Source organism: Streptacidiphilus sp. EB103A (assembly GCF_041261405.1).
GTDB lineage: Bacteria > Actinomycetota > Actinomycetes > Streptomycetales > Streptomycetaceae > Streptacidiphilus.
Window position 1 is genome coordinate 1 of sequence record NZ_JBGCAQ010000009.1, and the last position, 54,027, is coordinate 54,027.

At 69.7% G+C, this 54,027-nt stretch carries 60 protein-coding genes and 3 pseudogenes (1 of these 63 only partly in view); 29 read left to right on the forward strand and 34 right to left on the reverse strand.

What is annotated here, in order from left to right; genetic code table 11:
* Positions 1-42: 42 nt before the first annotated feature.
* Positions 43-435, reverse strand: coding sequence for a hypothetical protein (locus ABH941_RS15935; protein ID WP_370129844.1), 393 nt, complete (start codon positions 433-435; stop codon positions 43-45).
* Between the two features lie 309 nt (positions 436-744).
* On the opposite strand from ABH941_RS15935, the gene ABH941_RS15940 reads away from it, so the two are divergent.
* From ABH941_RS15940 to ABH941_RS15950, 3 genes are read left to right on the forward strand one after another with little or no spacing between them, the layout of a single operon-like run.
* Positions 745-2,463: a hypothetical protein gene (locus tag ABH941_RS15940; RefSeq protein WP_370129845.1), complete on the forward strand. Its 1,719-nt coding sequence runs from the start codon at positions 745-747 to the stop codon at positions 2,461-2,463.
* Positions 2,464-2,498: 35 nt separating this feature from the next.
* Positions 2,499-2,879 carry a hypothetical protein gene (locus ABH941_RS15945; RefSeq protein WP_370129846.1) on the forward strand — a complete coding sequence of 127 codons (381 nt, stop codon included), beginning with the start codon at positions 2,499-2,501 and terminating at the stop codon, positions 2,877-2,879.
* Between the two features lie 48 nt (positions 2,880-2,927).
* Entirely contained in the window at positions 2,928-3,683 is a 756-nt protein-coding gene (locus tag ABH941_RS15950) for a hypothetical protein (RefSeq protein WP_370129847.1), read from the forward strand.
* Positions 3,684-3,923: 240 nt separating this feature from the next.
* On the opposite strand, the gene ABH941_RS15955 is transcribed toward ABH941_RS15950, so the two are convergent.
* Together ABH941_RS15955 and ABH941_RS15960 are read right to left on the reverse strand one after the other, a co-directional pair.
* Positions 3,924-5,390, reverse strand: coding sequence for an arabinofuranosidase catalytic domain-containing protein (locus tag ABH941_RS15955; protein ID WP_370129848.1), 1,467 nt, complete (start codon positions 5,388-5,390; stop codon positions 3,924-3,926).
* A gap of 227 nt (positions 5,391-5,617) precedes the next feature.
* Positions 5,618-6,520 (reverse strand): LysR family transcriptional regulator, encoded by a 903-nt coding sequence (locus tag ABH941_RS15960; protein WP_370129849.1) that lies wholly within the window; start codon positions 6,518-6,520, stop codon positions 5,618-5,620.
* 188 nt (positions 6,521-6,708) lie between these two features.
* Here ABH941_RS15960 and ABH941_RS15965 point away from each other — a divergent pair, with 188 nt between their 5' ends.
* Positions 6,709-7,002 carry a DUF1330 domain-containing protein gene (locus ABH941_RS15965; protein WP_370129850.1) on the forward strand — a complete coding sequence of 98 codons (294 nt, stop codon included), beginning with the start codon at positions 6,709-6,711 and terminating at the stop codon, positions 7,000-7,002.
* Positions 7,003-7,056: 54 nt separating this feature from the next.
* Here the strand turns inward: ABH941_RS15965 and ABH941_RS15970 are convergent, their stop codons facing one another.
* Both ABH941_RS15970 and ABH941_RS15975 read right to left on the reverse strand, forming a co-directional pair.
* Positions 7,057-8,223, reverse strand: a complete 1,167-nt coding sequence (locus tag ABH941_RS15970) for a tetratricopeptide repeat protein (protein WP_370130209.1) — start codon at positions 8,221-8,223, stop codon at positions 7,057-7,059.
* Entirely contained in the window at positions 8,224-10,527 is a 2,304-nt protein-coding gene (locus ABH941_RS15975) for a BTAD domain-containing putative transcriptional regulator (RefSeq protein ID WP_370129851.1), read from the reverse strand.
* Between the two features lie 176 nt (positions 10,528-10,703).
* Between ABH941_RS15975 and ABH941_RS15980 the strand changes: the two genes are divergently transcribed.
* Positions 10,704-12,059 carry a glycoside hydrolase family 18 protein gene (locus ABH941_RS15980; protein ID WP_370129852.1) on the forward strand — a complete coding sequence of 452 codons (1,356 nt, stop codon included), beginning with the start codon at positions 10,704-10,706 and terminating at the stop codon, positions 12,057-12,059.
* An 84-nt stretch (positions 12,060-12,143) separates the two neighbouring features.
* Here the strand turns inward: ABH941_RS15980 and ABH941_RS15985 are convergent, their stop codons facing one another.
* On the reverse strand, positions 12,144-12,659 hold the full coding sequence (locus ABH941_RS15985; protein ID WP_370129853.1) for a putative immunity protein: 516 nt from the start codon (positions 12,657-12,659) through the stop codon (positions 12,144-12,146).
* Between the two features lie 237 nt (positions 12,660-12,896).
* Between ABH941_RS15985 and ABH941_RS15990 the strand changes: the two genes are divergently transcribed.
* Both ABH941_RS15990 and ABH941_RS15995 read left to right on the forward strand, forming a co-directional pair.
* The gene (locus tag ABH941_RS15990) at positions 12,897-14,171 is read left to right on the forward strand and encodes a hypothetical protein (RefSeq protein ID WP_370129854.1); all 1,275 of its coding nucleotides are present in this window, start codon (positions 12,897-12,899) and stop codon (positions 14,169-14,171) included.
* A gap of 396 nt (positions 14,172-14,567) precedes the next feature.
* Positions 14,568-14,915 carry a hypothetical protein gene (locus ABH941_RS15995; protein WP_370129855.1) on the forward strand — a complete coding sequence of 116 codons (348 nt, stop codon included), beginning with the start codon at positions 14,568-14,570 and terminating at the stop codon, positions 14,913-14,915.
* A gap of 93 nt (positions 14,916-15,008) precedes the next feature.
* Here ABH941_RS15995 and ABH941_RS16000 read toward each other — a convergent pair whose 3' ends face one another.
* The 8 genes from ABH941_RS16000 to ABH941_RS16035 all read right to left on the reverse strand — a co-directional run bounded on the left by ABH941_RS16000 (position 15,009) and on the right by ABH941_RS16035 (position 22,938).
* On the reverse strand, positions 15,009-17,504 hold the full coding sequence (locus ABH941_RS16000; protein ID WP_370129856.1) for an RNA polymerase sigma factor: 2,496 nt from the start codon (positions 17,502-17,504) through the stop codon (positions 15,009-15,011).
* 1 nt (position 17,505) lies between these two features.
* A complete protein-coding gene (locus ABH941_RS16005; protein WP_370129857.1) occupies positions 17,506-17,985 on the reverse strand; it encodes a hypothetical protein in 480 nt (159 codons plus the stop codon).
* A gap of 309 nt (positions 17,986-18,294) precedes the next feature.
* The gene (locus ABH941_RS16010) at positions 18,295-18,531 is read right to left on the reverse strand and encodes a hypothetical protein (RefSeq protein WP_370129858.1); all 237 of its coding nucleotides are present in this window, start codon (positions 18,529-18,531) and stop codon (positions 18,295-18,297) included.
* A gap of 435 nt (positions 18,532-18,966) precedes the next feature.
* On the reverse strand, positions 18,967-19,569 hold the full coding sequence (locus tag ABH941_RS16015; protein WP_370130210.1) for a hypothetical protein: 603 nt from the start codon (positions 19,567-19,569) through the stop codon (positions 18,967-18,969).
* 277 nt (positions 19,570-19,846) lie between these two features.
* Complete coding sequence (locus ABH941_RS16020) at positions 19,847-20,098, reverse strand: ImmA/IrrE family metallo-endopeptidase (protein WP_370129859.1); 252 nt, start codon at positions 20,096-20,098, stop codon at positions 19,847-19,849.
* A 124-nt stretch (positions 20,099-20,222) separates the two neighbouring features.
* Entirely contained in the window at positions 20,223-20,552 is a 330-nt protein-coding gene (locus tag ABH941_RS16025; RefSeq protein WP_370129860.1) for a MerR family transcriptional regulator, read from the reverse strand.
* Between the two features lie 639 nt (positions 20,553-21,191).
* Entirely contained in the window at positions 21,192-21,494 is a 303-nt protein-coding gene (locus ABH941_RS16030; RefSeq protein ID WP_370129861.1) for an SHOCT domain-containing protein, read from the reverse strand.
* A 22-nt stretch (positions 21,495-21,516) separates the two neighbouring features.
* The gene (locus ABH941_RS16035) at positions 21,517-22,938 is read right to left on the reverse strand and encodes a DUF2252 domain-containing protein (RefSeq protein ID WP_370129863.1); all 1,422 of its coding nucleotides are present in this window, start codon (positions 22,936-22,938) and stop codon (positions 21,517-21,519) included.
* Positions 22,939-23,416: 478 nt separating this feature from the next.
* On the opposite strand from ABH941_RS16035, the gene ABH941_RS16040 reads away from it, so the two are divergent.
* Together ABH941_RS16040 and ABH941_RS16045 are read left to right on the forward strand one after the other, a co-directional pair.
* Positions 23,417-23,629 (forward strand): hypothetical protein, encoded by a 213-nt coding sequence (locus ABH941_RS16040; protein WP_370129864.1) that lies wholly within the window; start codon positions 23,417-23,419, stop codon positions 23,627-23,629.
* A 250-nt stretch (positions 23,630-23,879) separates the two neighbouring features.
* Positions 23,880-24,515: an FMN-dependent NADH-azoreductase gene (locus tag ABH941_RS16045; protein ID WP_370129865.1), complete on the forward strand. Its 636-nt coding sequence runs from the start codon at positions 23,880-23,882 to the stop codon at positions 24,513-24,515.
* A gap of 66 nt (positions 24,516-24,581) precedes the next feature.
* On the opposite strand, the gene ABH941_RS16050 is transcribed toward ABH941_RS16045, so the two are convergent.
* On the reverse strand, positions 24,582-25,187 hold the full coding sequence (locus ABH941_RS16050; RefSeq protein ID WP_370129866.1) for a TetR/AcrR family transcriptional regulator: 606 nt from the start codon (positions 25,185-25,187) through the stop codon (positions 24,582-24,584).
* 264 nt (positions 25,188-25,451) lie between these two features.
* The gene (locus tag ABH941_RS16055; protein ID WP_370129867.1) at positions 25,452-25,886 is read right to left on the reverse strand and encodes a MarR family winged helix-turn-helix transcriptional regulator; all 435 of its coding nucleotides are present in this window, start codon (positions 25,884-25,886) and stop codon (positions 25,452-25,454) included.
* 236 nt (positions 25,887-26,122) lie between these two features.
* On the opposite strand from ABH941_RS16055, the gene ABH941_RS16060 reads away from it, so the two are divergent.
* From ABH941_RS16060 to ABH941_RS16070, 3 genes are all read left to right on the forward strand, one after another.
* On the forward strand, positions 26,123-26,758 hold the full coding sequence (locus ABH941_RS16060) for an MBL fold metallo-hydrolase (RefSeq protein WP_370129869.1): 636 nt from the start codon (positions 26,123-26,125) through the stop codon (positions 26,756-26,758).
* Between the two features lie 200 nt (positions 26,759-26,958).
* Positions 26,959-27,921, forward strand: a complete 963-nt coding sequence (locus ABH941_RS16065) for an alpha/beta hydrolase family protein (RefSeq protein ID WP_370129870.1) — start codon at positions 26,959-26,961, stop codon at positions 27,919-27,921.
* A gap of 212 nt (positions 27,922-28,133) precedes the next feature.
* The gene (locus tag ABH941_RS16070) at positions 28,134-28,505 is read left to right on the forward strand and encodes a DUF6193 family natural product biosynthesis protein (RefSeq protein ID WP_370129871.1); all 372 of its coding nucleotides are present in this window, start codon (positions 28,134-28,136) and stop codon (positions 28,503-28,505) included.
* 96 nt (positions 28,506-28,601) lie between these two features.
* On the opposite strand, the gene ABH941_RS16075 is transcribed toward ABH941_RS16070, so the two are convergent.
* The 5 genes and pseudogenes from ABH941_RS16075 to ABH941_RS16095 form a co-directional block, all read right to left on the reverse strand.
* The gene (locus ABH941_RS16075; RefSeq protein ID WP_370129872.1) at positions 28,602-29,168 is read right to left on the reverse strand and encodes a dihydrofolate reductase family protein; all 567 of its coding nucleotides are present in this window, start codon (positions 29,166-29,168) and stop codon (positions 28,602-28,604) included.
* A 784-nt stretch (positions 29,169-29,952) separates the two neighbouring features.
* Positions 29,953-30,468 (reverse strand): annotated as a pseudogene (locus ABH941_RS16080) (IS982 family transposase); the annotation flags it as partial.
* A 70-nt stretch (positions 30,469-30,538) separates the two neighbouring features.
* Positions 30,539-31,000: a DUF6869 domain-containing protein gene (locus ABH941_RS16085; protein ID WP_370129873.1), complete on the reverse strand. Its 462-nt coding sequence runs from the start codon at positions 30,998-31,000 to the stop codon at positions 30,539-30,541.
* A gap of 108 nt (positions 31,001-31,108) precedes the next feature.
* On the reverse strand, positions 31,109-31,363 hold the full coding sequence (locus tag ABH941_RS16090) for a hypothetical protein (protein WP_370130217.1): 255 nt from the start codon (positions 31,361-31,363) through the stop codon (positions 31,109-31,111).
* Between the two features lie 51 nt (positions 31,364-31,414).
* Positions 31,415-32,038, reverse strand: coding sequence for a TetR/AcrR family transcriptional regulator (locus ABH941_RS16095; RefSeq protein WP_370129874.1), 624 nt, complete (start codon positions 32,036-32,038; stop codon positions 31,415-31,417).
* Positions 32,039-32,183: 145 nt separating this feature from the next.
* Between ABH941_RS16095 and ABH941_RS16100 the strand changes: the two genes are divergently transcribed.
* From ABH941_RS16100 to ABH941_RS16115, 4 genes are all read left to right on the forward strand, one after another.
* Positions 32,184-33,179, forward strand: coding sequence for an NADP-dependent oxidoreductase (locus ABH941_RS16100; protein WP_370129875.1), 996 nt, complete (start codon positions 32,184-32,186; stop codon positions 33,177-33,179).
* Between the two features lie 64 nt (positions 33,180-33,243).
* A complete protein-coding gene (locus ABH941_RS16105; protein ID WP_370129876.1) occupies positions 33,244-34,110 on the forward strand; it encodes an alpha/beta fold hydrolase in 867 nt (288 codons plus the stop codon).
* A gap of 32 nt (positions 34,111-34,142) precedes the next feature.
* Entirely contained in the window at positions 34,143-34,949 is an 807-nt protein-coding gene (locus tag ABH941_RS16110) for a strictosidine synthase (RefSeq protein ID WP_370129877.1), read from the forward strand.
* 72 nt (positions 34,950-35,021) lie between these two features.
* Positions 35,022-35,855: an enoyl-CoA hydratase/isomerase family protein gene (locus ABH941_RS16115; protein ID WP_370129878.1), complete on the forward strand. Its 834-nt coding sequence runs from the start codon at positions 35,022-35,024 to the stop codon at positions 35,853-35,855.
* A 320-nt stretch (positions 35,856-36,175) separates the two neighbouring features.
* Here ABH941_RS16115 and ABH941_RS16120 read toward each other — a convergent pair whose 3' ends face one another.
* Positions 36,176-36,889 carry an SDR family oxidoreductase gene (locus tag ABH941_RS16120; protein WP_370129879.1) on the reverse strand — a complete coding sequence of 238 codons (714 nt, stop codon included), beginning with the start codon at positions 36,887-36,889 and terminating at the stop codon, positions 36,176-36,178.
* A 166-nt stretch (positions 36,890-37,055) separates the two neighbouring features.
* Here ABH941_RS16120 and ABH941_RS16125 point away from each other — a divergent pair, with 166 nt between their 5' ends.
* Positions 37,056-37,658 carry a TetR/AcrR family transcriptional regulator gene (locus tag ABH941_RS16125; protein WP_370129880.1) on the forward strand — a complete coding sequence of 201 codons (603 nt, stop codon included), beginning with the start codon at positions 37,056-37,058 and terminating at the stop codon, positions 37,656-37,658.
* Between the two features lie 52 nt (positions 37,659-37,710).
* On the opposite strand, the gene ABH941_RS16130 is transcribed toward ABH941_RS16125, so the two are convergent.
* Positions 37,711-38,100 carry a hypothetical protein gene (locus ABH941_RS16130; protein WP_370129881.1) on the reverse strand — a complete coding sequence of 130 codons (390 nt, stop codon included), beginning with the start codon at positions 38,098-38,100 and terminating at the stop codon, positions 37,711-37,713.
* 86 nt (positions 38,101-38,186) lie between these two features.
* Here ABH941_RS16130 and thpR point away from each other — a divergent pair.
* Positions 38,187-38,480 (forward strand): annotated as a pseudogene (gene thpR, locus ABH941_RS16135) (RNA 2',3'-cyclic phosphodiesterase); the annotation flags it as partial.
* A gap of 12 nt (positions 38,481-38,492) precedes the next feature.
* Here thpR and ABH941_RS16140 read toward each other — a convergent pair.
* The 5 genes from ABH941_RS16140 to ABH941_RS16160 form a co-directional block, all read right to left on the reverse strand.
* The gene (locus tag ABH941_RS16140) at positions 38,493-38,870 is read right to left on the reverse strand and encodes a nuclear transport factor 2 family protein (protein ID WP_370129882.1); all 378 of its coding nucleotides are present in this window, start codon (positions 38,868-38,870) and stop codon (positions 38,493-38,495) included.
* A 75-nt stretch (positions 38,871-38,945) separates the two neighbouring features.
* Positions 38,946-39,743: an alpha/beta fold hydrolase gene (locus tag ABH941_RS16145; protein WP_370129883.1), complete on the reverse strand. Its 798-nt coding sequence runs from the start codon at positions 39,741-39,743 to the stop codon at positions 38,946-38,948.
* A gap of 245 nt (positions 39,744-39,988) precedes the next feature.
* On the reverse strand, positions 39,989-40,981 hold the full coding sequence (locus ABH941_RS16150; RefSeq protein ID WP_370129884.1) for an AraC family transcriptional regulator: 993 nt from the start codon (positions 40,979-40,981) through the stop codon (positions 39,989-39,991).
* 62 nt (positions 40,982-41,043) lie between these two features.
* Positions 41,044-41,475: a hypothetical protein gene (locus tag ABH941_RS16155; protein WP_370129885.1), complete on the reverse strand. Its 432-nt coding sequence runs from the start codon at positions 41,473-41,475 to the stop codon at positions 41,044-41,046.
* A gap of 124 nt (positions 41,476-41,599) precedes the next feature.
* A complete protein-coding gene (locus ABH941_RS16160; protein WP_370129886.1) occupies positions 41,600-42,139 on the reverse strand; it encodes a hypothetical protein in 540 nt (179 codons plus the stop codon).
* A 267-nt stretch (positions 42,140-42,406) separates the two neighbouring features.
* On the opposite strand from ABH941_RS16160, the gene ABH941_RS16165 reads away from it, so the two are divergent.
* The 6 genes from ABH941_RS16165 to ABH941_RS16190 all read left to right on the forward strand — a co-directional run bounded on the left by ABH941_RS16165 (position 42,407) and on the right by ABH941_RS16190 (position 47,419).
* The gene (locus tag ABH941_RS16165; RefSeq protein ID WP_370129887.1) at positions 42,407-43,108 is read left to right on the forward strand and encodes an anti-sigma factor; all 702 of its coding nucleotides are present in this window, start codon (positions 42,407-42,409) and stop codon (positions 43,106-43,108) included.
* Between the two features lie 188 nt (positions 43,109-43,296).
* Positions 43,297-43,758, forward strand: coding sequence for a hypothetical protein (locus tag ABH941_RS16170; RefSeq protein WP_370129888.1), 462 nt, complete (start codon positions 43,297-43,299; stop codon positions 43,756-43,758).
* A 142-nt stretch (positions 43,759-43,900) separates the two neighbouring features.
* Complete coding sequence (locus tag ABH941_RS16175) at positions 43,901-45,160, forward strand: VWA domain-containing protein (protein WP_370129889.1); 1,260 nt, start codon at positions 43,901-43,903, stop codon at positions 45,158-45,160.
* Positions 45,161-45,413: 253 nt separating this feature from the next.
* Positions 45,414-46,103 (forward strand): hypothetical protein, encoded by a 690-nt coding sequence (locus ABH941_RS16180; RefSeq protein WP_370129891.1) that lies wholly within the window; start codon positions 45,414-45,416, stop codon positions 46,101-46,103.
* Positions 46,087-46,716: a class F sortase gene (locus ABH941_RS16185; protein ID WP_370129892.1), complete on the forward strand. Its 630-nt coding sequence runs from the start codon at positions 46,087-46,089 to the stop codon at positions 46,714-46,716. Before ABH941_RS16180 ends, ABH941_RS16185 begins: the two co-directional genes overlap by 17 nt.
* A gap of 112 nt (positions 46,717-46,828) precedes the next feature.
* Positions 46,829-47,419: a TetR/AcrR family transcriptional regulator gene (locus ABH941_RS16190; RefSeq protein WP_370129893.1), complete on the forward strand. Its 591-nt coding sequence runs from the start codon at positions 46,829-46,831 to the stop codon at positions 47,417-47,419.
* Positions 47,420-47,470: 51 nt separating this feature from the next.
* On the opposite strand, the gene ABH941_RS16195 is transcribed toward ABH941_RS16190, so the two are convergent.
* The 4 genes and pseudogenes from ABH941_RS16195 to ABH941_RS16210 form a co-directional block, all read right to left on the reverse strand.
* A complete protein-coding gene (locus tag ABH941_RS16195) occupies positions 47,471-48,169 on the reverse strand; it encodes an NADPH-dependent F420 reductase (protein ID WP_370129894.1) in 699 nt (232 codons plus the stop codon).
* Positions 48,170-48,372: 203 nt separating this feature from the next.
* The gene (locus ABH941_RS16200; RefSeq protein WP_370129895.1) at positions 48,373-50,037 is read right to left on the reverse strand and encodes an amidase; all 1,665 of its coding nucleotides are present in this window, start codon (positions 50,035-50,037) and stop codon (positions 48,373-48,375) included.
* Positions 50,037-50,204 (reverse strand): hypothetical protein, encoded by a 168-nt coding sequence (locus ABH941_RS16205; protein WP_370130218.1) that lies wholly within the window; start codon positions 50,202-50,204, stop codon positions 50,037-50,039. The genes ABH941_RS16200 and ABH941_RS16205 overlap by 1 nt, the downstream gene beginning before the upstream one ends.
* A gap of 20 nt (positions 50,205-50,224) precedes the next feature.
* Positions 50,225-50,317 (reverse strand): annotated as a pseudogene (locus tag ABH941_RS16210) (recombinase family protein); the annotation flags it as partial.
* Between the two features lie 36 nt (positions 50,318-50,353).
* Here ABH941_RS16210 and ABH941_RS16215 point away from each other — a divergent pair.
* From ABH941_RS16215 to ABH941_RS16225, 3 genes are read left to right on the forward strand one after another with little or no spacing between them, the layout of a single operon-like run.
* Positions 50,354-50,602, forward strand: coding sequence for a hypothetical protein (locus ABH941_RS16215; RefSeq protein ID WP_370129896.1), 249 nt, complete (start codon positions 50,354-50,356; stop codon positions 50,600-50,602).
* Positions 50,603-50,645: 43 nt separating this feature from the next.
* The gene (locus tag ABH941_RS16220) at positions 50,646-51,026 is read left to right on the forward strand and encodes a VOC family protein (protein ID WP_370129897.1); all 381 of its coding nucleotides are present in this window, start codon (positions 50,646-50,648) and stop codon (positions 51,024-51,026) included.
* A 58-nt stretch (positions 51,027-51,084) separates the two neighbouring features.
* Complete coding sequence (locus tag ABH941_RS16225; protein WP_370129898.1) at positions 51,085-51,426, forward strand: VOC family protein; 342 nt, start codon at positions 51,085-51,087, stop codon at positions 51,424-51,426.
* A 36-nt stretch (positions 51,427-51,462) separates the two neighbouring features.
* Here the strand turns inward: ABH941_RS16225 and ABH941_RS16230 are convergent, their stop codons facing one another.
* Positions 51,463-52,083 carry a MerR family transcriptional regulator gene (locus tag ABH941_RS16230; RefSeq protein WP_370129900.1) on the reverse strand — a complete coding sequence of 207 codons (621 nt, stop codon included), beginning with the start codon at positions 52,081-52,083 and terminating at the stop codon, positions 51,463-51,465.
* 214 nt (positions 52,084-52,297) lie between these two features.
* On the opposite strand from ABH941_RS16230, the gene ABH941_RS16235 reads away from it, so the two are divergent.
* Positions 52,298-52,720 carry a DUF3291 domain-containing protein gene (locus ABH941_RS16235; protein WP_370129901.1) on the forward strand — a complete coding sequence of 141 codons (423 nt, stop codon included), beginning with the start codon at positions 52,298-52,300 and terminating at the stop codon, positions 52,718-52,720.
* A 378-nt stretch (positions 52,721-53,098) separates the two neighbouring features.
* Entirely contained in the window at positions 53,099-53,569 is a 471-nt protein-coding gene (locus ABH941_RS16240; protein ID WP_370129902.1) for a hypothetical protein, read from the forward strand.
* A 42-nt stretch (positions 53,570-53,611) separates the two neighbouring features.
* Here the strand turns inward: ABH941_RS16240 and ABH941_RS16245 are convergent, their stop codons facing one another.
* A protein-coding gene (locus tag ABH941_RS16245; RefSeq protein WP_370129903.1) for a glutamate synthase subunit beta crosses the window boundary here: on the reverse strand, positions 53,612-54,027 show its 3' end. 1,060 nt of this gene lie beyond the right edge of the window; 416 of the gene's 1,476 nt are visible here — the last part of the coding sequence; the start codon falls outside the window, past its right edge; its stop codon occupies positions 53,612-53,614.

Genomic DNA, 54,027 nt, shown 5'->3' on the forward strand with positions numbered 1-54,027 from the left:
GAAGAGCTCTACCCCACCGAACTCCCCAAGGGCGCCCCCGCACTACCCAACACCACCGCTGACTGATCGGCTACACCACACCAAGGGACGCGATCCTAAGGACGGGTCCCTGCTTGAGGAGGTGCCCTGGGACGTGAGGGTGCCGGGGAACTCCCAGAAGGCGTCGTCGCGGCTGCCGGTGACGACGGTAGTGGCCTTCGTGTGCTCGAACTTCCAGTAGTAGGTGTCTCCCGATGTCGAGTTGCCCCAGGGAACGAGACCTGACCCGTCCGTGAGCGGATGGTGGAGGACGCGGTCGCTGAAGTCCTCCCGAAGGTCTTCAAGGTCGGTGATCATCGCGGCGGCATAGATGGCCTCGGCTCCGGGACGGGGGCCTGCGATGGCGAAGAAGTCGCACATTTCGAACCGTGGAGAGAACTCGACGATCTCGAACAAAGCCGTTAATTCGACACCCCCTCGCCCGCGACGCCCGCCCTCAGGCGGGTCCGCGGCGCCCCGAATTCGCACGCATGATCGATAACGCATGCTCTGATCCACGAACTTTCCTGTGAATCAAGAGAGTTCACGCAACCTCTACAGATTTCCCCCCTCGTGTGCGTATCGTTCTAAGGGGCTTTTTGTGGCCATGATCACAGCTTGGGGGGTTTGAAAATGGCTGTGCACTGTAGCGCGTGCGGGCATGTGAACGCCGACGACGCCGGGTTCTGCGGTTCCTGCGGTCAGGCGATAACGACTCTGGAACCTGTGGCGGTGGCGCCCTCGGTGCCGGACGCGGAGTCGACCACGGTGTTGGGTGCGGTGCCGGTCAACGGCGTCGCGGAGGGCCTGGCCACGGTTCCGGAACAGCTCGGTGCGCTCCTGAAGACGGCAGGGGGAGCGGCGGCCGGGTTGTCCCGCGGTGGCGGCAGTGGGATTCCGACGCGACGCACGGTTCAGGACGGGCCGCTGGGCGGAGTGGGGCGCGACGAGGCGACACGGCACCTGTGCGCAGCCGTGCACCTCGACAGTGCATTGGCCGAGAAGCTTGTCGAGAACGTGCTGGAGGAGCCGCTGCGGGCGGTGTCACGCTCCCCGGGGCTGGACCTGGTGGCGGTCATGAAGCACGTGGTGGCCGCGCGGGCCCGGCACCTGGTGCGGGACCTGTCCCTGGTGGCCGCGCTGGTGCTGATGTTCATCTGCCTGGTGACGCTGCACCTGGGGCTGTTCGTCCTGCTGCTGGTGGTGTCGTGGCTGGTGGTGTTCGTCGAGGCGTACCTCGTACGCTGGGGCCCGACCACGCTGTCGCTGCGTCGCGGTGCGTTCCGGGCGGCCGACGCACCTCAGCCCCAACGGCAGTTGACGATAGAGCAGATCCAACGGGTGGCGCAGTACGAGGCGGGAAACGTCAGCGCCTACCTGGGCGAGGAGTTCCTGCCGTTCTCCGGTTACGGCTGGCCGCTGGACAGCTGGTCCTTCGCGCTGGACACCACCCGCCCCGAGGACCCGGACCGGCCCGTAGAGCCCTTCTCGGTCACCGAGTTGTACGAGCGGGTCAAGGAGCAGGTCGCGAAACTGGACATCGCCGGCCTGGGCGTGAGCGACCGACTGTTCATCAACGGCTTCGACATGCACCACGACCCCGACCTGCTGACCGGATCGACCCCGGCCGCCAGGCTGGTCGGGCGCCCGGTGGAACGCGTCGCCCAGGAGTTCATCGACGAGCTGCGGGAACGCCCCGAGGACCGTGCCCGCCCCTATCTGGTCGCCGAGGTCGTCGGCTGGAACGGTGAACTCGTCTACTCCTTCCTGCTGCGGCTGACCCTCAGCGCGACCCACCTGTTCGTCGAGGCCACCCACTGCCTGCTGCCACCGCTGCGGGGCGCGTACTACGAGATCGACTTCCTGCTCAGGTACCCCACGCTGCGTCAGTTCCTGGTGCTGATCGCGCGCAGCGGACTGCGGTGGCCGGGGATGATGCTGCGCTGCATCCCGCGTTCGGGCCGCCAGGTCTTCGCCGACTACCTGCGCTCACAGAAGCAGCGGCGCCAGCGGCGGCTGATCGCCGGACTGGACAACTTCGACCACGGCCCGATCTTCAGCGTCCGGGAGCTGGCCAGCGACCTGCGCTCGCGGGTCCCGAACCGGTTCCCCTCGCTGGGGTTCCTGGAGCCGGTCGTCGGTCCGGTGCTGAGCGTGGTCCTGCGACTGTTCATGGACAGTGGCGGCCGCTACCTGAACTACCACCGCTACTTCCAGATCCTGGACCGGGACATGTACACCAAGGTCGTGGAGAAGCGGGTCTTCGCCGCGCTCGCCGAGTTCCTGGAGGAGCGCAACGTCGACCCGGACGAGTTGAAGCGACGCGCCGAGATGATCGTGAACAACAGCCTGACCGTGGGCGACAACGCCACCGTGACGGGTGGGGCGTTCAGTGTCGGCCACGGCTCCCGCGCCACAGCCACCTCAGGCGGCCAAGGCCGTTGAGGCCGGCAACCCGCCCCAGCGAAAGGACCTGAGCCATGGGAAGCAAGAAGGACAACAGCCTGGAGATCAAAGGCCACGCCAGTGTGAGCGGCGGAGCCTTCAGCGTCGGCGACAAGAGCCACGCGGAGAACACCACCTACGCCGCGGGCGCGCCCGCGTCCGTCCCGCAGACCATCGAAGAACTGCGGGTGGCGGTCGCCGACTTCATCGTCCAGCTGCGCGCCGCCGGACCGGAGGTCGCCGCCACGGTGCCGATCGCCGAGGTCGTGCAGCAGGAGATCGATCGGCCAACCCCCGACGGGAACCTGATCGAGCGGCTGTTCGCCCGGATCGTCAGCGGCCTCGGCAGCGCGACCGTGCTGACCGGGGCGGTGACCGCACTGGTGGCCGCGGCCAGAGCGTTGTTCGGGGGGTAACAGAAGTGCCGCAGGACGGAGTGAACTCAGGGGGGAGACGGGGATCAGATGCGAAATTGCAGCCGCTGCGGGCGACCGCTGGCGCCGGACGCAGTGCGTTTCTGCACCAGCTGCGGACAGCCGATCGAGCCGAACGAGCGGGTCGAGCAGGTCGAACCGGTCGAGCGGATCGAACCCGGCGGTCCCGCACAGGAGCCGCCGTCGGCCGCGGCTGATCGGCGCAGCCGCTACGACTGGCGGGTCTTTGCCGCGATTGCCGCGGTGATCGTGGTGGCGGCCGTCACCGCGATCCTGCTGACGCGGGGCACCGGACCCAGCAGAGTCGCCGCGGGACCCCCGGCCGCCTCCTCGACCCCGGCCCCGACCGGCACCACCCCGTCACCGGCCGCCACCGACTCCCTGGCAGCGGTCGGTCCCAGCCTGACTCCGTCCGTCGAGGCAACGGACACCTCGATGTCACCGCAGGCGACGGCCTCCCCGACGGTCAGCCCCTCCGCCGCCGCGACCGCACCGCCGAATGTGGTCACGGCGTACTACAACGCCCTGAACAAGCACGACTACCAGGCCGCCTGGAACCTGGGCGGGGACAATCTCGACAGCGACTACGCCACCTTCAAGGCCGGCTTCGCCCGGACCGCCAGCGATCATCTGACCGTGACCGGAAGCAGCGGCGACATTGTCAGCGTGCAGCTAGCCGCACATCAGTCCGACGGGACCATTCTGGACTTCGCCGGCACCTACACCGTGGTAAACGGCAAGATCGCTCAAGGATCGCTGCACTCCACCGGAACCGGCGTCCCCTAGTGGGTAAGGCGGCTCGGAGCAGGTTTCCGGCTGGGCACGTGCGGCGTTCAAGCGCTGATGGGGGTCTGATGGGGGTACTGACCGCTGAGGGTTCGGGCGCGGGGGGGGGGGGGGGGGGGGGGGGGGGGGGCCCCCCGGGGGGGGGGGGGGGGGGGGGCGGGGGCGGGGGGGGGGGGGCCCCCCCCCGGGCGCGGTCGGTGCGGTCGGTGCGGTCGGACTAGCGGCTGACCGCGCTACCGGTCAGCCGAGGGTCCACTGCTGGTTGCTGCCGCCGTTGCAGGTCCACAGTTCGACCAGGGCGTTGTTGGCGGTGGAGGCGCCGGTCACGTCGAGGCACAGGCCGGACTGGACGCCGGTCACGGTGCCGTTGGAGTTGAGCGTCCACTGCTGGTTGGTCTGGCCGTTGCAGGGATAGATGATCACCTTGGTGCCGGCCGTGGTGCCGTTCCCGTTGGCGTCCAGGCAGTCCGTGGTACCGCTGTCGGTGACGGTGAGCTGGTTGGACGAGTTGTGGGTCCAGGCCTGTGGCGCCAGGCCGTTGCAGGTGTAGATCTGGACCTGTGTCCCCGCCGTGGTGGTGCCGTTGGGGACGTCCAGGCACTTGCCCGCGCCCACCGCGTGCAGCGGTCCGGTGGTGCTCCCGGTGCTCGCGCTGGTGCTGTAGCCGGCCGCGGTGATGTTGGACTGGACCGAGTTCTCGGTGGCGTCGGACGGGTAGCCGGAGGTCATCACCCCTTCGTAGAAGGTTCCGGCGGAGCCCTTGCTGTTGTCGCCGCCGATGCCGAGGATGATCGCCCCCTCCTTGTGCATCGGGTTGTAGCCGGAGACGTTGGGACGCACTCCGCTGTAGGAGGTGGACAGGCTGCCGGACTGGGCGTTCCCGGACCGGATCGCCCACTGGTTGGGCTCTCCCTTGACGATGGCGGTCAGGAAGCGGTTGCTCACGGTCGGGTCGTTGGCGTTGTAGCCGGCGTTGACCCCGGAGTAGAGGCCGTTCTCCATGTCGGCCATCACCCAGGGGCCGTTGCCGGTGCCGTAGCCCCAGACCTTGATGTTGCCGAAGTAGATCGCCTCCATGTGGCCGTTGCCGGTGTCGTTGTTGCTGGTCTCGGCGTTGCCGTAGTCGAAGCAGCAGCCGCCGTTGTAGTGGGTGCCGTCGAGGACCGCGTACATGCCCTCGGCGGCGTCGCCGGTGGCGATGCCGGAGGTGCTGTCGTCCCGGTAGCCGGTGCCGGCGGCGACGTAGACGCCGTAGGCCTCGTGGCCGCCGACCGTGACCGGGGCCGCGGTGGCGCTGGCGAGGTTGTCCGGGCCGCCGGCGGCGCCCCCGGCGGGGGCGTCGGTGAGGTTGTTGCCCCGGCCGGACTGGTCGTAGATGACGGTGACGACGCAGCTGGTGCCGGCGCAGAAGGAGTCCTGGGCCGCTGCGTTGGCGTAGCCGCCGGCGCCGAGCACGCCGATGTTCAGCGTGCTGCTGTCCGAGGCGCGCCTGACCTGGTAGAGCGAACCGTTGTAGGCGGCGTAGAGCGCGCGCGTGGTGCTGTGCGCGGCCACGCACGGTGTGCCGCCCGCGGCGTAGATGTCGCACGGTCCCTGGGTGGCGGCCTGTGCGGTGCCGGCCGTCGCGGTGGCGGCGGCCACCGTGCCGACCAGGACGGCGAGGGCCGCCCCGAATCGGGCCAGCCTTGTCCGGATGATGTTCCTCATGCCTCTCCCTAGCTCTCTGGTGGAGTGCGACTCAGGGATTTGTTAGCGCTAACATTTCGACCGGCGCAGCCGCGGTTCTGCGTCAGGGGGTTCAAGTCGGCGACACTGCCGCATGGCTGATGCACAGTCAAGACATTGCACAAGCGGAGCACGTAAGCGCCGCGAAGTCCGCCGGGCGCAAGGTCTTCGGCCTCGCCACCGCAGGCGTCCGCTTGACCTCGTGCGTGTCAGTCCGGCAGCCAGTGCAGCTCGTGCGCCAGGGTTTTGGCGACGGCACGGATGCGGCGGTGCAGCGGCGACTGCTCGCGTGGGAGGACCAGGTGGACCGTCAGGCTGGGCGCGCCCCGCAGCGGTCGCCAGGTGAGACCGGCCGGTTGTGCCGTGACCGCGGCTTCTCCGGCCGGGGCGAGGGTGACCCCGTCGCGCAGGTCGCGCTGAGACATGTCGAAAGACACTGCGGGCGTGTGGAATCGGGGGCGTGGTCGGATGTCCCGGAACAGTGCGGACAGCTGATCGTGGATCACGGGGTTGGCCGCACGGTCCGGGAGTCGCAGCGGATACGCGGCCGCGTCGGCGATCTCGATCTCCGGGTGTTCGGCCAGCGGATGGTGCTGCGCCAGCTGGACCCCCATGCGCATACGCCGGAGCAGGAACCGGCGCACGCCACGGCCCGGCTGTTCACCGCGGGTGATCCCGGCATCGATGCGGCCGTCGGCGACCGCGGGGGAGATCTCCGGTGTCGCCATCGGGACCGCGCCGACCTCGAGTCCGCTGTTGCCGCGAATCAGCCCGTCCACCAGGGCCGGTGCCGTCTCGGCCCCGGCGCTGAGGCTGTATCCGATGCGGAGCGTGCCCAGTTCACCGGCCGCCGCGCTCCGGGCGGTGTCCCATGCCCGGTCCAGCGCCGCCAGCGCGGGCGGCGCGGACTCCGCCAAAGCCGCACCGGCCGTGGTCAATACGACGCTGCGCGTGTTGCGGACCATCAGGGCCGTACCGAGTTCCGCCTCCAAGCGGCGCATCCGGGCGCTGAGTGCGGGCTGTGCGACACCGATCCGTGCGGCCGCGCGGGTGAAGTTCAACTCCTGCGCCAGCACCAGGAAGTACCGCAGGCTCACCGTATCCGGGGCCACGTCCCCTCCCTGCCGATTGATAACGATCCGTTCTGACTCTATCCCGTACCGGTCTTTCCCTCGACCGCACATCAAGCCCTAACCTGCGCATATGACGATTCCACTGACCGCAGCACCTGTGGCCGGGATCGATCGATCCGAGTGTCCATGCGAGGTCGGGCGTGTCCGGCCCAACACAGGAGGTTTTCATGGCCAAGGGCTACTGGGTCAGTGTCTACCCCGCCATTTCCGACCCTGAGAGGCTGAGTGCCTACGACAAGCTGGCCCGTCCGGCTGTCCGGGCTGGGGGCGGGCGCCTCCTGTCCCGTGGCGCTCGAGTCGTCGCCCACGAAGCCGGAATCACACAACGCGTCGTCCTGATCGAGTTCGACAGCTTTGAATGGGCCGTCGCGGCATACGAGAGCGAGGCATACCAGAAGGCGCTGGTAGCCCTCCCCGACGGCGTCGAACGCGACTTCCGCATCATCGAAGGCATCAACTGACCCCCCAACCACAACACCCCAGACCACGGACAAGATGAATTCACGAACTGTTGATCAGTCACACCAGGCGGCCAGCTGCGCCTGGGCCGCGGTTTCCAGCCGACCGGAACCGATGCGCCGGTAGAGAACGACGGCTTCGCGAAGTCGTGCCCGTGCGGACGCCCGATCCCCGATCCGCTCCAGGCCATGCGCGAGGCATTCCGACGCGTACGCCTGGCCGAGCAGGTCGTCCGCGGCGCGGGCGCACCCCAGGGCACTGCTGTAGTCGGCGACGGCGTCATGCACAGCACCGGTGTCGGCAGCCAAGTCGCCGTGGTACCTGTGGACCAGGGCCAGACCCCGCTGGTCGTTCGTCGCCCGATAGACCGTGGCGGCCTCCCGCAGCATCGCGGCAGCGACAGATGTGTCACCGGCGGTGTGACGGATCCGCGCCAGTTCTGCCTTGGCCCGGGCCTCCAGTGGCGGGACCCGGTGGAGCCCCCATGCCACGGACTGCTCCAGGACGCGCCGGGCTGCGGACAGGTCACCCGAGGCGGCCAGGGCCTCGCCCAGGAAGATCTGGACGTGGGCTTCGTGGAACTGGGCTCCCAGGCTGCGGTGCACGGCTGAGGACTCGGTCAGGACACGGGTCGCGGCGGGGATGTCCCCGGCGGCGAGGTGGAGCTGGCCGAGCTGGCCCAGCACCGTGGCGACTCCGCTTGGCAGGCCGAGATCCCGGTACAGGGCGAGCGCGTCGTTCAGCATTTCGGTCGCGGCCCGCAGGTCCGCGGTGGCCAGGTTGACCCTGCCGAGTTCCGTCAGGGCCGCGGCCTCGCAGACCCGGTGTCCGAGCGCGCGGGACAGATTCAGCGCACGGCGTTGCAGGTCGGCCGCGCTGCCGATGTCCCCCGTCGCCCAGGTGACCACGCCGAGCGCGGTGAGGGCGTCGAATTCGTTGAGCCGGTGGTCCAGGTCGTGAAATCCGGCGAGGGCCTCGGTGAAGCAGGACGCCGCCGTCGGCAGATCCCAGCGCGACCAGGCCAGGCTTCCCAGGGCCCATCGGACGTTCGCCTCGCCGAGACGGTCGCCCAGGCTCTGGAAGATGCGCAGGGCCTGGGTGTTCAGGTCGGTCGCGGACGGGAGGTCCCAGTCCAGGGACCTTGACCGTGCCAGCTCCCACAGGGCGTTCGCTTCCCCGAGCCGTTCTCCTGCCGCGCGGTAGGCGGCCAGGGACCGCTCCAGTTAGACGGTTGCGGCCTGGTGATCGCTGGTCATGTTGTGGACCCGGCCCAGTTCCCATCGCATGGACGCCTCGCCGAGGTGGTCGCCGCACTCGCCGGCGGTCCGTATCGCGTCCTCGTGCAGCGAGACCACTGCGTCCCAGGGCCCTTCCTCCTGGAGGAACGCGGAGAGCGCGCAGGTGATCCGGACTGTCTGTGCCGGCCAGGCGCGCGCTGCGGCGATCAGGTTGGCCCGTTCGGCGCGCAGCCAGGACTGGGCCTCGGCCCGGTCCCCCAGGCGGAGCCCGACGCCGGAGCCGGAGCCCGAGCCGAGATCGGACCGATCCTCGGACGTTCCTGCTGCCGGGCGGGTATGGCGGACGAAGAAGCGGTCGGCGGCCGTGGAGGCACGGACGTAGTGGTTGATCAGTCGGTCGCGGGCGGCTGCGTACTCCTTCGCGGATTCGAGGTCGCTGTCGCAGTCGCGGTCGCGGTCGCCGAGCGTTCGGGCATGGATGCGCACGAGATCGTGGAACCGGTAGCGGCCGGAATCGTGCTGGAGCAGCAGATTGTGGTCCAGGAGGGATTCGAGCAGCCGATCGGCGGTGCCCCGGTCGGCGCCGGACACGGCAGCCGCAGCGTGGACGTCGAAGTCCGCTCCGGGGACAAGCCCGAGCAGCCGGAACAGCCGCTGTTCGGCCTCCGGCAGGGCGGCGTACGACGAGGCGAAGACGGCGGCCAGATCCCGGTCCTCGTCGCGGAGCCGGCCCAGCCGGGTACCCTCGTCGCGCAGTTGCGCGACCAGGTCCGCGATCCGAAGCGCGCGGTGGTAGCGCAGCCGCGCCGCGACGATCCGCACCGCCAAGGGGAGGAATCCGCACAGGGCCACCAGTTCTGCCGCGTCCGGATCGCCCGGGTCGAACCGACCGGGACCGGCCACCTTGTCCAGCAGGTCCAGCGCCTCGGCCTCGGACAGGGTGTCGAGCGAGACCCAGTGGGCCTCGTCCAGCCCGGTCAGCCGGCGCCGGCTGGTGACCAGGACGAGGCAACCGGAGGTGCCTGGCAGCAGGGGACGTACCTGCGCGGCGCTCACCGCGTTGTCCAGGACGATCAGGGTCCTGGTTCCGTCGAGCCGGGCGCGGTACAACGCGGCACGCTCCCCGGCGTCGCCTGGAATCCGGGTCGGCGCGACGTCCAGCAGGCGCAGCACCCGGTCCAGTGCGTCGTGGGCGGTCAGCGGCGCTGCCTCGGGATCGTGTCCGTGCAGGTCCAGGAACAACTGCCGGTCGGGGTAGGACGGCCTGAGGCGGTGTGCGGCGTGGACCGCGAGCGCGGTCTTGCCGATTCCGCCCATCCCGCCGATCACCGAAACCGTTGCGGCGCCGGTCTCGGCCGACAGCGCGCCCGCGACCTCGACCTCGACCTCGACCTCGACCTCGACCTCGACCTCGACCTCGACCAGGATGCGGACCTCTGCGGTGCGGCCGGTGAAACGCCTTGTGTCGGCCGGCAGTTGACAGCGATTCGTGAGCGTCGGCCCGTCCGGTTCCGCAGGGGTCGCGCACGGCGCCGGAGGGACCGTCGGGTACTCGTCGGACAGGATCTGCTGGTGCAGCGCCCGCAGCACGGGACCCGGTTCGATGCCGCTGGCCCCGACCAGGGCGGCGCGGGCGTCGAGGTAGGCGGACAGTGCCTCGGCGCGCCGTCCGGCGCGCGCCAGCGCCGACATGAGCAGGCCGAGCGGCTGCTCGCGCAGCGGGTGCCGCTGGACGATGTCGGCCAGTTCAGGGAGCAGTGATTCGGCAAGGCCGAGGTGGAGTTCGGCCTCGATGCGCCGCTCCGTGATCCGCAGGCGCAGGTCCTCGAGGCGTCTGTGCCAGGAATCCTGGAGCAGGCGGCTGTCGACGTCGACCAACGGGGTGTCGCGCCACAGTGCGAGGGCACTGACCGCGTCAGCGCGCGCCTGCTCCCACTGCGAGCGGCCGAGGGCGGCTTCGCACCGCGTGGCCAGAGTCTGCGCGCACCGGTAGTCGAGTTCGCCGTCGTCGGTCCGGATCAGGTAGCCGGGGTCACGGGTGATGATCCGGGCCCTGCCGTCGGAGCCGAGTGCGGTGCGCAGCCGTTGCGTGTACGAGCGGACGGTAGCGCGTGAGCCGGGCGGTTCGGCGCCGTCCCAGATGGCCTCCGCCAACTGGCCCACCGGCACTACCTGGTTGGGGCGCAGCAGCAGGGTCGCAAGCAGGACGCGCTGGCGGGCGGCCGGGACCGGGAGTTCGAGCCCGCGGTCGTCGTGGACCTGCAGCCGCCCGAGAATTCCGAATCTCACGTTGCCGAGCTCCTACCGTCGACCCCACTGGTCTAGACCGATACTAGTAGACCGCGGCGATGACGTCCGGCGCCACAGCGACGTCGGCGAGGCGTCAGGACGGCGACCTACGGTGAACGCGATCGCGCACCTGAAACACGTCGACTCGTCGGCCGATAGCCCGTGGAGGGTCCTCAATGCGCACGTCCGGCTCAGCCAGTGCGGCCCACGAAGTCACCTGCCCCGCGCCGCGCCGCAGGCGCACCCTGCTGCTCGTCGCGGCCATCGCCTCGACGGCACTGCTCGCCACGATGCCGGCAGCCGCGGAAGCCGGAACGCCCGCGGCCGCCCTGCAGACCGTCGCAGGCGGCAAGCAGTTCGTGGGCTACTTCACCCAGTGGGGCATCACGACCGGGTTCTACGAGAAGAACCTGGTCACCAGCGGGGAGATCGGGAACCTCACCGAGCTGGACTACGCCTTCGCAGGCGTCGCTCCCGACGGCACCTGCACCAGCACGGACCCGTCGGCCGACTACCAACGACCGTTCACCGCAGTGCAGTCCGTGGACGGCCGGGCCGACCGTCCCGGACAGGCCCTGGCCGGGAACTTCAACCAACTGCGCGAGCTCAAGGCCGAGTACCCGAAACTGAAGATCGTGATGGCGATCGGCGGCTGGACCGGATCCGGCCAGTTCTCCGCCCTGGCGCAGACCGCCGCGGGACGTCAGAAATTCGTCGCCTCCTGCATCGACCAGTTCATCAAGGGCGACATCCCGGGCCTGCCCCCGCACGCGGCCGCCAGGATCTTCGACGGGCTGTCGGTCGACTGGGAGTACCCCGACCAGCCCGGCGCCGGCAACCCGTACGGCGCGCAGGACATCCCCGACTACACCGCGCTGCTGCAGGAGTTCCGCACCCAACTCGACACCGCCTCCGCCGCCACGGGCAGGCACTACCTGCTGACCGCCGACACCGCTCCGTTCCCGCAGCTCGCCGGCCAGCTCCAGCTGTCGCAACTCGCACAGTACGTCGACTGGCTCAACGTGATGACCTTCGACGTGTACGGCAGCCTGGAACCGAACGGCCCTACGGACTTCTCCTCGGGCCTCTACCCGGACCCGCGCGACCCGTACCCGCCGGTCTACCAGTTCGACATCGCCAACACAGTGACCTTCTACGAGTCCCGGGGCGTCGCCCCCGACAAGATCGCCATCTCCGTCCCCTACTACGCGCACTACTGGACCGGCGTCGCACCCAGCCCGAACGCAGACGGCCTGTTCCAGACAGCGACCGGCGGCGGCAGCACCATGAACTACAACCAGGAGGTCGGCGAACCCGGCACGACCCACTTCGACCCGGCGGCCGGCGAACCCTACAAGTACGACGCGGCCTCACAGACCTTCTACACCTACGACAGCCCCGCCTCCGTCGCGCTGAAAGGCCGATACGTCTGGCAGCACGGCCTGCGCGGCGCAATGGTCTGGTCAATGGACGGGGACACCGCCGACGGCCGACTCACCGCGGCGCTCGGCAACAGCCTCCGCCACCCCTGAAAACCCCACGGTCAGGAAGAAGGGAACCCGGCACCCACGACGTCGACCCGAACGGCGAGAACCCGGACGGCAGCAGAATCCGACTCAGCAGTCGAACACCGACCAGCAGATGTCGTTGCGCAACCTCTGGTCATCAAGTACGAGCCCGCGGATCGCCTCCGGAAGCTGATCGCGCTGCCACTGGCACTCGAGTCGTCCCGCGGCCTCGCTCTCGCCTTCCGGTGCCGCTGCACGTGCTGCCTTGATCGCGTAGGCGGCCGCGCCGAGCTCGTGAGCGGCGACGTGTGCCACAGCCCCGGCCTGGCCGGCGGCGTACGCGGCATACCGTGCTGCCCCACGCCGGTCTCTGGCTGCCCCCATCGCGTGGCCGCCCACCGCGCGAGCCTGCATCATCTTGACCTCGCCACGCACCCAGGCCCGGGCATGCTCGATCGCCTGGCGCGGCCGCGGGTCCCCAGGCTGGGCCGACTCGAAGAGGCCAAGAACATGCTCTGCACACGAAGCAGCCCACAGGGCGAGGAGACGGTGATCCGCGTCAGTGAGAGTCCCACCACGGCGGATCGTCACGAAGCGAGGGTCCCGGACCTTCGGGAGGATCATGACGTGCACTCCCTCCTGCGCACATCGGCGCCACTCGCTGCGGTGTGCCCTGGTGACCGGTCAGCCGCCTGGCGCGGGGAATGAACCAGAGTGCTCCGTCCGCATCGGCACCGGCGAACGCAGCGGATGTGCGGCCGACGAGTCGGCACAGGTGCGGTGGTAGCTATTCCACCGGGCGAGGAGTCAACTTCTGGGCGGGCTTCAGTGTGCCGGTCATCGAGCCGGTAGCGTAGCGGGATGAGGACACGCGGGGGCGGGCTCACCACCATGACGAGCCTGGCAACGGGCGCGGCGCTGGCGCTGGGCGGCTGCGGCAGCACCGGCACGGGCGGCGGCACAGGGGACACCAGTGCGACAGCGCTCGGTTTCAAGCACTACGCGGGTGCGGTCGACTACCCGTCGACGACCGGCCCCCACAACGCGGGATACGTGGCGCCCGGCGAGGGGCTGCGCCGGCTGGCGCCGCTGGGCGACTGCGCCCTGGGCCTGGGAACGTTCGCCAACGGGTACCGCTATGTGAACGTCAACTGGACCGGCACCGAAGAATGCACGAAGTTCTCGATCACCCCGAATCCAGCCCCTGACGACGCCACCGACGTACCCGGCTCCATGCGCGGCGGCTGGGCCGGCGGCGGCCTGACGGGCGACGTGGTGGTGCCCTGGGACGACGGTTCGCTGCTCGCTGTCGGCGCCGCCGTGACCCGTCGGGCGCCCAACGGCAAGCAGTCACAGCTCGCCACGCTGCCGCTGACGTTCAACACCCACCCCGAACAGGAGACCGCCGATGACGCCACGGTGAACACCGCTGTGCGGGTGGGGGCGCGGCTGCTGATCGGCGGTGGCCAGACCATCGACAAGGCGGAGACTCCGTACGTGTTCGCCTCCGACGACGCGGGCCGGACCGTGCGCCGGGTGCCACTGCCGGCGGTCGACGGCCTCCAGCCGACAACGCCCGTGGGCGACTTCGGCGTCAACGGCACTGAGGTGGTCGCTTTCGGCGCGGCGGCGACCAACGCCTTCGACTTCCACTCCACAGGCACGATTGCGGTCTGGCACAGCACGGACAGCGGCAGCCACTGGACCTCCGGCGAGATCGCCGGAACGCCGCCGGGAACCCAGGTGCGCAGAGTCCTGTACGCGTCGGGCCAGTGGGTCGCGGTGGGAGGCTATGCCCGGGCCGGCGCCTTCTACGACTCCCTCCCGCTGGTCCTGACCAGCCGGGACGGCACCCACTGGGCCAGAATGGACACTACCGCGATGGGCGACGGCGAGATCACCGCCGCGACCGTCGACTCCTCGGGCCACCCCGTCCTGGTCGGTTCGGCGGCGCGGCCCAAGTCCAAGCCGGACACACGCACGGTGTGGTGCGGTGCCGTCTGGCTCGGTGATGCGACGCTCTCCCGTTGGAAACGCGGCGGCCTCGGCTGCAGCGAGGATCCCCCAAATGCGGTGGCCCTCCTCGCCGACGGCCGCGTGCTGATCGCGGGCAACCGGGACCTCTGGCTGTCCTGAGGCCCGCGGCCGGACACGCGGATGCCACGCCGACTCCCAACACGCCTCCGGTGTCCGACATTGCCCGGCGCGTACGAACCCGGGCCGCCACTCCCGCCGGACGCACCGGGTGACGCCGGACCTGGCCTGTGGGGCACGGGAGCGGCATGCAGCTGACCTGCGGTGAAGTCTTTCCAGAGATTATCCAAAAAGAATCTTGGTCAGGAGCCGGGAAAAGTCAGCGTTCCCCGGCCTGAGCCTCCGTACGGCCCCCGAGCCCGAGGAGGCACTCATGATCCGTACCGTACTGCGCGACATGTCCAGACCCTTGGCCCCAGCCCCCAACTGCGAGCGGTGGTCCCGGTGAGGCCAACCGTCAACCGGACGCTGGCTGCTGTCAGCGGGCTGGGCGGGACCATGAGTACTGCGGTCAGCGTGGGTCACGGCTGGGCGGCCATGGTGGCCACGGCCGTGGTGGCCGTGCTCACCGTCCTCGTGACGGTGACGGGCAAGGAGGCCACCAAGGGCTTCTTCTCGTGGCTGGGTTCCCCGCAGCGCACCTTCCGGTGGACGCTGAGGAAGGGCCACGCACAGCAGCTCACCGCCGAGCAGCTCGTAGCGTTGATGCAGGTCGCGCTGGAGCAGGAGGCACTGCGGTGCGGCGCCGATCGCCGGGCCGACGAGGTGACCGCCGGTGCGGCGGAGTCAGCCGAGGAGTCGGCCGACCAGGTGACCGCGGCACCGGACAGGCAGGGAGCAGGGTAGGCGACGCCACACGGTGGCCCGGCGCCGCCCCGTGGCAGTTCGCCGGCCACGGGGCGGCGCCGGCGTGCTCAAGCGGGCTCCGGGCGGTGCGGATCACCCCCGGGTGCCGCCACCGCACAGGTCGTAACCGGCTTTCGGGTCGGGGTTGAAGGTCTCCTGGTGCTGCGGTTGCCAGACCCGGAGCGCGCGGTACATCAGGACGCCGTCGCACAGGCCCCGGTCGAAGGCCTCGATGTCGGCGGGCTCGAGCGAGGCAGCCGCCACAGTGGTGGTGACGTGCAGCGACTGTGCGGTGCCGGTGGCGGTGGGTCCTCCCCAGGATGTCCAGTGGATCTGCGTTGCTGCCCCGGTGGGGTCGCCGCCGTTGAAGAACTGATTGGGGTGAGGTAGTCCATAGCCCTGCTGGTAAAGGTTCCACGGGGTGCCGAGCACGGGTACGGCAGGCGTGTCGGGGGGCGTCCAGGCGAACGCGGTGGCTCCGCTTCCCAGGTCCAGGCGGGTCTTGCCGAAGGTGGCCGCCAGGGTGGTGGCGGTGCCGGTGGTGGACAGCAGCGCGGTCCACCCGCTGCGCGTGCTGCCGCCGGCCTGGGCGGTACTGCCGGTGGGGGTCCAGGTGGCGTGGTCGAGCCGGAAGACCGTGGGCGGTGTCGCCGGGGTGGGGGTGGGGGCTGGACCGTTGGGGCATGCCTGGGCCTGGGGGGCGGCGCTGGCGTAGAGGCTGTGGTCGGCGGCGATCCACACCCCGGAGATCCGCCAGCGGTGGTCGGATGCGGGGAAGGGGTGGGCGGAGTGGATACCGGTAGTCAGGTCGATCACGGTGACGCTGTCGGAGGACTCGCACATGTCTCCGCCCAGGATGTTGCCGCCGTAGGCGAACAGGGTCCCGTCCGGTGCCAGTGCCGTCATCCCGCCCGGGGCTCGGTCTCCACCGGGGGCCGCTGTGAGCGGGTCGGCCGAGACCCTTGAGGCCATGCCGCGCGGGGAGACCCGGTACAGGAGCTGGGGGCCTTGGCCGGGGGTGGTCGCAGGGGTAGCGAAGACGATGAGGTTGGCGTCGTCGCTGGTGCTGCCCAGCAGTTCCGCGCTCATCGTGGTGTTGGTCGGATCGGCCGGTGCCGTCAGGCCCACGAAGGCGGGCGTGGTGGCGGCACCCCCGGTGAAGGGGTAACCGGTCAGGGTGCCTGCGTCGGTGATGGTGAAGAGGCGGTCGCCCGCGAAGGCCGCGCCGTTGCAGCCCGCCGGGCACGGCCAGGTGCGTGTTGCTCCGGTGGCGGCGTCGGTCAGGTGCAACTGGTCGGTGAAGGCCGTGTCGGAGTGGGAGATCCATCCCAGACGTTGGCGGTCCGCAGACCAGAGCAGCTTGCTGACCTTCTGGCCGCTGGGGACGGTGATGAGTGTGCGCGCCGGCGCTGTGCCCACGCGCAGGCGGAGGGCCCCGTCTGCGGCGTAGGCGATGGCCGGCATGGTGGCGGCGACGGGCTGCGGGGCGATCGGCGTGGACGAACCGGTCCGGTTCAGGATCGCAACGATCAGGATCGCCACCACCAGCACGCTTCCCACCGCGGCCGCCGCTCCGGGCAGTCTGCGTCGCCCTGGTCTGGAACGGCGCGGTTTTCTCTGCCGTGGCGCGGGCGGCTCCGGCGGGGGTGGGTCGGGCGGGGGCTGCTGCAGGGGTCGCTGGACGGGTGAGGTTTCGGCGACGCTCTGGACGGACCTGCCGGATTGCTCCCGCAGCGCGGCCAGGGCGAGGATGGGGATCAGGACCGGGGCGGCGTCCCAGACGAGCTTCTTGGTCTCGATTCGGCAGGTCGCGCAGTTCCCGCAGGTCTTGCAGGTGCTGTAGTGCTCGATCACGGCGTCGGCCAACTCCGCGGTGAACACCGCCCCGTGCGCGGACTCGTGGGTCTCGAGCATCGACCGCAGTACCGCGCACTGCGTGCGGTCGCCGCGTGCCAGCAGCAGAGCGTGATAGCGGCGGGCGACCAGGGTGTTCAGCTCGGTGCACCTGTTGCTGACGGTTTTGGGCTCCTGTCCCAGTTCCTTCGCGATCTGGGCACCGGTCAGGCCTTGTTGGATCCGCAGCCGGTAGAGCTCCTGGCGCTGCGGGTCCAAGGTGGCCACGACCTCGAGGATGGTGCGCTCGGCCTGGGCCCGGCGGACCGGGTCGTCGCCAGGGATGACGACGGCTTTTTGATCACTGAGCTGAGGGACCGTCTCCTCGGTGGAACCCGGCCGCTCCATTCCGTACGTGATCGAGGCGTGCTTGCGCGCCCGACGACGGCCGAACTCCATCAGCCAGTCGGCGAAGCCCTCCGGGCGCGGGATGCCGCGGTGCTTCTCCAGGTAGTGCATCGCGTCGAGCAGGGCCTGCTGGCTGACGTCCTGGGCGGCATCGTGGTCCCGGAGCAGGTAGGCGGCAAGATTCAGCAGGCGTTGGGCATGGCGTTGTGTGAGCTCCTCGTACACCTGGGTGCGGGCCGGCGGCGGAGGGTCCGCGTCATGGGCCAGGAGTCCCAGCAGTTGCGCATCGGTCAACTGCCCCAGGACGTCTGGCTCTGCAGCAGTGTCGGCTCCGGTGTCCTGGGTCATGTCACCGGGTGAAGAACGAGTTCACCGACGCGGGCAGTCGGTTGACGATTGCGCCGTGGTCGCCGGCCTGGCCCACCGGCTGGCCCAGCGGGTATCCGCGGGCCTGGATGAGAAGAGCCGCTTCGCTGATCCCGTCCTGGACCGTGACGGTCAACCTCTCACCGGCGGCCTGCGAGCCGTTGCCCAGCACCAGAGTCCATGCCCCTGTGGTGATGTCCCGTGTGTAGGCGCGCCACGGTAGCGAGGGGTCGACGTCGAACGTCATGTCGCAGGTGTCACCGGTCTTGGTGGTGTCGTTGACCGAGTACGGTCCCATCGGGCCCGGAGCCGCCTGGTCGGGCTGGAAGATGACCTGGGGCCTGCAGGAGGCGTAGGTCAGTCCCACCGCGATGTTGGGCCAGAACACCAGGCTCATGCCGTCGGCGGTCCGCTCGGGCTGGTTGGCCATGTCGACGCTGCTGGGCGGATCCGTGACGGTCACCACGAGCGTGGTCGCTGCGGCCGCGGTCGGCCCGGGCGCCGCCGTTGTGGCACCCGAAAGCGGCCCGGACGCAGCGCCGGCGCAGCCGGCCACCGCCCAAAGCCCCACCAGTCCTGTAGCTACCCGCAGCGCTGCCGTCCGCACGCACTCCCCCGTTCAGACCACCCGTCGGCACCGTGCCGCCCAGACTGCCCAGCACGGACCGACGCGTTCTTTGCGGACGTTACAACCGAATCCCACCTCTTCGGGCTCTAACTACAGAAATACGGTGATCATCATCAATATCGATCAATTCAATGCAACTAGCGATCAATTAGGCGCATCGAAGAACCGTTGAACGTGATCGTCCGCCTGGCCCCACGCCCCGGTGAACTGGCCGGTGTCCAGGTCCACACGGCGCAGCCGGGGCCGCATCGACTGATCCTCGGCGGGCGGCTCCGGTTGGCGGTCCGATTCCAGCGTGACTGCGACGGCGTGGAACTGCCGGCGGCCGGCGAAGACTTCGTTGATCTCGGCCAGCGCCGCGGCAGAAGCGCGGGTACGCACAGAAGTCGTCGCTGTCGCCGTCCAGGCCCTTGCGGACCGTGGCGCACTTCTCGGCGGTGAAGCCCGAAGCGCCGACGGCCGTACTGCACAGCCGGTGTACCACGGTCTTCCATATCTGGCTGGCATAGCTCGCCTCTTCGGCGCTGATCGGAGTGCGGCACGCGGGGATCGGGAAATCCGGTGGGTAGGGGCGGCATCAGCCGGTCTCTTCGCAGGCGTACGCGGGGGGAGCCATTCGTCGTCTCGATGGCGTGCGATCACCGGTGCCCATCTGGTGCCCCTTGTTCGCGCAGGTGCACGGTTCGAGAACGGCGTCCTCGTCGAACGCGGGGGGAGGCCGTTTGATCGACTGAAGGAGCCACCAGCCGGCTCATAGCTGAGCTGACCTGTCCTCAGCCAGGCCAATGTGGGCGGCGAGACCTTGGTGCGACTGGGCTACCGCGCCCAGCGTCCCATGGCCGGCGCGGTGCCGATCAGACACTCGATGTCCGTCGGAAAGCCGACGAGGGCGTAGGCGGTCAGGCGCAGGTGGCCCTCAAGACAGACCAGGTCGTCCTGCCTCTCGCCGACGAGGATGAGCGGAGGAAATCGCTCGCCTCTGATGACCGCGTGGGCCGCGTCGACGAACGGTTCGTTGGGCACGTCGAATGCCCGCAGCCCTGCCTTGATGCGTGCGGCCGCGTCGGTCGGCCGGCGGCTGCCACCCGACAGTTCGACCCAGTAGGAATAGTCGAGGTAGCGCACACCGGCCGCCTCGTCGGCGGACAGGAGTGCCCTGCTCCACGTGACGCGAGCAGGGAAGTTCTCGAGCAGGTCGCGGTTCTGGCCATACCCGCGCGTCGCAGCGAGTAGAGCGCGACGTACGAAGTTCGCTCCAGCGTCGGAGAGACCCGGATGCGTCAGAACCTGCTCGGCCTGCCCAGCCGCCGCCAGATGAGACCGGAGGTTCTGGCCGAACCTCCGGCTGGACAGCTCGCCACTCAAGAAGCAGGCGACCATCTCGTCCTCACTACTCACACCCAGTACCTCCACGACCATCAGCATAGGACTGACCCGGCCCGCCACCGTGCACTGCTATGAGGTCTTGACGATTGCTCATCGGGGCGGCCGCACCTGGTCATCCGGTCACGGTCGAGCCAACGCTCCCCGGTCAGTGCGGTGTCGTGGACCATCGTGCAGCAAACTGGTACGCGTACGGAGCAGAACGACAGGGGCCCGTGCCCAAGTGCGGCTGTCGCGCGGATTAATCGCTGCCGGGCTCGGCCTTGCTTGGCCACCCCGGTGGCGTTGTACCGGTACCGGGCCATCTCCTCTATCACGCCGTAAGGCCCCCACTGTCGGCGGACTGCGCTGAGCGTGGGGGGTGAGGGAGTATGAGCGTTCCTCTGAAGGCGGTGGCTTGTTCCTCCTCGTCCGGGCGGCATGTGCGGAAGGGCATGCCGTTGGCCTCGCGTACCTCGGCGAGGTCGTGCGTGAGGACGAGGTGGGAGAGCTCATGGGCAACATCGCTGGCCCGGCGTCCTGGGGATCGGAGCGGAATGGTCACCACGACGCTCTTGTCGGCCACCTGGAAGGTCGCCGCCGAGAAGGCCTAGGCCTGGAGGCGTTCGAGTTCTTCCAGCCGGGGACGGTCGATGAGCCTGTCAGCGCTGACGATCTTGATGCTGAGGTTCGTGGCCTTGCTGTTTGTCTCAACCCGGCGGGGTCGACGGCTCAGCGGCGCGGCGGTATTCGGCGTTGATGCGCCGGGCTTCTTCGAGTTGGTCTTCGAGGATGACGATGCGGCAGGCGGCCTCGATCGGGGTGCCCTGGTCGACCAGTTCCCGGGCGCGGGCGGCGATGCGCAGTTGGTAGCGGGAGTAGCGGCGGTGGCCGCCGGTGGAGCGCAGGGGGGTGATCGGGCGGGCTTCGCCGATGGCGCGCAGGAAGCCCTGGGTGGTGCCGAGTATCTCGGCGGCCCGGCCCATGGTGTAGGCGGGGTAGTCGTCGTCGAGACGGCCGAACGAGTCGTCTGCTTTCATGTCACCTCTCTGTGGAACGCGTGGAGGGGCCCTGGCGCCGTGTGGCACCAGGGCCCCGAAGGGACAGTCACACCATCTGCCGGCCTTCGTCGTGCGCCGGTCTACTGTGTCCGCATTGCCGCCGGGGGGGTTGGGCGGCTGGTGCGGGGATCGCGGTTGCTTGACCTCAGACCACCTCACTATCGATGTCCATGATGAGCCCGCGGCCGCGTCACCGGCTCACCGCCAAGTTCATCTCCCGCCAACTCGACGCCCAACTCGACCCAGGCCTGATCGCAGCGGAGGCCACCGATGTCGAGGAGGAGTCCCTCGGCAAGCTCCGCATCCCGGACATCCTCGTGGTCCCTGAAGCCGCGATGGACACCGACGACCTGATCGACCCCCGTGAGATCGTCCTCGGGGTGCGGGCCCGGGCGCTGAGCAGGCGGACCAGCGGAGCGGCGGTGAACCGCCACGTCGACTCCTCAAGGTCACGGGCAGGATGTTGCGGAGCGCCCCCGCCGGGGCGGGGGCCGACCGCCGGCGGGCATCAGCTGCGACGCCCTCGGCCGGTGTGTCCTGGCTTCCAGTGCGTGCGGCCCCGTGGAGGCATCCGAGCAGCGCTGCGAGCACTGACTGCGTTCACCCCGGTGGGGGTCCTCACAGCCCCAGGACCTTCGCTTTCTGGGCCGCGAACTCGGCCTCAGTCAACACGCCCTGGTCGCGCAGACCGCTGAGCTGCTTGAGCTGTTCGATCTGGCTGTCCATGTCGGTGACCGGAGCGGCCACCGACGCTGCGACCGGGCTCGGTGCCTGCGCGGGCTCGGCCGGCGGGGCCGACGCGGGCTGAGCGCCCTGGTCCGCCCACCGGCCGGCCTGGCGTCGTGACACCCGGTTCGAGACGGCGATGGCTGTTCCGGCTACCGCCGCGGTGCGGGCAGCGGTACGAAGTAGACGGGCCATCTGTTCTCTCCCTTTCTCTCGCTCACGCGGCCTCGGCGGAGACCCGGCTGCTGTTGATGGCGTCGACCAGGGCCTGATGGTCGCGTTCGTTCTGATCGGCGTAGCGCTCCGCGAACCGGGCGAGGGCTTTGTCGAAGGCGTCTCCGGCCCCCAGGTAGGCGGCGATCGCGATCCGGTCCCCGGAGCGGGCGTGGGCGCGCGCCAGCGTGGCACCGCACAGCTGCCCGAACATGCCCATGCCCTCGGGCACCAGGGTCTGGGGTTCGACGATGCCCTTCCAGTCCCGCAGCTGGCGGACGTAGAAGTCGCGGGTCTGCCCGTCCATGCCTTTGGCCCGCTCCCAGCCCAGCAGAATGTCGCTGGAGGCCTGCATCAGCCGCTGCCCGGCCACCACCCGTTGCCCCTGGTTGGAGTACTCGCTCGCCCCGACGTGTTCGGCCAGCACCGAGTGGTCGGCCTCCTTTACCTGGATGAGCAGTGGGTCCGCGTCGTCCTTGCCGAGCAGCAGCACGATCCAGCAGCGGGTGCCCACACTGCCCACACCGACGACCTTGCGGGCCATGTCGGCGAGGTGGAACTGGCCGAGCAGGTGGCGGTGGTCCTCCTGCAGGCTGGTGCTGTAGCGCTTGATCAGGGCACGGATGTTGCGTTCCAGGCGGCCGCGTTCGAGGTCCGGGAGCAGGTCCGTGACCGGCACGATCAGTGGCGGGGCCGCGGTGATGCGGCGCTGCCCGTCCGCGAGGTGGGTGAGCTTGTCGAAGGCCTGCAGATTGTCGCGCGACCGGGCCTTGTCCAGGGCGCGGGCGACCAGCTTGCCCCGCCTCGCGTCCAGCTGCTGGGTGACCAGAGCTTGGAGACCCACGGTGTCGATGCGCGCGTACCAGACGTCCAGGTTCCCCATCAGGGCGAATCCGCGCATCTGCTCCCGGTAGGAACGCACGGTGGCGCGCACGACGGCGGAACGCTCCTTGTCAGTGAAGCCGTTCTCGCGCCCGGCGATCACCAGGCTCGCCGCCAGCCGCTTCACATCCCACTCCCAGGGACCGGGCAGCGTCTCGTCGAAGTCGTTGATATCGAACATCAACCTGCGCTCCGGGGAGGCCAGCAACCGGAAGTTCAGCAGGTGCGCGTCCCCGCACAGCTGCGCCCGGATCCCGGTATTCGCGGTGCCTGCCAGGTCGGCGGCCATGATCCCAGCCGCACCGCGGTAGAAGCGGAACGGCGACTCGATCATCCGCCCATAGCGGATCGGCACCAGCTCCGGCACCCGAGCCGCCGACTGCCGCTCCAGCAAGGCCACCGGATCAAAGCGCCCCGCCACCGGCTGGTACTCCCCGTGACTGCCCCGGGGCACCGCCGCTCTGGCCGCTTTGCCCAATGCGGCCCGCTCCCCCACGGTCAGTCGCTCCGGTGAGGGGGTGGCTGCGGTCGTGGTCTGTGTCATGGACGAATCCTCCTGTCCCGAGTGCGGTCGGCCCCTCCAAGGTCACCGCCCTCCCAGTCAACGCCCGCCTCCCCGTATCGGCGACCGCTCCCTCCCACCCGCGGAAGTGTCCCAGGCCGCGATCGAGGCGAACGCCGCAGCGAGGCTCGACAGCCTGCGCGCCGCCCTGGCCGCCCTCGCCCTCAGCGCTCTCCTCACGATGTTCTTCACCCAGCAGATCCCGACAAGCCAGCCCGGCTCGACAGAGCCCCAGCAGACGTGTGGCATAGCCAGGACGGCGACCGGAGTCGTGCCGCCCCGGTGCGCCGCGGGGAGGAAGTCACATCCCGGCCATCCGGCCGAGTCGCGCGCCGCGGTTCGGTCAAGGGGCCGGGCGGTCCCATGTCCCCTGCCTGCAGGGCCCTGGATTTCCCGGCGGATCCGAGCAGTCTGGAATGAGGACCGGCCTTGCTCCGGATCGGGACCCAAACAGGCGCTGGTGCTGCAATCCCAGGACGGCGCCTGGGTGTGGGAATTCGGACTCCACCCGCACGGCCGCAGCACCCGGCTGGTCAGCCGCAACCGGATCGAGCAGCCCGGCAGGTCCCCTGCCGCCCGGCTCTTCACGCTGTACGCGATGGAGCCGGGCAGCCTGGTGATGGAGCGCAAGATGCTGCTGAGCATCAAGCGACGTGCGGAAGCGTCGGCCTGAGGCTCACCCAGGCAGGTCCGTGCGGCGCGCTCAGGACAGCCCGTGCCGGGTGGTTGGCGACCGTCCGGGCAGCCGCAGCTGGACAGGACATCACGCAGAGATCATCAGTAAGCGCGTGCATCGACAGCAACTTGAACCTGTCCTCAACTTGTGACTAAAGTTGAGGACAGGTTCAAGTTATCTGCTGCGACCCTCCCACCGCCTGCGGCGGGAGGGTACGCACACCCTGCCCCCCTTTCGGAGTTGCACCATGGCGACACTGCTGCACATCGACTCGTCCGCGTTCGCGGGCCAGGCGTCCACCTCTCGGGCCGTCACCGAGGCGTTCCGCCGCACATGGCTGGAGGAGCACCCGGGTGGCGAGGTGATCTACCGGGACCTGGCCGCCGAGCCTGTCCCGCACATCACCGCGGACGCCCACACCGCCGGGTCGCTCGACCCGTCGGAGCACACCGAGGAGCAGGCTCGGGCCTTCGCCGAGCGCCTGGCCCTGATAGCGGAGCTGGAGGCGGCCGACGCGGTGGTCATCGGCGCGCCGATGTACAACTTCTCGGTGCCCTCCAGCCTCAAGGCGTGGCTGGACCAGGTGATCCTGATGGGCCGCACCGCCGGCTCGCCGGAGTCGAAGGTGAAGGGCACACCGGTGACGGTGGTGACCAGCCGCGGCGGCTCCTACGCCCCCGGCACGCCCCGGGCGCCGCACGAGCACGTGCTGAACTATCTGGAGTCGGTGCTGTCGGTGATCTTCGAGATGGAGGCGACCTTCATCGTCGCGGACCTGACGTTGGCCGCGCACATCCCGGCCATGGAGCACCTGGTCCCGCTCGGCGAGCAGTCGCGGGCCGACGCGTTCGAGGCCGCCGCGAAGGCAGCGCGCGCCGCGTAGTCGCGCGCGACGACGGTGTCGGTCCCGTCTCGGCGGGGCCGACACCGTCGTCGATCCCGGCCGGGCTCAGCCGGGCAGCGGGCGACTGCCGCCGCGGGCCCGCAGGCCCTCGAAGAGCAGGGCGAGGACACGGCGGCGGCCGTCGTCGTCCCCGGCGCGCACAAGGTCACCGTTGACCTGGAAGAAGCGGGCGATGTCGTCCATTCGGGCGTCCTCCCGCAGGGCTCCCTCGGCGCGGGCACCGGCGGCCAGATCGGTGGCGAAGGCCAGGGACCGGTCGCAGACCGCCTGGAGAGCAGGGGCGTTGGGGTAGCGGCGGGAGAACGCGTCGTTGAACGCCGGGTCGTCGGCCTGCGCCTGACAGATTGCCTCGACGTAGGCCAGCAGCCTCTCCCACGCGCTGCCCACCGTGCCGTCCGCGATCGCCATCGCCGCACGCACCCACCGGTCGGCGAGTTCGTTGACGACCTGGTCCAGCAGCGCGTCACGGCTGCCGAAGCGGTTGTAGATCGTGCCGACGCTCACCCCCGCCAGCTTCGCAATCGTCTCCAGCGGCGTGTCGAGCCCGTGCTCGGAGAAGGCGTCCGCCGCGGCCCGACGCAGCTTCTCGACGTTGCGGCGGGCATCGGCGCGAAGCGGCGGCCGCTGGGGTGCCTCGGGCACAGTGCTCACCTCTCCTTGAGTTGAGGAATCCATCATGTCGTGGGCATGGGGGACAGTGAAGTTGAGACTACCTTCATCTTGCGGCCCACCCGCCCACTACCTTGCCCGCACCGCCCCGCGGGGGCCGGCCTGGGCTTGCCCAACTCGTCCATGACCACTGGCAGGCCGAGGCGCTGCACCATAGTTGGCGTCGCCGATAGCGTCGCCGAGCTCGATCATGACCAGGCATCGGCTCGGCTCCGCGCCACACCGGCCGATGGCACGAGTGCAAGATCATCCCCGCCTGCCGTCGTAGTCGGACAGTCGGTCCAGGAGTTGCGTCAGGACGCCGAGCTGGGCCTGTTCGTCCGGATTCAGGAGGGTGTCGATGGCCTGGGCGACCCAGTCGCGCCTGGCCCTGCGGTCCCGGTCCAGGGCGGCGCGGCCCTGCTGGGTGAGGGTGACCAGGAAGCCGCGGCGGTCTTGCGGATCCTCTCGCCGGGCGATGTAGCCCAAGGCCTCCAGATCCTTCACGGTGCGGCTCTGGCTCTGATGGCGCACGCCGCGCCGCTGAGCCAGCGAGGCGGTCGAGGCATCGCCATCGCGGTCGAGCAGTCCCATGGTCGTGGCCAGGGGTGGCGGCAGGGTGTCGGCATGCGAGCGCGTCGCGCGCACGAACCTGCCGATGGAGGTCCGCAACCGCTCAGCTAGATGATCTTGGCCAACCATGGGTTGACTATACAGTCCGGCTGCACTTGCACCGCCGCGCCCAGGGTGACGGCAGTAGGGCCGGCGCATCACCGCCGGACCCGGGTGCACGAGCACCGCTTCCGGGCCGACCCGACGACCGGACCCCCGCACGCCCTCGTGGCCGACAGCGGGCCGCGCGGTCAGGCATGACTACATACACAGCAAAGCTGTACACTTTTGCTGCAGATCGAGCCCCGACCAAGAACGGAACCACCATGAAGCTGACGAAGTACGCCCACGCCTGCGTCGCGCTGGAGAAGAACGGGTCCAGGATCGTGCTGGACCCCGGCACGTTCACCCCCGAGGCGAAGGACGCCGTCACCGGTGCCGCGGCCGTGCTGATCTCCCACGAACACTTCGACCACTTCGACCACACCCTGCTGGCAGCAGCCCTGGACGCCGATCCCGAACTCCGCGTCTTCGGACCACGTGCGGTGCTCGACAAGCTCGGCGGACACGGCGGGCGGGTGCGGGCCCTGGCGGCCGGGGACACCTTCGGCCTCGACGGCTTCACCGTCGCGGTCCACGGCGAGCGCCACGCCACGATCCACGCGGACATCCCCTGCGTCGACAACCTCGGCTACCTGATCAATGAGACGCTGTTCCACCCCGGCGACGCCTACTTCGTGCCCCAGGTCCCCGTCGACACCCTGCTGCTGCCCACCAGCGGGCCCTGGACCAAGCTGGGCGAGGCGGCCGAGTACCTGCGCACGGTCAAGCCCCAGCAGGTGATCCAGATCCACGAACTCATGCTCAGCGACCTGGGCCAGGCCTCCACCCGAACCATCCTGGCCGGCCTGACCGACATCGAACTCACCCTCCTACCCCCCGGCCAGAGCATCGACCTGTGAGCACCGGCGACCGGCGGGCCGACGTCGTTTCGGCCGGGCTCTCGGTGGACGTCAGGCTTCCTTCCTGCATCCTTGACAAAGCGGAACAGCGCTCCGAATAATAAACGGAGCAGCGTTCCACTTCAGTCCAGCTGACACCGGACGCGTCGCTCCGCCCGCCCGCCGCCCGCTGCGGGTCAACCAGAAGGGAACCGATCACCATGAGTGCGTCCATCGACACCGCCGCCGCCTTCGGCTCGCCCGCTCCTGTCCTGTCGTACAGCCCGGTGGTCCTGCCGGTGCCCGGGCGGCCCGTGGACCTGCAGGTCCGCGTCTCCGCGCCCGCGACCGGGTCGGGCCTGCCGGTCATCCTGCTCTCGCACGGCCACGGCGCCTCCAACAACCTCTCCTCGCTGAACGGGTACGCGCCGATCGCCAACCTCTGGGCGGCGGCCGGGTTCGTCGTCATCCAGCCCACCCACCTCAGCTCCCGGACCCTGAGCCACCAACTCGGCGACACCCCCGGAGCCCCCTTCTTCTGGCGCTCGCGCGCCCAGGACATGAGCCACATCCTCGACCGGCTCGACCAGATCGAGAACACTGTCCCGCAGCTCGCCGGGCGCATCGACCACGACCAGATCGCACTCGCCGGACACTCCCTCGGCGGCCACACGGCCAGCCTCCTGCTGGGCGCCCGCAGCACCGACCCCGACACCGGGGAGGAAGTGAACTTGACCGAGCCCCGCATCAGGGCGGGTGTGCTGCTGGCCGCGCCGGGCAGGGGCGGCGAGGTCCTGAACGGGTGGATGGCCGACAAGGTGCCGTTCTTCCACACCACCGACTTCTCCACCATGGCCACACCCACCCTGGTCGTCGTCGGCGACAAGGACGACTCCAAGCACTTCACCGACGCCGGCCCCGACTGGCACACCGACCCCTACCGCCTCGCCCCCGCACCCAAGACCCTGCTCACCCTGTACGGCGCCGAGCACCTGCTCGGAGGCATCTCCGGGTACGACGCCGAAGAAACCACCGACGAGAACCCCGACACAGTCGCCGCCCTCGCCCGCTTGACCGCCGCCTACCTGCACACCCACTTCCAGCCCGACGACCACACCTGGCAGACGGCCTGCCAGGCACTCACCACCGGCACCGACACCGCCGGACGCGTCGAATCCAAGTAGGCCACCACAGCGAAACGCCACCACGGACCGCACCGTCGTCATCGCCGACCACAGCGTGTCCGTCCCGCGCCGGGCCACTACCCCGCGCGGGACGGACACGGTCGACTAAGGGACAACCGGAGTCGACTCAGGCTCTGGAACTCATCGGTGGGGACACCGATGATCTCGCGCAGATTGTCCGGGCCGCGCAGGCCTGGCAGGGAGGAACTGCGTTGACCGAGATTCGCCGGACCGCGCCCTTCGTGCATCTGACGGGCCGCTTCGAGGTGCCCGACCACGACCCGGCGCAGCTGGCGGAATCCGAGTGGCAGCACCTCCGGACTCGGGCAGCTGAGGCAGACACGCCGGAGTTCCCGTTCACCAACATGTGGACGTTGCGGTTCTCCACCTGTACACGCCCGGGCCTGATCGACCTCGGGCTGTTCCTGGACGCGCATCGCGGCGGTCGTTACACCCTCAGCAACAGGTTGCTCGATGGCGAGATCCTCAGCGAAGCCGCGAAAGCAGAAGAACTTGTGTCGGTGGCCGTGCGCCACCTCCCCTCCCACCTCGGACCTGTCACATCAGGGGCGAGTGCTCCGTGATCACGCCAGGGTGCAGGGTCTCGCGGCTGATGTCGCAATCTCACGGGCCGCGTCGTGTACGACATCACCGCGAGACTGGCGCGTGGGTGCTGCTGCTCAGCGCCGCGTCTCGTACCTGGTCAGGACCACGCCGCCGGGAAACGTCCGCGTCTCCACCAGGTTCAGATTCACCCAGCTGTCCAGCGCGGTGAAGAACGGCGTGCCGCTGCCCACCAGGACCGGATGGGCGGCGATCGCGTACTCGTCGATCAGCCCGGCGCGCATGGCCGCCCCGGCGATCGTTGCGCCGCCGATGTTCATCGGGCCGCCGTCCTCGGCCTTGAGCCGGGCGATCTCGGCGATCGCATCGCCGGTGACCAGGCGGGTGTTCCAGTCGACCTTGTCGATCGTCGAGGAGAACACCACCTTCGGCGTGTCCCGCCAGTTCCGCGCGAACTCGATCTCCGCCGGGGTGGCGTTGGGCTGCTGGTCGCCGGTCGGCCAGTAGGAGCTCATCGTCTCCCACAGCTTCCGCCCGTACAGCGACAAGTCACTCGCCTGCTCCTGGTCGAGCCACCACTGGAACAGCTCGTCGCTCGGCGGCCCGCTCCAGCCGATGTCGTCACCGGCCGCGGCGATGTAGCCGTCCAGGGTCAGATTCATGCCGTAGATCAGTTTCCGCATGGCTCAGCCTTCCGTTCGTGGGTGTCCGGCGTAGAGACCAGCGCGGCGCGGAAACTCATCGGTGCGCGATCTGGGCTCGCCGGTGGCCCCCGTGCTCGGAGCTCAGCGTGGTGTACTCGGCCGACTCGGGCAAGCCGCCTGATCTCGACCTCGCCCTCGCGAGGAAAGGCCACGGATTTGAGACTGGTTCATGGGCGACAAGGTCATGAGACAGCCAAGAGCGCGTGTAGCCGCGCAGCGACGGTGCGAGGTGCACAGCGCCGCGGATGCTGGAGCCGGCACCGTCAGGGCGTCGTGGAACATTGCCGCCACTGCGGTGAGGACGACTTCCTTGTTGTTCATGACGTGTCCGTTTCGTGCGGCGGAGGCGGAGAAGGCCGCCGGTCACTGGAGGGCGTCCGACGCAGAACCGCAGGCTGGTGGTCTCCACGCCCCATCCATCGCGCGCCTTCGCCCCCAGTCAGCTCCGAACGTGTCCGCTGTGCAAGCAGGCGTACGCCGAGTGGCGGAGTACAAGCAACTACAGAGAGCCACCTATCACCCAAGGGCAGCCTCAGGAGCACAGGGCAGAACACACGCCGAATGACGCCACTCGAAGGGTAGGGAATGAAGTCCAGCAGGTTTGCCCCTCCCATCAGCACCACCCGGTGAGACTCAGGTTCAGGCAGCGTCATCATCCCCCGCCTGCTTCGACCTGATCCCCGTGTTGCCGCAGCGAACACTGGCGCACCTCACCTCGGTAGGCGCCAGGCGCAGGACGTGTGCAGCCGCAGCGGTCGGGGCGCCCGTCCGGCACCCACGCGACCGGCAGGCCGTGCAGGGTGCAGACCAGGTGCAGCCGCAGTCCCCAGAAGTAGCGCGTGTAGCTGGCGCAGTACCCGTACTGGCCCCATCCGGCCAGGTCGGAGCGTTTGACGGTCTCGCGGAAGCGTCCGCACTCGACGGGCGTGGAGTCCACGACCCACACGTCGTCGCTCCACAGTGTGGTGTCCCGCGCCAGCGTGCGGATGACGCGCCGAATGAGGTCGGCGGCCTTGCGCAGCCGCTTGTTGTAGCCGGGCTGCTGGGGCAGGTAGGGGAACAGGTGCCGCAGGTGGGCGCTGGCGTGGCGCAGCCACCGGGCCTCGGAGGTGAAGCCGGGCATGGCCTGCATCATCGCCAGGGTCACCAGTTCGGCGTCGCTCAGCTGCGGCGCAATGCCCACGGCCGGCCGCCCTGGGCCGAACTGCGGCGAATCCTTCAGCAGGTCGTCGGTCTTCGCATGGAGTGCGGTGGCGATGGAGTCCAACTCTGTCTTCACACACCGACGTTGGACTCCCTCGCTTCGGCTGCGCTGGAGATTGCGACATGCCTGCCGTGGATTCCCTCGGCTACGAGCCCTGACGCTTACAGGTACTCAGCACGGGTATCCACCGAGCCAGCCGCTCCTCAGCCGCCGGCACCAGCGTCCCGCTGTCCAGCGACACCGAGGCCAGGGCACGACGGAACGTCGGACAGCGGCGCGCCAGCTCCTCGATCTGCAGCGAGAGCTCGTTCCCGTGCTCGGTAATGAGGTCCTCCAAGGGCCCTGCACCCACCTGAGCCCCTCCGGAATCGTCCTGGGACGACCGCAGCAGGGCCATGACGAACTCCAGCGCCCTCACGCCGCCCTGTTCTATCCGCTCCCTGGCTGCCTCGTGGCCCGCGAACACCGCGGACGGTTCTCCCAGGCTCCAGCGCTTTCGCTCGACACGGGTGCCCGTGGCCAACCGCTGACCCTCCCACCAACAGCGAGCCAGCCCATCGAAATTCTCAGTCACAGCCACGATTGTGCAGTCGACTGCCTTCCGCATGCTTGGAATAGATCATCCAGGGCGCACCCTCCTCGACCGGCCGACCGGCCGCACGACGCGATGCCACTGCTGGCGCGCAGGACCGCTGCCCTGTCGCGGAGATCCGCCTCAGCGATGCCACCCGCCTCCGCCGCGATCCAGCCGGGCACTCTTCAGACTCATCGACGCGGTCCTGCACGCGGACGGGCCGGTCAGGGCCCTGGTGGAGCTGTCGATGGCGGCCGAGTATCGGCGTGGACGCGGCGCTTTGTGCGCGGCCCTGGACCAGAACTGGATGGTCCTGCCGAGTTGCGCGGCGCGGATCGCGGCGACGTACCCGCTCGGGCCGGTGCCGAGGACGACGACGTCGTAGTGCGCGCTCATGACGTGCCCCCCTTTCCAGGGTGTTCGATGGTTGGCTCGCGGAGCGAGTGGTCATGCGGTGCGGTGGTGGGGTGCCAGGGTGGCGTGGATCTGGTCGCGGATGTCAGCGAGGACGGCTTCGTCACTGCGGTGCAGGTACACGGTGGCGGTGGTGTTCATGTGGATGATCGCGGTGATCACCCGCGCCAGCGTTGCCGCGTCGGCGGCATCGATGTACTCGTCGCGGGTGAGCAGGCCGGTGATGTTCTCCTCGAGGCGGCCGGCGAGGGCCAGACCCGCACGCCGGTAGGGCTCGACCGGGTCGCCGAAGACGAGTTCGTGCAGGTATGTGCGGCCGTTCTCGACGTGCTCCCGCACGCACTCCACCACGGGACGGATGAGAGCGACGACTGGCTCCAGCACGCCCTGCCCGACGGCGGCGTTCGCGGCGGCGAGGCCGTCATGGATGGCGGCGGCGAACTTCTCGTTCTGCACCATGATCAGCAACTCGGCCTTCGTCGACGCGTACAGGTAGAGGGTCCCGATCGCGACATCAGCCCGGTCGGCGATCTGCTGGGTCGTGACCCTGCTGACGCCGTGTTCGGCGAACAGTTCGCGGGCCGCGGTCATGATGCGCTCGCGCTTGGCCTGTTTGGCCCGCTCGCGCCGCCCGATCGGCATGTGGCCGCGTCCCATGGGGCCTCCCTTGACAATAATTCTGAGTGCACTCATAGTTGAGTCTACTCGGATTTACCGAGCGAGGCGAGACCTCGGCTGGCGCGCTGTATTGGCCGACCTGGTCTTAAACCTGAACAAATGGGATAAAAAGGAGCTACGCCTCATGAGAGCGTTCGTCGTCACCAAGTACAAGGAGCCGCTGCAGGAGGCGGATGTCCCCGAGCCCACTGTCGGGGAGCACGACGTGCTGGTGCGGGTGGAGGCCGCCGGGCTGAACCCGCTGGATGAGAAGATCCGCGCGGGTGAGTTCAAGCAGATCCTGCCCTACAAGCTGCCGCTGATCCTGGGCAACGACGTCGCGGGCACCGTCATCGGCGTGGGGACGGCGGTTCGCGACTTCAAGCCTGGAGACGAGGTGTACGCCCGGCCCGACCAGGACCGCATCGGTACCTTCGCCGAGCGCATCGCCGTCGCGGAGACCGACCTGGCGCTCAAACCCGCCTCGATAAGCATGGAAGAGGCCGGCTCGCTGCCGCTGGCGGCACTCACGGCCTGGCAGGCACTGGTGGAGCGCGCGAAGGTGCGGCCCGGACAGAAGGTCCTCATCCACGCCGGCGCCGGCGGGGTCGGTTCGATCGCGATCCAGCTCGCCGCGCACCTCGGTGCCAGCGTCGCCACCACCGCCAGCGGCTCCAACGCGCACTTCGTGCGCGCCCTCGGCGCCGACACGGTGATCGACTACCGCACCCAGGACTTCGAGCAGTTCCTGACCGGCTACGACCTGGTGCTGGACAGCCTCGGTGGGCAGAACCTGGAGAAATCCCTGCGGGTGCTCAAGCCCGGCGGCAAAGCCATCGGGATCGCCGGTCCCCCGGACCCCGCGTTCGCCCGCGAGGCCGGCCTGAACCCGCCGCTGCGCCTGGCGGTCGCAGGCCTGAGCCGCAAGATCCGCAAGCAGGCGAAGAAGCTCGGCGTGACGTACGAGTTCCTGCTCATGCGCGCGAGCGGCGACCAGCTCCGCCAGATCACCACCCTCATCGACCAGGGCGTGCTGCGCCCGGTCGTGGGAAAGGTGGTCGGCTTCGACCAGACCCCGCAGGCCCTGCAGTCCCTGTCCCAGGGCGGCATCCGCGGCAAAGCCGTCATCGGCAACAGCTGACCCGCCGCGACCGCGACGGGCGACACCGAACACCCCGACACAGTACACACCAGGAGAATCCGTCATGAGCAGCACCGACACCCCGAACGAAGCCGTCATCACCTCCTACGCGAAGGCCCCGGCCCGGACCGTCAGCGCCGGCGGCGTCACCTACGCCTACCGCGAGCTGGGACCGAAGGGCGGCATCCCCGTCGTCTTCTTCGTCCACCTCGCCGCGACCCTGGACAACTGGGACCCGCGCATCATCGACCCCATCGCCAGAGGTCGCCACGTCATCGCCTTCGACAACCGCGGCGTCGGGGCCTCCACCGGCCAGGTGCCGGACAGTGTCGAGGCGATGGCCGACGACGCCCACACCTTCATCAAGGCCCTCGGGTACGACAAGATCGACGTCTTCTCCTTCTCCCTCGGTGGCATGATCGCCCAGGCCCTGGTGGTGAAGCACCCCGAACTCGTTCGCAGGCTGGTCCTGACCGGCACCGGGCCCAAGGGCGGCAAGGACATCGACAAGGTCGCCGGCACCACCTACTGGGACATCCTGCGCGCCACCTTGACCCGCTCGGACCCCAAGGAGTTCCTGTTCTTCAACCGCAACGCCACCGGCAAGACCGCCGCGCGCGCGTTCGTCAACCGGCTCAAAGAACGAACCGCCGACCGCGACGCGAAGATCAAGACCAAGGCCTTCCAGACCCAGCTGAAGGCGATCAAGAAGTGGGGACGCTCCACCCCCGACGACCTGTCGACGATCACCCAGCCCACCCTGATCGCCAACGGCGACAACGACCGCATGGTGCCCTCGGTCCTGTCGCAGGACCTGCACCGGCGCATCAAGGACAGCCAGGTGATCATCTACCCCGACTCCGGCCACGGCGGCATCTTCCAGTACCACGACCAGTTCGCCCCCGTCGCGGTCGAGTTCCTCGCCCGATGACCACCGCTGGCCAGGAAGAGAAGGACAACACCGTGAGCACCACACCGGCCCTCGCACCCCTGGACGTGAAGAAGCACCTCACCTCCTCGATCTTGCTGTGGGTGCGCACCGACCAGCCCCGCCAGACCGGCATGGACCACTGGAAGGGCCCGCACTCAGGGATCATCTCCGCCACCCCGGGCCTGGAGGAGTACCGGCAGATCCACCTCGCCGAGCGCAACCCCGGCCGGTGGCCGGCCACCGACGGGGTCCAGACCGCGATCCCCGCCGACCGGAAGGTCGACGGCGTCGCGGAAGTCACCTTCCAATCGGCCCTTGCGCCCCTCAGGGGGCGCGAGCAGACGAAGCTGGCCTACGCCGACGAGATCAACGTGTTCCGCCGCACCCTGCTCTACGCCGGCCCGCCGAACTCCTCCCGCTGGTACGACGTCGCGGGCCCCGGACAGACGGTCGGTGCCCGCGCTCTGATCTACCTGCGCCGCAGAGACGGGGTCCGCGCCGGCGCCTTCCGGACGTTCGTCAACAAGCAACTCGCTCCCGCGCTCGCCGACACCGGAGTACTGAGAGAACTGCGCACGCAGACGTTCCTGCCCTGGGTCGAAAAGCTCTGGGACACCCCGGACGTCGCCCACGACAACCCCCACGACCAGCGTTTCCACGCCTCGGTCAGCCTCGGGTTCACCGACGCTGCGGAACGGGACGCCTTCTTCACCGGCAACGTGATCAAGGACCTGTCCAACCGGCTGGCACCGCGAGTCTCCGCGATCCACGCCTACGACGTCACCGCCGCCCTCACCTACGTCAAGAACGGCGAGATCCTCCCGCACTACCAGGAGTGAGCGGCGCCGGCTTCCCGGCCCTCCTCGCGCCCCCGTCGCCGTCTGATACCCCTCACACATCTGGAGCCAGCCATGAGCGAGCAGCAGAGCACCATCCTCTACGAGCGCACCTCACCGCAGATCGCGAAGATCACCTTCGCCAACCCGCCCGTCAACCTCATCGCCGGCGAGACAGTCCAGCGCCTCATCGAGATCGTCGCCGAACTGGCCACCGACCCGGACATCCAGGTCGTGCTGTTCGACAGCGCCACCCCCGACTTCTTCTACAACCACTTCGACCTGGCCGCCGCCGCCGACTTCCCCGCTCCCGAGGACCCGGACGCGGTGCCGGCATGGACGAATCTGGTCCTGGAACTCTCCAAAGCGCCCTACATCACCATCGCGGCCATCCGTGGACGCACCCGCGGCGGCGGGAACGAACTCGCCCTCGCCCTCGACCTGCGCTACGCCAGCCAGGAGAAAGCGATCTTCGGACAGCCAGAGGTCGGTAGCGGACTGCTGCCCGGCGGTGGCGGCGCCGAACGCCTCCCCCGCGCCATCGGACGCGACCGCGCGCTGGAAGCCATCCTCACCAGCGACGACTACGACGCCGACACCGCCGAACGCTGGGGCTGGATCACCCGCGCTCTGCCCGACAGTGAGCTCGACGCCTTCGTCGACACGATCGTCGCCCGGCTCGCGTCCTTCGACCGCACCTCACTGGCCTCAGCCAAAGCCCAGATCAACCGGGCGTCTCTGCCCCCGGACTCGGACCTGGTAGCCGCGTACGGCGAGTTCGCCCACTCCCTCACCCTCCCCGGGTTCCTCACCCGCGCCGCCGGCACGCGGGCCGGCATCGAGCAGGCCGGCATCGACTTCGAGTACCGTCTCGGGCACTACATCGGCATCGCCAACCAGCAACGCTGACACCCATCAGAAAGCGAGCACGGACGCAGCCGATGCCGCGGCCGTGCTCGTTTGCCGCGGGCGTGAAGTGAAGAGCCCTGTCACCACCGAAGACTCCCGACGGATCAGCGCCGCTGTGGCCTGGACGCGCTGGGGCTGCTCTCGCAGGAGCGGGCGGCGGCCTGGTCGAAAACGCTGCTGTCGGATCGACCGCCGATGTCATCCATGGCTCGACGGCCGCGACGGTGCACCCCTTCTCGACACCGGCCAGCCAACTGTTCGAACGCGGTGGATCACGAGGTCCCGGCGTGAAGAGATCACGTCGGGACCGAAGAAAGATGTCAGGCGTTCGTGCTGTGCAGGTCCGGGTAAAGCGCCTCGACCGGGCTGCTCAGAGCCGCCTTGACCCCCTGGGTCAACTCGTCGGCCAGGACCTCGTATTCGCCGGCCTCGACGGCGTCGTAGACCGTTGTCACCAGCTGCGCCGGCAGCATCTTGGGCCCGTCAGCGTGCGCGGCCATGTCGGTGTCGACGTAGCCCATGTGCACACCCGTCACGTGGACGCCCATGGGTGCGAGCTCGATGCGCAGCGAGTTGGTGGCCGACCACAGCGCGGCCTTGGACGCGCTGTAGGCGCCGCCGAAGGCGTACCAGCTGGCAACGGAGTGCACGTCGATGAGGATTGACCCCTTCTTGGCGGCGAGGATCGGTGCGAAGGCGCGGGCGAGGAAGACCGGTCCGAAGAAGTTCGTCTCCATGTTTGCGCGGATGTCCGCCTCGGTGACGTCCAGCATGCTCGCGCTCGGCGGGATGGCGCCCGCGTTGTTGACGAGCACGGTGACGTCCGCAGCGGCGGCGACGGCCCCGGCGATCAACGCGGAGTCGGTGACGTCGAGAGTCAGGGGGACGATGCGGTCATCGTCCCAGGCGCGGGGGGACCTGGCGGTGGCGTAGACCTTGGCGGCGCCACGAGCCAGGGCCTCGTGGACGAAGTGGGTGCCGATACCGCCATTGGCGCCGGTGACGAGGACGACTGCTCCGTCGAGGGAGGGCATTGGTTCCTTCTTTCCAAGGGGATGTGAAGTGCGTGGCAGTGCACGGACGGAGCACTGACTCCTCGCCCCGCCGTGGGAGAATGAGCGGAGCCACATTCGAGCCCATACGGTAATGACTGCAATCATAACTGATTGCAGTCAGAATCTATTCCTGGAGGACACCTCCATGCCTGTCGCCCCCCAGTCGGCCGGACGGCGCGAGCGGAACAAGCAGGAAAAACTCGACCGCATCATCGCTGCCGCCAGTGAACTGTTCGCCGAACACGGCATCGACGAGGTCACGACCCAGCAGATCGCCGACAAGGCCGACATCGGCACCGGGACCCTGTTCCTTTACGCCAAGACCAAGGGCGAACTCCTCCTCCTTGTCCAGAACGCCAAGTACGCCGAAGCACTCGAGCAGGGCCGGCAGGACGCCGAGACCATTCCCGGCGTGCTGGACGCGGTGCTGGCGATCGTCCGGCCGATCGTCGAGTGCAACCGCACCCAGATCGACAACGGACGCACCTACCTGCGAGAGATGGTCTTCGGCGACCCCGAGGAGCCCCGGCACAGCGAAGCACTCACCATCGTCGCGCAGACCGAGCAGGCCATCGCCGCCGTGCTGCGCCGAGACGAGCGGGTCACAGAGGGCGACGCCGCGACGCTGGCACACATTGTGTCCGCCGTGACGTTCCTCAGCACGGCGGCGAGCGTGAACATCGCCCTGAGCGTCGAGGAGATCGTGCGGGACATCCGGGGACAGGTCGACGTCCTGCTGCCTCGCTGAAGCGCGGCCCAGCCTCAGGCCCAGGTGACCATCCGGGTGGTTTTCGGCTGCCTCATGACGGAGATGGCAGTTGTTCGTGTGTCGCGGAGCTGGACCAAGTGAACTGCGCGAATCCTGCCGGGATCAGCGGGTTCTCCGGCGGGTCAGCCTGGCCGTGCAGTTCGACGAGCGGGGTGCCGTTGCGAGCGGCGACGATGCGGCGGGCGCGCAGTTGGGCACGGGTACGGGGGCGGAACTTCGGGTCCCGCCCGCAACCGCATGTCTCGAAGCCCTCGCAGCGCAGCCCGGCGTTCAGGACCACGACGACGACCGACCATGCCTTCCGATTGCTGCGTCGGGGTGCCGCGAAGTCGTGGCCGGCATACAGCAGCGGCCCGGTGCAGCGCGGACACGTGTGTCCGGCGTCGCCGAGATGCCGTTTGAAGCTGATCCGGCACGACACGCACGCGTCGTGCAGCCTGCGGGTGGTGTGGTCATCAGGAGGAGCCGGAGGTGCCTGCCTGTCCTATCTCCACGGAAGGCGTGTCGCTGCGGTGGAATCGGATCGAGGACTGGCACATCACCCTGGCGTTTCTCGGCGAGCTCCCGGTGACGGCCGTCCCGGTCCTGCAGCCGGTGCTCGCCCAGCTGGCCGCGTCTCGCCCACCCCCGAACCTGGGCCTGAACGGCGCCGGCCACTTCGACCAGCGCCTGCTGTGGAGCGGGATCCAGGGTGAACTCGAAGGACTCCACCTACTCGCCGATGACGTCCGGAACCTGGTGCGGACCTGCGGTGTCACGTTCCAGGAGCGCCCACTGCGCCCCCACCTGACGTTGGCCCGGCCACACGGACACTCAGGCGGTACCGAGGGGGTTGAGGATGGCGTAGCGCCAGGTGCCGTCCTCACCACGGCGGGCGACATTGGCGGTGGTGCCGGTGGCCTTCTTCCAGTTGCCGTCGGGGGTGGTGATCTCGAGGGTCCAGTCCTCGGTGATGAACACGATGTCGTCGCCGGCCACGACACGCGACGGGCCGTTGGACAGCTGGGCGTTGCCGGCGACCGACCCGGCCGTGTAGTCGCGCAGCGCCTGTCCGGTGACGGTCTCACCGGTGACGGTACGCATGACGGCACCGGGCGCGAGCAGGCCCAGGACCTCGTCAAGGTTGCCGGAGTTCATGGCCTTCTCGAAAGCCGGGGGGAGCTGCGCCGGGTCGGTGATGGGAGTCGGCATGGTTGTTCCTTCCAGAGTTGGATCTCGTGCAGATCGTTGAAATGGCGGATGCTGAGACCCGTGTGTGAGTGTCCGTCAGGACGCCTTGCGGGCAGCAGACCGGTGAAGGAAGTCGGCCAGCGCCGGGTTGACGCGGTCGGGATGAGTGAGGTTCGGCGTGTGTCCGGCCCCGGTCACGGTGACCAACTCCTGGGCACCGGAGAGTTTCCCGGCCAGTGCCTGGCCCAACGGGTACGGGATCGGCTGGTCGGCGTCGCCATGGACGACCAGAGCGGGCACCGTGATCTCATCGAGGCGGCGGGTGATGTCATCCGCCCCCATCAGTACCTGCACCGCGTCGGCGAGCCGTTCACGCGGCTGCGCCTTCCACTTCGCCAGCCACTGATCGTGGATCGCGGGGTGTCCCAGCAGTATCCCCAGCAATACCGGGGCCACCGCCTCCGGACCCGCGCCGCGGAATCCCTCGGACGCACCGCGCATCTGCGCCAGCGCCTCGGGCGGCCAGGCGGCCGACGTCGTGTCGATGAGCACCAGGGACTTGACCCGTTCAGGCGACACCAGGGCGGCTCGCATCGACAGAAAACCACCCTGCGAATGCCCCACCAGCGCCGCCTGCCGCACGCCCAGGTGATCCAGCAGCCCGATCAGGTCGGCCGCCGAGTCCCAGTAGGTGTAGGTCTTTCCGTCGTCCTCGGTCCGGCCGTGCAGCCGCTCGTCCCACACGACGACCCGGAAGTCCCCGGTCAGGAACCGGACCTGATGCACCCACATGTCACGGTCCATGAGGTTGCCGTGGCTGAAGACCACGACCGGGCCCTGGCCACCGCTGTCCTCGAGGAACAGGCGGGCACCGTTGACGTCTGCGTACGGCATGGTTGTTTTCTCCTTTCCTCCCGGCCCCACAGGCGATCAGCGGCTTGGCTGGAGGCGGATAACTCGCTGGCTGCTTGCCTAAATAGTCCGCGATGCGAGCGACGCAGGCGAGGTCTGCAAGAGACGCACCATGGTCGAAAATGGACTCGCCGATCCGCTCAGGGCTGCGCCTCAGAGAGCCCGGACTCGGCGCAGTCGCCACCACAAGGCCCAGATGCCCCTGGCTGGCCCAGCGGGCGGAGCTGTCAGCGCTGCGTGGCTCGGAATGCCCCGGGGGTGGCGCCCGCCGTCCGCTCGAAGAACTTCCCGAAGTTGGTGGGCTCCGTGAAACCCAGCATGCGTCCGATGGACGCGACAGGAAGGCTGGTATGAACCAGCAGCCGCTTGGCTTCCAGGGCGACACGGTCGTCGATGAGATCCTTCGCGGTACGGCCCGTAGCGGCCAGACAGGCCCGCGTGAGGGTCCGCGGCGAGTAGCCGAGGTGCGCGGCATAGTGGGCAGCACGGCGCCTGGTGGCGAAGGCGCGTTCCAGCTCGCCACGGAAGGCCTGGAACACCTCGCCTCCCGCCGCAGGGTTCCATTCACCAGGGTGCGGCAGCCGGGCAATGCGCACCAGCAGCGCGGCAAGAAGCTGCCGCAGCAGTTCCACGGTGAGTTCCGCCTGTGAGGCGTCCCGCTCGGCCAGCGTGCTGTATTCCGCCGCTATCTCGGCCACCGCCACCGACATGGCCCGGTACTCCACCGCGGACAGGGAGAAGGCGGCAGGACTGAGCCCCTCGTCGATGACGGCTGCGCTGGCAGGCACCGGCGGTGGAAAGGCCGGTGTGAACACCACCAAGGTCGCGTCCAGATCCGCGATGCCCCCCTGAGGACCCGCAGGGAAACGCTGCACCTGGCCAGGACGGACATGCAGCAGCGTCCCCGGAGCACACGGGTAACCCACAAAGTCGATCAACGCGGTGCCCTCGCCGCGGGTGACCAGGGTCAGTTGATGGAAGTCCAGACGGTTGGGCGCCGCCGCGACAGGCGGCAACAGCCGCTCACGTAGCGTCGCGAAGGACATGACCTCCAGCCCCAGCCGGGGCTGATCCGGATTGTCGTAGCTGACGTCGACAACGTCCGGGCTTCCAGAATCAGCCATACCCCAATGATCGCAGCCACCGTTGACCACACCAGCAGCGAGCCGGCGACAGGCCGTGGGCGTGACGTCGAGGGCGTCACGGAATAGGGCGCGCATGTTGGCGCCGCTGCCACGGCCGCACCGGATGGCGATCTGTTACTCGGCGCGCTGATCGGGATTCAGCTCGTGGCCGGAGGTGGCAGGCCGAGTTGGCTGCGGATCGTGGTGACCGCTTTCTCGACGGGGGCGTTGGCGGCCGTCAGCTGTTTCTCGTACTGGTGCAGGAGCTGCAGTGACGTGACGCCGGCGGCTGTGGCGGTCAGGTCGGCGCGCGCCTCGTTGACCGCGGCCAGGCGTACGGCGGTCGCCTCGATCCGTGACGGAAACGCCAGGGCCAGCAGGCGATGGTCGAACAGGTGCTCCGTGTTCGCGGCGTCGCGCAGGTCCGCCCGTGCCGCGATGAGTCGCCCGCGGTCGGGGCCGTCCAGCCGGTCGAAGTCGAGTTCGAGGCGACGGTTGCCGGCGGTTGCGAGAGCGAGGTACTGCGCGGCCTGGGCACGCCGCTCAGGGACGGGCGGGGCGCTTCGCGCCGGTGGGCTCGCCGGGGACACCGATGGGGGTGGGGCCGCGGGGCGTCCCGACGTGCACCCCGCGGCCAGCAGCACGATGCCCACTGATGCCCCGATCGCACCGTGCCGTCTCGGGTGCTCGCGACGCTGGACCTCGGCACCGGACTCAGTACCCGTAGCCGCCTCCCGAGGTGCTCGGAGCAGGAGTCGACGGTGCGGGGGCCGCCGGGGCGCTGGTGATCGCGTTGCCGTCGACGCCGACGACGTACCAGGTGCCGCCGAAGGTGGCGATGCCCTCGCCGTTCACGTCACCGGTCTTGCTGTCCTGGGAGAAGGTGTACAGGGGGTGGCCGTGGTAGGTGACCTCAGTGGTGTGGTCGGTCCGTGCGGTGGTGGCGACCATGGAGGCGGTCACGCCGCTGTGAGCCGGGGTCCCGGTCGTGGTGTCCGGCGGCCACACCGATGCGCACGCGCCGTAGCACGTCGACTTCGTGCCCGAGTCCGCGGTCAGGAGATACAGGGTGCGTCCGGAGCCGTCGACGAGGATCTGTCCGTACTTCGAGCTCTGGGCATGCAGTCCGGTGACGGCGGCAGGCGCAGTGCTGGACGGCGGCGAGGAGGCCGCGTTCTTGGTGCTGGAGCTGCAGCCTACGGCCAGGGCCGCGACGGCGGCCGCACCGGCTGCGATGGCGATGGCGCGGTTCATGATGGACTTCTTCCGCTGGAACCACCGCGACACATGCTGCGAAGCGGTCGGTCCGCGGCCCGCCGAGAGCGGGTCCTGCTCTGGGATACGCGCGGGGATGGATCCCGGTTCAGCCCTCTTTGCCCGAGATTGAACGTTTCGCCGCCGACTGGCGTATCCCTGGTGCGGCACCTTCACGAACGTGTCGGACCAGCGCTCCGCGCGTCATCGCCCGTGCCGACTCGCAGGTTCCGCGCGCTGCCGCAGGTGGGATGAGGTGACCAGGCCATGGTGTGCCGGGAGCACGACGCCCTCAGCGCCTACCTGCTCGGGGCACTCGATCCGGCCGAACGCAGGGCCATCGAGCGCCACGTGGCCGACTGCGCGCGCTGCCGGGCCGAGCTGGTACAGCTCGCCCCCCTGGTCGGGCTGTTGCGGCACACGCCCTTCGAGGAACTCTCCGAAACGGCTGCCGCCAAGGCCCGGCACCCGACCACGCCGCACCCGCAGAGCACCGCGGTGGCCCCGGTCGGTGCGAGCCCCATCGGTGCCGGAGCCTTCGCGTTCACCGGCCGTCATCTCCATCGACCGGGCCGGATCCTGACCACTGCGGCGGTCACCGTCGCGGTCGCCGGCGCGGGTCTGGGCATCTACCTGGGGGCGGTCGCCTCCGGGCCCGCCTCCCCCCGCCCCGCGCTCACCGCGTCCGCCACCAGCCCGGGCACCCGGATTTCGGCCTCGGCGACGCTCACGCCCAACCAGTCCGGCACCGCGATCCAACTGAAACTCACCGGCCTGCCCTCCGCCATCACCTGCCATCTGGTGGTACACGCCCGCGACGGCCGCACCGAGACCGCGGCGACCTGGGCGTCGGGCTACTCCACGGCGGTCAGCATCCCCGCCTCCACCTCGATCAGCCCGCAGGACATCAGCACGCTGGACGTCCTCGATGCCTCCGACCGTCTGCTGGTCCGGATACCGCAGACCTGACCACGGCCGCGCCCCACACGACGCGTCGGCCCCGGGAGCCCGATCCACTGCGGTGAACCCCGCCGACGCGGCGGGCGTAGCCACTTACGGAGAAGTCCCCCGCCAGGGGATCAACCCGAAAGGGGATGGCGAGATGCCTCCCAGTAGCAGTACCCGGCACCAGGCCGCCGGCGGCCGAGGCGGCCGAGATGCGATCTGACACAGCAGCGACCGATACCGGCCTGCGCTTCGCCGTCGCGACCGCGGCGGCGCTGTGGGCGCTACGCCTGCTCACCGCCGCAGGCCTCGCCATGGACGCCTATGTGCACGCGGACCTGGCGTCCGCCTACGACTTCAGCGGAAAGGGGATCAGCCAGGGCCAGCTCTTCCGCGTCGAGGCCGCAGCCGCAGCCCTGGCGGCCCTGCTGCTGATCCTCTTCGGCACCCGGCAACTGGTGTGGGCCTATGCACTGTCCGTCGCCGCTGCCGGTGTGGGCGCCGTGCTGCTCTACCGCTATGCCGACGTCGGCGCGCTGGGACCCTTGCGCAACATGTACGAGCCTGTCTGGTACCCGGAGAAGACCCTCTCCGCCCTCGCTGAAGGCAGCGCGACCCTCCTGGCCGCCTGCGGACTGCTCCTGGCACACCGACAGCGCAGCCGCAAACCCTGAAGCCGTCCCAACTGCCGACCGACGAGAGCCGACGACGGTACCGTCACCGGACGGCTCCACGGGCACCACGTTCCGCATCCGCACCGCACCGGCACCCCGGAAACGCCCGACACGAGCGCTCACGCTACGGAACAATGCGGCCATGACCGAACTCCTTCCCGGCGCCAATGTCGCCGTCCCCACCGGGCCGCTGGACCTGGTGATCCGCTGGTCCTGCGGCTCGGCGCTGGACGCCTCGGCCGTACTCCTGGGTGCGGGCGGCAAGGTCAGGACAGATGCCGACCTGGTGTTCTACAACCAGCCCGAGGCGGAGTGCGGTGCGGTACGCCATCAGGGCGGCGCACCAGGACGCCAGTCCCTGCTGGTGCAACCCGAGCGACTGCCCGCCGACGTGGAGCGGGTGGTGATTGCGGCGACCTTGGACGACGGCAGCTTCGCCGATGTACGCGACCTGGCACTGGAACTGCACGATTCCCGCGGCGCAGTCGCCGCTGCCTTCCCGGTACGGGCTGCGGGCCGGGAGACACTGCTGCTGCTCGGCGAGGTCTACCGGCGCCAGGGCGGCTGGCGGCTACGGGCCCTGGGCCAGGGCTACGACACCGGCCTGGCCGGGCTGGCCGCCGACTTCGGCGTCACTGTCGACGACCAGCCACCCACGGACCAGGCCACGCCGCAGCTCGCCCCCGCCGACCCGGTCTCGCTGCGCAAGGAGATCGTGCGAGTGAACCTGGCCAAACGGGGTGCTGCCGGGGTCCGGGCCCGGGTCGCCCTGGTACTGGACCGGTCGGGGTCGATGCGCCCGCTCTACAACGGCGGCACCGTGGGCCGCCTGGTGGAGCGGATGGCCCCGGTCGCCGCCGTGGTGGACGACGACGGCTCCCTGGACGCCTGGATCTTCGCGGACCACTGCGCCCGGCTGCCCACCTTGACCATCCCCGGGTTGGCCGAGTGGATCGAGCGCAACGTCTACATTCGTGCGGGGCACCGCCAGCTCCCGGAACTGCCGGGCGGACGCTCCCGCCCCGACCACCTGATCGACGTCTTCGGCGGCAACAACGAACCCGAGGTGATCCGCGACATTCTGGCCCACTACGCGGAGCGGCCCGGCGATCCGGTGCTGGTGCTGTTCTTCTCCGACGGCGGCATCAACCGAAGCCGGCAGATCCAGGACCTCCTCACCCAGGCCGCCTCCCAGCCGCTGTTCTGGCAGTTCATCGGCCTGGGCAAGTCCGAGTACGGCATCCTGGAACGCTTCGACACGCTGCCCGGACGGGTGGTCGACAACGCCGGGTTCTTCCAGGTCGACGACTTCGACCGGATCACCGACGCGGAGCTCTACGACCGCTTGCTGAGCGAGTTCCCGCAGTGGCTGGCCGAGGCCCGTCGGCTCGGCATCGCCTGAACGTGTCCAGCAGGCAGCGCCGACCGCCCCCGCGCGGCAGCGCCGACGACCGGTGCTGCGGGTTCTGCTCAAGTTCGCCGGCCGCCGGCGCACTGCAGCCGTAGTCGCCGCGCACCGCTTCGCGCAGCGCTGGCCCAAGCGGCATTCAGGGAGCGCCCGTCGGCCCGAAACCGACCGATGTCTTGCCGCCCCGTCCGCGCGACTGCAACCCTCTGAGGGACCGACAGCCGCAGCGCCGCGGGAGGCCCTCCGCATGGATGCGCACCTGCACCCCCACCTCAGTCCACGCCGCCGTGCGGCGCTCGGGGCCGCACTGCTGGCCGTCACGCTCGCCGTGCTCCCCGCCTGCGGCTCCTCGAAGGACCTCACCGCCGCGATCTCCTCCGCCGGCTCATCGGCGGCCACAACCGCGAGTTCCAGCCAGACCGCCGGCACCTCCGCAAGCCCGAGCACCTCAGCGAGCCGGAGCCCGTCTGCGAGCCGGAGCGCCTCCGCGAGCGCGAGCCCGTCCGCCACCCGCGCAGCCGGCGTGACCGTCAAACCGGACCCGGCCCCCGCCGGGGCCTCGCTCACCCTCACCGTCTCAGGCTGCAAGGGCACCGGCGGCATCGGCTCCTCCACCGCCTTCAGCGCCGACGCGCCGCTCTCCCCCGCGTCCGGCGGCGGCAACCTGCTGACCGGCAACACCACCGTCAAGCCGGCCGCCCTGCCCGGCACTTACTCCGTCCTGGCCACCTGCAGCGGCGGTGGCACCGTGACCGGCACCCTCACCGTGATGGGCGCCCCGCCCTCCAGCGGCCACATCGGTACCGGCGCAGGCGGCAGCGTCACCCACGGCACCGACCCGGCGCTCGGCGTCCTCGGCGCCCTGCTGCTCCTGGGCGGCGCCGCCGCCTGGTGGCGGGCACGACCCCGCGCCGGCGGTCATGGCCGCGCCCACTGACGCCCCGGAGCGGCGCCGCCGCGAGCGCCGCAACGCGCTGCTCGTCTGCCTGGTGGGCGCGCTGCTCATCTGGATGGCTGCCCACGGCGGCCTCCAGACGGCCCCTCAGCCGCCTCCCTCCGCGGCCCTCGCCCGCACCGTCGACGGACGCGGTCCGCTGCCCGCCTCGGCCCCCGAACGCGTCCGCATCCCCGCGATCGGCGTCGACGCCCCGACCACCGTCCTCGGCCTGGCCGCCGACGGCCGGATCGCCGTGCCGTCCTACCGCGAGGCCGACCGCATCGGCTGGTACCGCTACTCGCCCGTCCCGGGCGCGTCCGGCACCGCCGTCCTGGTCGGACACGTCGACACCCCCACCGGCCTCGCCGTCCTCTACCGCCTCGGCCAACTCCGCCCCGGCGACCGCATCCTGATCGACCGCCGGGACGGCAGCACCGCCGTCTTCACCGTCACCCGCGTCGCGGCCTACGCCGACAGCGCCTTCCCAGTCGGCCAGGTCTACTCCCTCTACAGCCCCCCGCAGCTCAGCCTCATCACCTGCGGCCACGGCTACGACCCGGCGACCCACCGCTACCTCGGCAACGTCGTCGCCTTCGCCCGCCTGACCGCCTGACCGCTTCCGGCGCCCCAGCAGCACCCCTTGGGCGGGGCGGGGCCCATCGGTCCAGGCCGGCCGACGGCACGATACCGAACGGACCGGTACGGTAAAGGGATATCCTGCGGAGATGGACGAGCCGAGAAGCGTGGGACGAAAGCGGTCGCCGGAGAAGGACGCGGCGATCCTGAAGGCGGCACTGGAGCTGCTGGCGTCGCAGGGGTTCGGGCGAATGACGCTGGACCAGGTAGCCGCCGCTGCCGGGGTGAGCAAGTCCACCATCCACCTTCGCTGGAAGAGCAAGGACGACCTGGTCACCGCCGCGCTCGCATCGGCCCGCATGTCCATGTCCGTGGCGACATGCGGTGACACCCGCTCCGAACTGGTCGCGATCCTCGAGGACTTCTCCCGCACCGTGGAGAGCGTGCGCGGCATGGCGCTGATCGGCACCTGCCTGGCCGAGGAGGCCCACACCCCCGGGCTGCTGGCCATGCTGCGCGAACGCACCGTACTGCCCCGCCGTGCGCTGCTGCGCTCGGCTCTGGAGCGGGCCCGCGACCGCGGCGAGATCCGCCCGGACGCGGACCTCGAATCGGTCGTCTCCGCGCTGCTGGGCCCCTTCTACTCCGACTACATGGCCGGACGCGGCGGCAGACCGCAGTGGGCGCAGGACGCGGTGGACCTGGTCCTCACCGGAATCGGGCGGCCGGACGGGGTCTGAGCAGCCCTGGGGGTCTGCGCAGAGGTCGGGGCCGTGGCGAGGAGGGCATGGTCAGGCCGTGGTGCGGGCGCTCTGGACGTGGAAGTTGAAGTCGGCGTGGCCGAGGGCGCCATAGAGGCGCAGCCAGATCGGGAGCAGCATCTCGGTACCGCGTGCGGTGGTGATGTCGCCCAGGTCCAGCACGCTGCCGGCGGGCCAGCCGATGGAGACCAGGAGGTCGGTGGCGGCCTTCTTGGCATCGGCGTCGTCGCCGGAGAGGAAGACGTCGTGTTCGCCGGGCACCTGGCTCGGGTCGACCATGATGTGGGCGCTCATGGTGTTGAGGGTCTTGACGACCTTGGCGTCGGGGAAGGTGCGCTGGATCTGTTCGCCCAGACTGTCGGTGTTGACCGGGTTCAGGGAAGGGGGCATGCCCTGGGAGAAGTCGAGCGGGTTGGCGATGTCCAGCAGCAGCTTACCGGCCAGGTTGTCCGCACCCGCCAGCCGCAGCGCGTCCAGAGCGCCGCCACCGGAGGTCGCGTTGACCACGGCGTCGGCGGAGGCGGCGGAGTCGGCGAACGTGGCCAGCCGGATCTGCGGGTGCCCCTGCTGCCACTGGGCGAACGGCGGGGTGCCCATGCCGTCGGGCTCGGTGCGGGCCAGGGTGGCCTGCGGGTCGCGGGTGCCGATGGTGACCTCGTGGCCGAGGGATGCGAGCTTGGCGGCGATGGTCCGGCCGACCGTGCCGGTGCCGAGAACAGCGAAACGCATGGGAGGACCCTTCGGGAGTCTGCGGGCGTGGACGCTGCTCGTCCGGCCCGCCGTTAAAACTAAACCGAGCCGTTCGGTATTGCAAGGATCACTCCCCCGGGTACGGGCAATCGGGGTGACAGCGGGCTCCTCCTCCCGGTCCGGTTACCTGGTGACGGCGGGGTGCTGTCTCGCGTTCTGCGGATTCCCGACCGTGGGACGCGCTACTTGAGGGACGGCATCTCAAGCCAAGGGGAGGAGTCCTTCACCCTGTCGGAGCGGTGAGCCGCCCACACGCTGAGCGACACCCCGGCCACAAGGCCCACGGCCGCCGTCGCGACCGTGGGCAGGTACTCCCCCAACCGGAGCGGGTGCGGCGCCTCCCACATGTCACCGCCCGCCAACAGCGCCGGAACGCCTGCGGGCAGCAGGAAGAGCGCCCAGAACGGATAGCCGCGGCGCCGCGGCCAGAGGCCCTGCACGCCCCAGGCCAGCAGCGGCAGGCCAACCACCGCCGCCAGGACGCCGTCTACCACGAAGGGCGCCTTCCAGTAGCCCGGGTAGTCCTCGGCATGCACCACCGCCCCGGTGGCATCGCGGCGCAGGTCCATGACGTTCCCCGGGCGGACCGAGCCGATGGAGGCCGAATCCCCGACGGCGATACCGTCGAAGGAGGCCGGGGGCTTCCACAGCACCGCCTCGGTCGCGGAGCCGTCGGCCAGGGCCAACGTGATGTGCGTGGCGGAGTCCTGCGCACTGGGTAGCTGCACCGCAGTCACCCGCCCGTCGTCGGGGTCCTTCTGGCTGGCGGCCACGCCCCGCAGCAGGGCGATCACCGGGCAGCTCTGCCCGGCGGCAACGATGTCGGCGACATCGTTGAACGGCGTTCCCGCGGCCGTCAGCCAGCGGCCCAGGTCGCGGCGGGACTGGCGGAAGTACATGAACGTTCCCCGCAGCAGCTCCGCGAGCCCGGGCAGGTGTACGTCGATCAGGATCGCACCGGCCTCGCGCATCGAGGCCAGGCTGTCCTCGACGATCCGCGCGACCTCGGGGTCGTCGCCGGAGCGGGTCTCGCACAGCTCGCGGAGCACGCCGATCCTGGCCCCGGTCAGGGCTCCGGGCACCAGCTGGTCGCGGAACGCACCGCCCTGACGCCCCAGAACGGGCAGCGCCGTCGCGGGGTCGCGGTGGTCCCAGCCGGCCATGGCGTCCAGCATGGCTGCGGCGTCGGCGACCGAGCGCGCCAGCGGCCCGGGGGTGTCCTGCTCGTGCACCAGGGCGGCGACACCGTGGCGGCTGATCAGGCCGACGGTGGGGCGGATGCCGACCAGACCGCAGAACGATGCGGGGACTCGGATCGACCCACCGGTATCGGTGCCGACACCGGCAACAGCCAGTCCGGCCCCGACGGCCGCGGCACTCCCGCTGCTGGAGCCGCCAGGGTCGCGGGACAGGTCGTACGGATTGCGCGTGATGCCCGAGAACGAGGAGTGCCCGTGCCAGGACATGGCGAAGTCGGGGAGGGTCGTCTTGCCGAGGATCACCGCACCGGCGTTGCGCAGCAGCGTCACCAGATGCGCGTCAGCGGCGGGAACGTACCCGGCGAGCGCGGCCGAGCCGAACGCCGTCTCGATTCCCGATGTCTGGATGTTGTCCTTGACCAGGACGGGAACTCCGTGCAGAGGGCCGCGCGGCGCACCGGCAGCGTCCAGGTGGGCGGCGTCGTCCAATGCTGCCGGGTTGAGGACGGTCACGGCGTTGAGGCTGGGATCGACGGCGCGGATGCGGTCGAGGTACGCGGCGACGATCTCGCTGACGGTGGCCTCGCCGTTGCGGTAGCCGCATTGCAGCCCGGCTACGGTGTGCTCATGGGGTGCGGGTACGGCCATCAGCGCGTCCTTCCCGGGGCTGGTGCATCTGTGGTGTGCTCGGCGGCGAGGGTGGTGGTCAGGGCGGCGAAGGCGCGGGCCAGGTCCTGCTGGGTGGAGGGGATGGCGCGGCGCATCAGTACGAAGGCGTGGACGTTCCCGGCGGCCTCGAGGAAGGTGGTCGGCACGCCGGCGGGACCTCGGCGACGCCCCGCGTCCTGGCTGCGGCGATCCCCTCACGCTGGCGCTCCAGGATCAGGGCCCGCTCGAACTCGGCGAACGCGCCCAGCACCTGCGCCAGCGACTGAACCGCCACGCCGGCGGGCGCTGGCCGCACGTGAACGCCATCACGATCCGCTTCCGTGCCGGATTCGCCTACCTGGCAGCCGAATTGCCCGACGAGCAGACCATCCCGCTGTGTCGCCTACGCTTCACCGGTGTGCTGCACACCTGGGGCTTCGCGCTCCACCTGGCCAGCAGCGACAGCTACAAGGACAACATCCTGCCCAGCGGACTGCCTGCCGGCTCCCCCGAGGAAGCCCTCGACTGCGCAGGTGACCTCTACCTCAGCGGACCGGGCGCCTGATCAACCCGGCCACGAGCCGGTGTGCACCGATACTGTGCGGCGCATGCACCGAAGCCGCGTCTACGCCGTACTGATCGACACACCCGAAGCCGAGGCTGCCCGCGCGGCCTCATTCTGGTCCGCTGCCCTTGGCGTCCCCGCACAGCCGGTCCCCTCGGAACCTCAGTTCACCGTGCTGCAGGAGGCGCTGCCAGGGCTGGTCACCGCAATCCAGGCGGTCGAAGACGCATCTCGCCTCCACCTCGACATCGAGACCGACGACGTCGAAGCCGAGACCGCCCGCTTGCTGGCTCTGGGCGCCACGGAGATATCGCAATGGCTGGAGTGCCACGTACTACGCGCGCCCGGCGGCCACCTGGTATGCGTCGTGCCCGTGCACAGCAAACCGGAGTTCTTCCAGGCCCACGCCAGCACCTGGCCATGACACCACCAACGTGGGCCACCCTCCACGAGCTTCCGCAGAGCAGCACTAGCATGACCGCATGACTACGGACCTGTTCGCGGGGATCCCCGTCCGCGACTACGCCGCCGCGACGGCCTGGTACGAGCGGCTCCTCGGTGCACCGCCGTCGTTCCTGCCCAACGACACCGAGGCGGTCTGGGAGCTCGCCGAGCACCGGTACATGTACATCGTGGTGCGACCCGAACATGCCGGGCACGCTGTGCACACCGTCTTCCTCAGCGACTTCGACGCCCGCATCTCCCGGATCGCCGAGCGGGGCATGAAACCGGACGTTCTCGAGACCTACGCCAACGGCGTCCGCAAGGCCACTTTCCGCGACCCGGACGGCAACGAGATCGGATTCGGCGGCTCACCGGCCTGAGCAGTACTGGCGAGGTCGGCCGCGCGTGGGCGGCGGTCAGCCGCCGTGCCGCATCGCGGACTCGTGCTCCTGGGCCATCCTGCGTAGCGCCAGCAGGGCCGGCTCCAGCAGGACCGTCAGCAGGACGGCTCGCTCGGCCCGCGCGACCGAGTCGTCCGTGTCCTTCAGCTGGTCGAGGTCGAGCACGGCAGTCTGCTGGGCGAGCTCCGCGTACGGGAGCAGGGTGCGCCAGGTGCAGTCCGCGTCGAGGGAGCGCAGCGACTCCAGGGTCTCGGCGATGACGCGCCGTGCGGGGGCGTACTCGGAGATCTGCCATCCCATCTGCGCCACCAGCGCGTTCACTTCGGACGTGCCGGGCCCGTGGTCGGGCTCCTCGTCCGTGTCCACCGGCCTGGCGCCGAGCACAAGACCGAGCACCTGGTGCATGTCGGCCTCGTGCTCGGAGACCGCGCTCAGCACCTCCCTGGTGGCGTTGACCGTCAGCCCCCGCACCGCGATCAGGGCCCGGATCAGTCGGAGCCGCCGCAGGTGCGCCTCGTCGTACTCGGCCTGGGTCGCGGCGGTGGCCCGCCCCGGGGGCAGCAGCCCCTCGCGGAGGTAGTACTTGATGGTCGCGCTCGGTACCCCGCTGCGCCGGCTCAACTCAGAGATTCGCAATTCGTCCTGCCCTTGACTGGCCACTGGCGGCTGCCAGTGTCTCGCTGCTGATGCCTCCCCGCTCTATGGATAGTGTCACTCGCCAAGCGTGAGAGCGAGCGTTGCCTGCCGACCCCGGGGCACTGGAGCTTGACGACACTCGCGGCTAGAAATTGGATACTGGTACTGTCTAAAATAGATACTGCCACTCACCAACTATGAGGCGGGTCATACGGTGCCAACTCTTCCCTGGACGATTCCGAACCCGGCCACACCGAACACTCAGGCGTTCGTGATGGCGTCGCGCTTCGAGGTGCGGTCCGCCAAGGACGTGCCGCGCTTCATCCTGAAGTCACTCTCGGCGTGGCGTCAGGTGCGTTCCGCGCCAGGCGCTTTGGGCGCATCCCTGATCGCCCAGCCGCTGAGGCGGACCTTCTTCACGCTCTCCGCCTGGGAGGGACGTGACGCCCTCTACGCCTTCGCCGGGACGGAGCCGCACCGCAGCATCATGAGCGGTCTGCGTTCCACCATGCGGGACTCGACGTTCACCTTCTGGGAGCTGCCGGTGGAGGAGCTTCCGCTCACCTGGGTGGACGCCAAGCGGCGCCTCGCCGAGCAGGCACACCTGGATGCAGCCGAGCGCGGCTCCGGCCGCTGACCAGGCCGGGCAGGCGGTGCGGGACTCCGCGTCCACCGTCCTGGGCGGCCTGCTACCGCGAACCGTTCTGGGACTCACCACCTATGTCGACGCCGTCCAACCCCTCGTGAACGTGTACGACGGCATCCTCCTCGAGAGCCGTGCCGGCCCTCGGCTACCTGGCGGCCCGTCAACCCGACTCCGCGCACTTCCGCGACTGGGAGGTTGGCGGGCACCGCCCACCCGGACACCTCCATCACCCCCGGTCGGCCCCACTGACATCGGCGACGGCCAGGGCGACATCCAGGCGTTCGACACCATGCTCGACCCGCCCTCCACTCCGGCCCCACCCACCCCGTCATCACCTGCGCCGTCTTCGTCGACCGCAAGCTGGGGAAAATGGCCGTGGGCACGTGGTGGCAGGACGAGCAGTCCCGGGACGCCAGTGACGCGCGCCTGCGCGGGCAACGCACAGCCATGCTCGCCCCGTACGTGACCACATTGGCCACCGAGAACTGGGAGGCGGCCGTCTTCACCCGCCCGTCGCGACCGCTCGCGGCCGGCGCGGGCTTCCGGATGGGCCGGCTGGAGTTCGAACCGTCCGACGGCGACCTGCTGGTGGAGACGTTCAAGAACATGGTCGTACCCAAGTTCCAGGCCATCCCCGGGTTCGAGGGGACGTCGCTGTTCATCGACCGCGCGAGAGGTCGGGCAACCGTGGGCGTGCTCTACACCGACCACACCGCCCTGGCCGCATCCCGAGCCGCCCAGGCGGCGGTCCGCGGCGAAGCCATCACCAAGGCACGCTTCACCCTGCGGAGCGTGGAGGAGTTCGAGCTGGCCTTCATGACGATGCCTGAAATGCCCTGAACCCCGTAAAGCCGGCGACCGTGTGAACAGGCTTTCTGCGGGTCACGGGGTGAGCGGGCGGTCCGTGGCGGTGATCGGGGTCGGCAGTGGGGTGGCGCCGTTCAGGTAGCGGTCGGCGGCAGCGGCAGCGGCGCGGCCCTCCGCGATGGCCCAGACGACCAGCGACTGGCCCCGGCCGGCGTCACCGGCGACGAAGACGCCGGGCGGGCCCGCGGCGAAGCCCGGGTCACGGGCGAGCGTGCCTGCGGCGGTCACCCCGAGCCCCAGTTGGGCGACGAGGTCGGCGTCGTGCTCGGGGCCGGAGAAGCCCAGGGCGAGCAGGACCAGCTGCGCCGGGATGGAGCGCCCGGTGCCGGGTACGGGTCGGCGCGTGCCCGCCTCGGCGTCGGTCAGGCACAGCGCTTTGACCCGGCCCCGGCCGTCGTCCTCGAAACGTACGGTGGCGGCGGAGAACTGCC

Bases quoted from the DNA above. Each gene is read 5' to 3' on its own strand.
- ABH941_RS15945 (WP_370129846.1), top strand. From the start codon at position 2,499: ATGGGAAGCAAGAAGGACAACAGCCTGGAGATCAAAGGCCACGCCAGT.
- ABH941_RS15950 (WP_370129847.1), top strand. From the start codon at position 2,928: ATGCGAAATTGCAGCCGCTGCGGGCGACCGCTGGCGCCGGACGCAGTG.
- ABH941_RS15955 (WP_370129848.1), bottom strand. From the start codon at position 5,390: ATGAGGAACATCATCCGGACAAGGCTGGCCCGATTCGGGGCGGCCCTC.
- ABH941_RS15965 (WP_370129850.1), top strand. From the start codon at position 6,709: ATGGCCAAGGGCTACTGGGTCAGTGTCTACCCCGCCATTTCCGACCCT.
- ABH941_RS15980 (WP_370129852.1), top strand. From the start codon at position 10,704: ATGCGCACGTCCGGCTCAGCCAGTGCGGCCCACGAAGTCACCTGCCCC.
- ABH941_RS15985 (WP_370129853.1), bottom strand. From the start codon at position 12,659: ATGATCCTCCCGAAGGTCCGGGACCCTCGCTTCGTGACGATCCGCCGT.
- ABH941_RS15990 (WP_370129854.1), top strand. From the start codon at position 12,897: ATGAGGACACGCGGGGGCGGGCTCACCACCATGACGAGCCTGGCAACG.
- ABH941_RS15995 (WP_370129855.1), top strand. From the start codon at position 14,568: ATGAGTACTGCGGTCAGCGTGGGTCACGGCTGGGCGGCCATGGTGGCC.
- ABH941_RS16000 (WP_370129856.1), bottom strand. From the start codon at position 17,504: ATGACCCAGGACACCGGAGCCGACACTGCTGCAGAGCCAGACGTCCTG.
- ABH941_RS16015 (WP_370130210.1), bottom strand. From the start codon at position 19,569: ATGGTCGTGGAGGTACTGGGTGTGAGTAGTGAGGACGAGATGGTCGCC.
- ABH941_RS16025 (WP_370129860.1), bottom strand. From the start codon at position 20,552: ATGAAAGCAGACGACTCGTTCGGCCGTCTCGACGACGACTACCCCGCC.
- ABH941_RS16030 (WP_370129861.1), bottom strand. From the start codon at position 21,494: ATGGCCCGTCTACTTCGTACCGCTGCCCGCACCGCGGCGGTAGCCGGA.
- ABH941_RS16035 (WP_370129863.1), bottom strand. From the start codon at position 22,938: ATGACACAGACCACGACCGCAGCCACCCCCTCACCGGAGCGACTGACC.
- ABH941_RS16045 (WP_370129865.1), top strand. From the start codon at position 23,880: ATGGCGACACTGCTGCACATCGACTCGTCCGCGTTCGCGGGCCAGGCG.
- ABH941_RS16055 (WP_370129867.1), bottom strand. From the start codon at position 25,886: ATGGTTGGCCAAGATCATCTAGCTGAGCGGTTGCGGACCTCCATCGGC.
- ABH941_RS16060 (WP_370129869.1), top strand. From the start codon at position 26,123: ATGAAGCTGACGAAGTACGCCCACGCCTGCGTCGCGCTGGAGAAGAAC.
- ABH941_RS16065 (WP_370129870.1), top strand. From the start codon at position 26,959: ATGAGTGCGTCCATCGACACCGCCGCCGCCTTCGGCTCGCCCGCTCCT.
- ABH941_RS16075 (WP_370129872.1), bottom strand. From the start codon at position 29,168: ATGCGGAAACTGATCTACGGCATGAATCTGACCCTGGACGGCTACATC.
- ABH941_RS16085 (WP_370129873.1), bottom strand. From the start codon at position 31,000: ATGCGGAAGGCAGTCGACTGCACAATCGTGGCTGTGACTGAGAATTTC.
- ABH941_RS16090 (WP_370130217.1), bottom strand. From the start codon at position 31,363: ATGAGCGCGCACTACGACGTCGTCGTCCTCGGCACCGGCCCGAGCGGG.
- ABH941_RS16095 (WP_370129874.1), bottom strand. From the start codon at position 32,038: ATGGGACGCGGCCACATGCCGATCGGGCGGCGCGAGCGGGCCAAACAG.
- ABH941_RS16100 (WP_370129875.1), top strand. From the start codon at position 32,184: ATGAGAGCGTTCGTCGTCACCAAGTACAAGGAGCCGCTGCAGGAGGCG.
- ABH941_RS16105 (WP_370129876.1), top strand. From the start codon at position 33,244: ATGAGCAGCACCGACACCCCGAACGAAGCCGTCATCACCTCCTACGCG.
- ABH941_RS16115 (WP_370129878.1), top strand. From the start codon at position 35,022: ATGAGCGAGCAGCAGAGCACCATCCTCTACGAGCGCACCTCACCGCAG.
- ABH941_RS16120 (WP_370129879.1), bottom strand. From the start codon at position 36,889: ATGCCCTCCCTCGACGGAGCAGTCGTCCTCGTCACCGGCGCCAATGGC.
- ABH941_RS16125 (WP_370129880.1), top strand. From the start codon at position 37,056: ATGCCTGTCGCCCCCCAGTCGGCCGGACGGCGCGAGCGGAACAAGCAG.
- ABH941_RS16140 (WP_370129882.1), bottom strand. From the start codon at position 38,870: ATGCCGACTCCCATCACCGACCCGGCGCAGCTCCCCCCGGCTTTCGAG.
- ABH941_RS16145 (WP_370129883.1), bottom strand. From the start codon at position 39,743: ATGCCGTACGCAGACGTCAACGGTGCCCGCCTGTTCCTCGAGGACAGC.
- ABH941_RS16150 (WP_370129884.1), bottom strand. From the start codon at position 40,981: ATGCGCGCCCTATTCCGTGACGCCCTCGACGTCACGCCCACGGCCTGT.
- ABH941_RS16160 (WP_370129886.1), bottom strand. From the start codon at position 42,139: ATGAACCGCGCCATCGCCATCGCAGCCGGTGCGGCCGCCGTCGCGGCC.
- ABH941_RS16165 (WP_370129887.1), top strand. From the start codon at position 42,407: ATGGTGTGCCGGGAGCACGACGCCCTCAGCGCCTACCTGCTCGGGGCA.
- ABH941_RS16170 (WP_370129888.1), top strand. From the start codon at position 43,297: ATGCGATCTGACACAGCAGCGACCGATACCGGCCTGCGCTTCGCCGTC.
- ABH941_RS16175 (WP_370129889.1), top strand. From the start codon at position 43,901: ATGACCGAACTCCTTCCCGGCGCCAATGTCGCCGTCCCCACCGGGCCG.
- ABH941_RS16180 (WP_370129891.1), top strand. From the start codon at position 45,414: ATGGATGCGCACCTGCACCCCCACCTCAGTCCACGCCGCCGTGCGGCG.
- ABH941_RS16185 (WP_370129892.1), top strand. From the start codon at position 46,087: ATGGCCGCGCCCACTGACGCCCCGGAGCGGCGCCGCCGCGAGCGCCGC.
- ABH941_RS16190 (WP_370129893.1), top strand. From the start codon at position 46,829: ATGGACGAGCCGAGAAGCGTGGGACGAAAGCGGTCGCCGGAGAAGGAC.
- ABH941_RS16195 (WP_370129894.1), bottom strand. From the start codon at position 48,169: ATGCGTTTCGCTGTTCTCGGCACCGGCACGGTCGGCCGGACCATCGCC.
- ABH941_RS16200 (WP_370129895.1), bottom strand. From the start codon at position 50,037: ATGGCCGTACCCGCACCCCATGAGCACACCGTAGCCGGGCTGCAATGC.
- ABH941_RS16220 (WP_370129897.1), top strand. From the start codon at position 50,646: ATGCACCGAAGCCGCGTCTACGCCGTACTGATCGACACACCCGAAGCC.
- ABH941_RS16225 (WP_370129898.1), top strand. From the start codon at position 51,085: ATGACTACGGACCTGTTCGCGGGGATCCCCGTCCGCGACTACGCCGCC.
- ABH941_RS16240 (WP_370129902.1), top strand. From the start codon at position 53,099: ATGGCCGTGGGCACGTGGTGGCAGGACGAGCAGTCCCGGGACGCCAGT.